The 53,507-nt window shown below is 70.9% G+C and carries 62 protein-coding genes and 1 pseudogene (1 of these 63 only partly in view); 30 read left to right on the top strand and 33 right to left on the bottom strand.

The window, feature by feature from the left end; all coding sequences use genetic code 11:
- Positions 1-443 precede the first annotated feature (443 nt).
- The 3 genes from ABD296_RS13730 to ABD296_RS13720 form a co-directional block, all read right to left on the bottom strand.
- Complete coding sequence (locus ABD296_RS13730) at positions 444-1,904, bottom strand: tyrosine-type recombinase/integrase (RefSeq protein WP_344265979.1); 1,461 nt, start codon at positions 1,902-1,904, stop codon at positions 444-446.
- Positions 1,905-2,705: 801 nt separating this feature from the next.
- Positions 2,706-3,716 carry an aldo/keto reductase gene (locus ABD296_RS13725; protein ID WP_344265977.1) on the bottom strand — a complete coding sequence of 337 codons (1,011 nt, stop codon included), beginning with the start codon at positions 3,714-3,716 and terminating at the stop codon, positions 2,706-2,708.
- Positions 3,717-3,793: 77 nt separating this feature from the next.
- Positions 3,794-4,162 (bottom strand): DUF4282 domain-containing protein, encoded by a 369-nt coding sequence (locus tag ABD296_RS13720; protein ID WP_344265975.1) that lies wholly within the window; start codon positions 4,160-4,162, stop codon positions 3,794-3,796.
- 324 nt (positions 4,163-4,486) lie between these two features.
- On the opposite strand from ABD296_RS13720, the gene ABD296_RS13715 reads away from it, so the two are divergent.
- The 3 genes from ABD296_RS13715 to ABD296_RS13705 all read left to right on the top strand — a co-directional run bounded on the left by ABD296_RS13715 (position 4,487) and on the right by ABD296_RS13705 (position 5,725).
- On the top strand, positions 4,487-4,864 hold the full coding sequence (locus ABD296_RS13715) for an MmcQ/YjbR family DNA-binding protein (RefSeq protein ID WP_344265972.1): 378 nt from the start codon (positions 4,487-4,489) through the stop codon (positions 4,862-4,864).
- A gap of 7 nt (positions 4,865-4,871) precedes the next feature.
- The gene (locus ABD296_RS13710; RefSeq protein WP_344265969.1) at positions 4,872-5,240 is read left to right on the top strand and encodes an MmcQ/YjbR family DNA-binding protein; all 369 of its coding nucleotides are present in this window, start codon (positions 4,872-4,874) and stop codon (positions 5,238-5,240) included.
- Positions 5,241-5,308: 68 nt separating this feature from the next.
- Positions 5,309-5,725: a PPOX class F420-dependent oxidoreductase gene (locus ABD296_RS13705; RefSeq protein WP_344265966.1), complete on the top strand. Its 417-nt coding sequence runs from the start codon at positions 5,309-5,311 to the stop codon at positions 5,723-5,725.
- Here the strand turns inward: ABD296_RS13705 and ABD296_RS13700 are convergent.
- Positions 5,704-6,081, bottom strand: coding sequence for a hypothetical protein (locus tag ABD296_RS13700; RefSeq protein WP_344265964.1), 378 nt, complete (start codon positions 6,079-6,081; stop codon positions 5,704-5,706). The two genes, ABD296_RS13705 and ABD296_RS13700, sit on opposite strands and share 22 nt — an antisense overlap.
- A 70-nt stretch (positions 6,082-6,151) precedes the next feature.
- Between ABD296_RS13700 and ABD296_RS13695 the strand changes: the two genes are divergently transcribed.
- Positions 6,152-6,976: a MerR family transcriptional regulator gene (locus ABD296_RS13695; protein WP_344265962.1), complete on the top strand. Its 825-nt coding sequence runs from the start codon at positions 6,152-6,154 to the stop codon at positions 6,974-6,976.
- Positions 6,967-7,302, top strand: coding sequence for a YnfA family protein (locus ABD296_RS13690; RefSeq protein WP_344265987.1), 336 nt, complete (start codon positions 6,967-6,969; stop codon positions 7,300-7,302). The genes ABD296_RS13695 and ABD296_RS13690 overlap by 10 nt, the downstream gene beginning before the upstream one ends.
- A 429-nt stretch (positions 7,303-7,731) precedes the next feature.
- On the opposite strand, the gene ABD296_RS13685 is transcribed toward ABD296_RS13690, so the two are convergent.
- Entirely contained in the window at positions 7,732-8,070 is a 339-nt protein-coding gene (locus tag ABD296_RS13685; protein ID WP_344265960.1) for an Imm51 family immunity protein, read from the bottom strand.
- Between the two features lie 409 nt (positions 8,071-8,479).
- Between ABD296_RS13685 and ABD296_RS13680 the strand changes: the two genes are divergently transcribed.
- Positions 8,480-8,857, top strand: a complete 378-nt coding sequence (locus ABD296_RS13680; protein WP_344265957.1) for a 5-carboxymethyl-2-hydroxymuconate Delta-isomerase — start codon at positions 8,480-8,482, stop codon at positions 8,855-8,857.
- A 247-nt stretch (positions 8,858-9,104) separates the two neighbouring features.
- Here ABD296_RS13680 and rox read toward each other — a convergent pair whose 3' ends face one another.
- From rox to ABD296_RS13660, 4 genes are all read right to left on the bottom strand, one after another.
- Positions 9,105-10,529 carry a rifampin monooxygenase gene (rox, locus tag ABD296_RS13675; RefSeq protein ID WP_344265984.1) on the bottom strand — a complete coding sequence of 475 codons (1,425 nt, stop codon included), beginning with the start codon at positions 10,527-10,529 and terminating at the stop codon, positions 9,105-9,107.
- 225 nt (positions 10,530-10,754) lie between these two features.
- Positions 10,755-11,075 carry a WD40 repeat domain-containing protein gene (locus ABD296_RS13670; RefSeq protein WP_344265954.1) on the bottom strand — a complete coding sequence of 107 codons (321 nt, stop codon included), beginning with the start codon at positions 11,073-11,075 and terminating at the stop codon, positions 10,755-10,757.
- Positions 11,069-11,605, bottom strand: coding sequence for a WD40 repeat domain-containing protein (locus tag ABD296_RS13665; RefSeq protein WP_344265951.1), 537 nt, complete (start codon positions 11,603-11,605; stop codon positions 11,069-11,071). The genes ABD296_RS13670 and ABD296_RS13665 overlap by 7 nt, the downstream gene beginning before the upstream one ends.
- Positions 11,590-11,994 carry an ArsI/CadI family heavy metal resistance metalloenzyme gene (locus ABD296_RS13660; protein WP_344265948.1) on the bottom strand — a complete coding sequence of 135 codons (405 nt, stop codon included), beginning with the start codon at positions 11,992-11,994 and terminating at the stop codon, positions 11,590-11,592. The genes ABD296_RS13665 and ABD296_RS13660 overlap by 16 nt, the downstream gene beginning before the upstream one ends.
- Positions 11,995-12,108: 114 nt before the next feature.
- Here ABD296_RS13660 and ABD296_RS13655 point away from each other — a divergent pair, with 114 nt between their 5' ends.
- The 6 genes from ABD296_RS13655 to ABD296_RS13630 all read left to right on the top strand — a co-directional run bounded on the left by ABD296_RS13655 (position 12,109) and on the right by ABD296_RS13630 (position 15,326).
- Positions 12,109-12,486, top strand: a complete 378-nt coding sequence (locus tag ABD296_RS13655) for a metalloregulator ArsR/SmtB family transcription factor (RefSeq protein ID WP_344265945.1) — start codon at positions 12,109-12,111, stop codon at positions 12,484-12,486.
- A 17-nt stretch (positions 12,487-12,503) separates the two neighbouring features.
- Entirely contained in the window at positions 12,504-12,914 is a 411-nt protein-coding gene (locus ABD296_RS13650) for an arsenate reductase ArsC (protein ID WP_344265942.1), read from the top strand.
- Between the two features lie 63 nt (positions 12,915-12,977).
- Positions 12,978-13,328: an ArsR/SmtB family transcription factor gene (locus ABD296_RS13645; RefSeq protein WP_344265939.1), complete on the top strand. Its 351-nt coding sequence runs from the start codon at positions 12,978-12,980 to the stop codon at positions 13,326-13,328.
- Positions 13,328-14,050: a methyltransferase domain-containing protein gene (locus ABD296_RS13640; protein WP_344265936.1), complete on the top strand. Its 723-nt coding sequence runs from the start codon at positions 13,328-13,330 to the stop codon at positions 14,048-14,050. The genes ABD296_RS13645 and ABD296_RS13640 overlap by 1 nt, the downstream gene beginning before the upstream one ends.
- 269 nt (positions 14,051-14,319) lie before the next feature.
- Positions 14,320-14,916: a GNAT family N-acetyltransferase gene (locus ABD296_RS13635; RefSeq protein ID WP_344265933.1), complete on the top strand. Its 597-nt coding sequence runs from the start codon at positions 14,320-14,322 to the stop codon at positions 14,914-14,916.
- A gap of 11 nt (positions 14,917-14,927) precedes the next feature.
- Complete coding sequence (locus ABD296_RS13630; protein WP_344265930.1) at positions 14,928-15,326, top strand: VOC family protein; 399 nt, start codon at positions 14,928-14,930, stop codon at positions 15,324-15,326.
- 13 nt (positions 15,327-15,339) lie between these two features.
- On the opposite strand, the gene ABD296_RS13625 is transcribed toward ABD296_RS13630, so the two are convergent.
- Entirely contained in the window at positions 15,340-16,332 is a 993-nt protein-coding gene (locus ABD296_RS13625) for a helix-turn-helix transcriptional regulator (RefSeq protein WP_344265927.1), read from the bottom strand.
- 95 nt (positions 16,333-16,427) lie between these two features.
- On the opposite strand from ABD296_RS13625, the gene ABD296_RS13620 reads away from it, so the two are divergent.
- From ABD296_RS13620 to ABD296_RS13610, 3 genes are read left to right on the top strand one after another with little or no spacing between them, the layout of a single operon-like run.
- Positions 16,428-16,853 carry a VOC family protein gene (locus ABD296_RS13620; RefSeq protein WP_344265924.1) on the top strand — a complete coding sequence of 142 codons (426 nt, stop codon included), beginning with the start codon at positions 16,428-16,430 and terminating at the stop codon, positions 16,851-16,853.
- A 28-nt stretch (positions 16,854-16,881) separates the two neighbouring features.
- The gene (locus tag ABD296_RS13615) at positions 16,882-17,025 is read left to right on the top strand and encodes a hypothetical protein (protein ID WP_344265921.1); all 144 of its coding nucleotides are present in this window, start codon (positions 16,882-16,884) and stop codon (positions 17,023-17,025) included.
- A complete protein-coding gene (locus ABD296_RS13610; RefSeq protein WP_344265918.1) occupies positions 17,022-18,125 on the top strand; it encodes a winged helix DNA-binding domain-containing protein in 1,104 nt (367 codons plus the stop codon). Before ABD296_RS13615 ends, ABD296_RS13610 begins: the two co-directional genes overlap by 4 nt.
- Here ABD296_RS13610 and ABD296_RS13605 read toward each other — a convergent pair.
- Complete coding sequence (locus ABD296_RS13605) at positions 18,122-19,039, bottom strand: NADP-dependent oxidoreductase (RefSeq protein WP_344265915.1); 918 nt, start codon at positions 19,037-19,039, stop codon at positions 18,122-18,124. The genes ABD296_RS13610 and ABD296_RS13605 overlap by 4 nt on opposite strands.
- 143 nt (positions 19,040-19,182) lie before the next feature.
- Here ABD296_RS13605 and ABD296_RS13600 point away from each other — a divergent pair, with 143 nt between their 5' ends.
- Positions 19,183-20,052 carry a helix-turn-helix transcriptional regulator gene (locus ABD296_RS13600; protein WP_344265912.1) on the top strand — a complete coding sequence of 290 codons (870 nt, stop codon included), beginning with the start codon at positions 19,183-19,185 and terminating at the stop codon, positions 20,050-20,052.
- Here the strand turns inward: ABD296_RS13600 and ABD296_RS13595 are convergent.
- The 5 genes and pseudogenes from ABD296_RS13595 to ABD296_RS13575 form a co-directional block, all read right to left on the bottom strand.
- A complete protein-coding gene (locus ABD296_RS13595) occupies positions 20,046-20,522 on the bottom strand; it encodes a hypothetical protein (RefSeq protein WP_344265908.1) in 477 nt (158 codons plus the stop codon). The genes ABD296_RS13600 and ABD296_RS13595 overlap by 7 nt on opposite strands.
- Positions 20,503-20,991: a COG4315 family predicted lipoprotein gene (locus ABD296_RS13590; RefSeq protein ID WP_344265905.1), complete on the bottom strand. Its 489-nt coding sequence runs from the start codon at positions 20,989-20,991 to the stop codon at positions 20,503-20,505. The genes ABD296_RS13595 and ABD296_RS13590 overlap by 20 nt, the downstream gene beginning before the upstream one ends.
- The gene (locus ABD296_RS13585; RefSeq protein WP_344265902.1) at positions 20,981-21,544 is read right to left on the bottom strand and encodes a COG4315 family predicted lipoprotein; all 564 of its coding nucleotides are present in this window, start codon (positions 21,542-21,544) and stop codon (positions 20,981-20,983) included. The genes ABD296_RS13590 and ABD296_RS13585 overlap by 11 nt, the downstream gene beginning before the upstream one ends.
- 154 nt (positions 21,545-21,698) lie before the next feature.
- Positions 21,699-22,499 carry an enoyl-CoA hydratase-related protein gene (locus ABD296_RS13580; RefSeq protein WP_344265899.1) on the bottom strand — a complete coding sequence of 267 codons (801 nt, stop codon included), beginning with the start codon at positions 22,497-22,499 and terminating at the stop codon, positions 21,699-21,701.
- 11 nt (positions 22,500-22,510) lie between these two features.
- Positions 22,511-23,757, bottom strand: a pseudogene (locus ABD296_RS13575) (acyl-CoA dehydrogenase family protein).
- A gap of 231 nt (positions 23,758-23,988) precedes the next feature.
- Between ABD296_RS13575 and ABD296_RS13570 the strand changes: the two are divergent.
- Both ABD296_RS13570 and ABD296_RS13565 read left to right on the top strand, forming a co-directional pair.
- Positions 23,989-24,633 carry a TetR/AcrR family transcriptional regulator gene (locus ABD296_RS13570; protein ID WP_344265896.1) on the top strand — a complete coding sequence of 215 codons (645 nt, stop codon included), beginning with the start codon at positions 23,989-23,991 and terminating at the stop codon, positions 24,631-24,633.
- Between the two features lie 199 nt (positions 24,634-24,832).
- Positions 24,833-26,029 (top strand): lipase family protein, encoded by a 1,197-nt coding sequence (locus ABD296_RS13565; protein WP_344265892.1) that lies wholly within the window; start codon positions 24,833-24,835, stop codon positions 26,027-26,029.
- 52 nt (positions 26,030-26,081) lie between these two features.
- Here ABD296_RS13565 and ABD296_RS13560 read toward each other — a convergent pair whose 3' ends face one another.
- On the bottom strand, positions 26,082-26,690 hold the full coding sequence (locus tag ABD296_RS13560) for a TetR family transcriptional regulator (RefSeq protein WP_344265889.1): 609 nt from the start codon (positions 26,688-26,690) through the stop codon (positions 26,082-26,084).
- Positions 26,691-26,759: 69 nt separating this feature from the next.
- On the opposite strand from ABD296_RS13560, the gene ABD296_RS13555 reads away from it, so the two are divergent.
- Positions 26,760-27,647, top strand: a complete 888-nt coding sequence (locus ABD296_RS13555) for an SDR family NAD(P)-dependent oxidoreductase (RefSeq protein WP_344265886.1) — start codon at positions 26,760-26,762, stop codon at positions 27,645-27,647.
- On the opposite strand, the gene ABD296_RS13550 is transcribed toward ABD296_RS13555, so the two are convergent.
- From ABD296_RS13550 to ABD296_RS13535, 4 genes are all read right to left on the bottom strand, one after another.
- Positions 27,624-29,105: an amidase gene (locus ABD296_RS13550; RefSeq protein ID WP_344265883.1), complete on the bottom strand. Its 1,482-nt coding sequence runs from the start codon at positions 29,103-29,105 to the stop codon at positions 27,624-27,626. The two genes, ABD296_RS13555 and ABD296_RS13550, sit on opposite strands and share 24 nt — an antisense overlap.
- A 178-nt stretch (positions 29,106-29,283) precedes the next feature.
- A complete protein-coding gene (locus ABD296_RS13545) occupies positions 29,284-29,877 on the bottom strand; it encodes a dihydrofolate reductase family protein (protein ID WP_344265880.1) in 594 nt (197 codons plus the stop codon).
- Positions 29,878-29,979: 102 nt separating this feature from the next.
- Positions 29,980-31,419: an MFS transporter gene (locus tag ABD296_RS13540; protein ID WP_344265877.1), complete on the bottom strand. Its 1,440-nt coding sequence runs from the start codon at positions 31,417-31,419 to the stop codon at positions 29,980-29,982.
- Positions 31,420-31,487: 68 nt separating this feature from the next.
- Positions 31,488-31,736 carry a hypothetical protein gene (locus ABD296_RS13535; protein ID WP_344265874.1) on the bottom strand — a complete coding sequence of 83 codons (249 nt, stop codon included), beginning with the start codon at positions 31,734-31,736 and terminating at the stop codon, positions 31,488-31,490.
- A 187-nt stretch (positions 31,737-31,923) separates the two neighbouring features.
- On the opposite strand from ABD296_RS13535, the gene ABD296_RS13530 reads away from it, so the two are divergent.
- The 4 genes from ABD296_RS13530 to ABD296_RS13515 all read left to right on the top strand — a co-directional run bounded on the left by ABD296_RS13530 (position 31,924) and on the right by ABD296_RS13515 (position 35,506).
- The gene (locus ABD296_RS13530) at positions 31,924-32,820 is read left to right on the top strand and encodes a hypothetical protein (protein ID WP_344265871.1); all 897 of its coding nucleotides are present in this window, start codon (positions 31,924-31,926) and stop codon (positions 32,818-32,820) included.
- A gap of 12 nt (positions 32,821-32,832) precedes the next feature.
- Positions 32,833-34,398: an outer membrane protein assembly factor BamB family protein gene (locus tag ABD296_RS13525; protein ID WP_344265981.1), complete on the top strand. Its 1,566-nt coding sequence runs from the start codon at positions 32,833-32,835 to the stop codon at positions 34,396-34,398.
- A 58-nt stretch (positions 34,399-34,456) separates the two neighbouring features.
- On the top strand, positions 34,457-34,849 hold the full coding sequence (locus ABD296_RS13520; protein ID WP_344265868.1) for a DUF6153 family protein: 393 nt from the start codon (positions 34,457-34,459) through the stop codon (positions 34,847-34,849).
- Between the two features lie 72 nt (positions 34,850-34,921).
- A complete protein-coding gene (locus ABD296_RS13515; protein ID WP_344265865.1) occupies positions 34,922-35,506 on the top strand; it encodes a DUF305 domain-containing protein in 585 nt (194 codons plus the stop codon).
- Positions 35,507-35,549: 43 nt separating this feature from the next.
- Here ABD296_RS13515 and ABD296_RS13510 read toward each other — a convergent pair whose 3' ends face one another.
- Both ABD296_RS13510 and ABD296_RS13505 read right to left on the bottom strand, forming a co-directional pair.
- A complete protein-coding gene (locus tag ABD296_RS13510; RefSeq protein WP_344265862.1) occupies positions 35,550-36,614 on the bottom strand; it encodes a chitinase in 1,065 nt (354 codons plus the stop codon).
- Positions 36,615-36,765: 151 nt separating this feature from the next.
- Positions 36,766-37,278 (bottom strand): GNAT family N-acetyltransferase, encoded by a 513-nt coding sequence (locus tag ABD296_RS13505; protein ID WP_344265859.1) that lies wholly within the window; start codon positions 37,276-37,278, stop codon positions 36,766-36,768.
- 144 nt (positions 37,279-37,422) lie between these two features.
- Between ABD296_RS13505 and ABD296_RS13500 the strand changes: the two genes are divergently transcribed.
- The gene (locus tag ABD296_RS13500; RefSeq protein ID WP_344265856.1) at positions 37,423-37,743 is read left to right on the top strand and encodes a hypothetical protein; all 321 of its coding nucleotides are present in this window, start codon (positions 37,423-37,425) and stop codon (positions 37,741-37,743) included.
- Positions 37,744-37,746: 3 nt separating this feature from the next.
- Here the strand turns inward: ABD296_RS13500 and ABD296_RS13495 are convergent, their stop codons facing one another.
- Together ABD296_RS13495 and ABD296_RS13490 are read right to left on the bottom strand one after the other, a co-directional pair.
- Positions 37,747-39,168 (bottom strand): MFS transporter, encoded by a 1,422-nt coding sequence (locus ABD296_RS13495; RefSeq protein WP_344265853.1) that lies wholly within the window; start codon positions 39,166-39,168, stop codon positions 37,747-37,749.
- Positions 39,169-39,269: 101 nt separating this feature from the next.
- Positions 39,270-40,145 carry an SDR family oxidoreductase gene (locus tag ABD296_RS13490; protein ID WP_344265850.1) on the bottom strand — a complete coding sequence of 292 codons (876 nt, stop codon included), beginning with the start codon at positions 40,143-40,145 and terminating at the stop codon, positions 39,270-39,272.
- Between the two features lie 86 nt (positions 40,146-40,231).
- On the opposite strand from ABD296_RS13490, the gene ABD296_RS13485 reads away from it, so the two are divergent.
- The gene (locus tag ABD296_RS13485; RefSeq protein ID WP_344265847.1) at positions 40,232-40,804 is read left to right on the top strand and encodes a TetR/AcrR family transcriptional regulator; all 573 of its coding nucleotides are present in this window, start codon (positions 40,232-40,234) and stop codon (positions 40,802-40,804) included.
- Here ABD296_RS13485 and ABD296_RS13480 read toward each other — a convergent pair.
- Entirely contained in the window at positions 40,801-41,571 is a 771-nt protein-coding gene (locus tag ABD296_RS13480) for an SDR family NAD(P)-dependent oxidoreductase (protein WP_344265844.1), read from the bottom strand. The genes ABD296_RS13485 and ABD296_RS13480 overlap by 4 nt on opposite strands.
- Before the next feature lie 19 nt (positions 41,572-41,590).
- Positions 41,591-42,175 carry a hemerythrin domain-containing protein gene (locus ABD296_RS13475; RefSeq protein WP_344265841.1) on the bottom strand — a complete coding sequence of 195 codons (585 nt, stop codon included), beginning with the start codon at positions 42,173-42,175 and terminating at the stop codon, positions 41,591-41,593.
- A 78-nt stretch (positions 42,176-42,253) separates the two neighbouring features.
- Between ABD296_RS13475 and ABD296_RS13470 the strand changes: the two genes are divergently transcribed.
- Positions 42,254-43,015, top strand: coding sequence for an SDR family NAD(P)-dependent oxidoreductase (locus tag ABD296_RS13470; RefSeq protein ID WP_344265838.1), 762 nt, complete (start codon positions 42,254-42,256; stop codon positions 43,013-43,015).
- Positions 43,016-43,068: 53 nt separating this feature from the next.
- Here the strand turns inward: ABD296_RS13470 and ABD296_RS13465 are convergent, their stop codons facing one another.
- Entirely contained in the window at positions 43,069-43,638 is a 570-nt protein-coding gene (locus ABD296_RS13465) for a TetR/AcrR family transcriptional regulator (RefSeq protein WP_344265835.1), read from the bottom strand.
- Between the two features lie 83 nt (positions 43,639-43,721).
- On the opposite strand from ABD296_RS13465, the gene ABD296_RS13460 reads away from it, so the two are divergent.
- The 3 genes from ABD296_RS13460 (at position 43,722) to ABD296_RS13450 (ending at position 48,446) form a co-directional block, all read left to right on the top strand.
- Positions 43,722-44,651 (top strand): NADP-dependent oxidoreductase, encoded by a 930-nt coding sequence (locus ABD296_RS13460; protein WP_344265832.1) that lies wholly within the window; start codon positions 43,722-43,724, stop codon positions 44,649-44,651.
- A 223-nt stretch (positions 44,652-44,874) separates the two neighbouring features.
- Positions 44,875-45,297, top strand: a complete 423-nt coding sequence (locus ABD296_RS13455; RefSeq protein WP_344265829.1) for a lamin tail domain-containing protein — start codon at positions 44,875-44,877, stop codon at positions 45,295-45,297.
- 122 nt (positions 45,298-45,419) lie between these two features.
- The gene (locus ABD296_RS13450) at positions 45,420-48,446 is read left to right on the top strand and encodes a BTAD domain-containing putative transcriptional regulator (protein ID WP_344265826.1); all 3,027 of its coding nucleotides are present in this window, start codon (positions 45,420-45,422) and stop codon (positions 48,444-48,446) included.
- Here the strand turns inward: ABD296_RS13450 and ABD296_RS13445 are convergent.
- Genes ABD296_RS13445 through ABD296_RS13430 form a run of 4 tightly spaced genes read right to left on the bottom strand, consistent with a single transcriptional unit; the run spans position 48,431 to position 52,075 of the window.
- Entirely contained in the window at positions 48,431-49,243 is an 813-nt protein-coding gene (locus tag ABD296_RS13445) for an ABC transporter permease (RefSeq protein WP_344265823.1), read from the bottom strand. The genes ABD296_RS13450 and ABD296_RS13445 overlap by 16 nt on opposite strands.
- The gene (locus ABD296_RS13440; protein ID WP_344265820.1) at positions 49,240-50,202 is read right to left on the bottom strand and encodes an ATP-binding cassette domain-containing protein; all 963 of its coding nucleotides are present in this window, start codon (positions 50,200-50,202) and stop codon (positions 49,240-49,242) included. Before ABD296_RS13440 ends, ABD296_RS13445 begins: the two co-directional genes overlap by 4 nt.
- 44 nt (positions 50,203-50,246) lie before the next feature.
- Positions 50,247-51,440: a CaiB/BaiF CoA transferase family protein gene (locus ABD296_RS13435; RefSeq protein WP_344265818.1), complete on the bottom strand. Its 1,194-nt coding sequence runs from the start codon at positions 51,438-51,440 to the stop codon at positions 50,247-50,249.
- Positions 51,437-52,075, bottom strand: a complete 639-nt coding sequence (locus tag ABD296_RS13430) for a GntR family transcriptional regulator (RefSeq protein WP_344265816.1) — start codon at positions 52,073-52,075, stop codon at positions 51,437-51,439. The genes ABD296_RS13435 and ABD296_RS13430 overlap by 4 nt, the downstream gene beginning before the upstream one ends.
- Before the next feature lie 24 nt (positions 52,076-52,099).
- Here ABD296_RS13430 and ABD296_RS13425 point away from each other — a divergent pair, with 24 nt between their 5' ends.
- Positions 52,100-53,035, top strand: coding sequence for a hydroxymethylglutaryl-CoA lyase (locus ABD296_RS13425; RefSeq protein WP_407061471.1), 936 nt, complete (start codon positions 52,100-52,102; stop codon positions 53,033-53,035).
- A 4-nt stretch (positions 53,036-53,039) separates the two neighbouring features.
- Here the strand turns inward: ABD296_RS13425 and ABD296_RS13420 are convergent, their stop codons facing one another.
- A protein-coding gene (locus ABD296_RS13420; protein ID WP_344265811.1) for an MBL fold metallo-hydrolase crosses the window boundary here: on the bottom strand, positions 53,040-53,507 show its 3' end. The gene runs 741 nt beyond the window's last position; 468 of the gene's 1,209 nt are visible here — the last part of the coding sequence; its start codon lies beyond the right edge, outside the window; it ends in the stop codon at positions 53,040-53,042.

Here is a 53,507-nt window from a genome sequence, read left to right as displayed (position 1 = left end):
GGCGCACTCCTGCTGTGGCTTCGGAACCCCAAGCGAGCAGTAGATCTCCTGGGGGTTCCGAAGTGCTTTTGGTGTATTCCGTGCCTTTTGGTGCGCCTTGCCTTAGTGTGCATTTGATTACACTGGGTTGTGATGGCACTTCAGGTGCTGTGGCGCCCGCCGTCACCGGCGGGCGAGGATCGCAACCGTGATGGGCGTGATCGCGCGGCCTGCACCCCTAGCGCGGTGGCGCCCGCCCTCGCCGGCGGGCGAGGACCGCAACGAAGTGCAGGACAGCCGGGGGGCTTGGCCCATACCTTGGTGGCACCGGCCGTCACTGGCGGGCGAAGGACGCAAGCACAAGAACGGTGTGAAACGGGGCGCTGAGGGGCGATGGCGCCCGCCTTCATCGGCGGTGAGCAAGTGGCTGGGCGTCCCGCAAGACGGGACGCCCAGTTGCCCTGCTAGACGAGACGGAGGTGAGGTGCGGTGTTGCTGTGTTGGGCGATGGTCAGGTCGGCGATCACGGCTCGGAGTCGGGCGATCTCCTGGTTAGCGGTATCCGACTGAGCGTCCGTGGCGGGCGGCTCAGCCTGAGAGCGTGCTGCGGTGCTCCGTATCTTGTCCAGTGCTGTCAGAGCGGTTTCGTCGGCGTTGGGCAGGCTGTGGAGGTACTTCTCTGTTGTCGCGAGCTTGAGGTGGCCGAGGCGTTCCTTGACGACCTGAAGGTCGGCGCCGCCGGCGAGGAGCCATGAGGCGTGAGCGTGGCGTAGGTCATGGATGCGGGGCGACCAGTCGAGTCCGGCTGCGTCTCGAGCTGGATACCAGCAGTACTTGCGGAACCAGTTGGCCGGGATGTGGGGGTCGGTGTCGATGGCACGCGGGCGACGTGGGCTGTCCTTGCCGCTGGCGCGACGCTTGGCTCGGTAGGCGGCGTAGGCGGCCCGGCAGTGATCGCACTTGCACTTGCCCAGGCTGTAGGCGGTGATCGTGCCGTGGGTGTAGGTACGTCTGTTGGGAGCCTCGAACTCCAAGTTCCCGGTGGCAGCAACTTCGAGGTGTGGTTCCGCTGCCACGTCGCGGCGTGAGAAGAAGAGGTCGTCGAGCTTCAGCCCGTGTGCTTCTACATGGGCCTTGAGCTTGGCGACGATCTGGGCGCTGAGCCTGAAGCGTCGGTGCTTTCGGTTCTTGGGATAATCCTTGACCAGGAAGCGCTTGCCCTCCGGATGGTTCTTACGGGTGAGTTCGATGACTGCGCGGCTGATGGTGAGGATGCCGGTGGTGAAGTCGAGGTCCTTGACGCGCAGTTCGGTAAGTTCTCCCCAGCGAAGCCCGCTTTCGATGTCCGTTTCGATGAGGAGCTGCGCGTCCGAGTCTGGCAGGCGCCGGTAGATCGCATCGAACTGGTCGACGGTGATGATCTTCCGTATCTTCTCCGGTACCGGGTCTGTTTCGATCCCGCGGCTCGGGTGAATGACGACCACATGGTCGCGCAGTGCGGTGGTGAATATCGCATTCAGGACTGACACCTTGCAGTACTGGATCCTGCGTGGTGTAACGCCCTTTGCTTTGAGGTGAGTGATCCACTGTTGGATGTGCTCAGGGAAGATCTCGTTCATTCGCGTATCGCCGAAGTAGGGCATGATGTGCTTGTAGATGGCCGAGACGTAATCCTGCCTCGTGCTCGGTTCCATGCGGTGATTGGGTAGCCAGGTATCTTCGACGTAATTCCGGAACCTTTGTTTTCTGCGAGCGTGGTCCCATGGAATACCTTCCCTGATCTTGACTTCTGCGGCCTGCCAGGCCCGTTGGGCTTCCTTGTATGTGGAGAATGTCCCGGCTGAGCGCTGTTTGCCCTTGTGGTCCATGTACAGGGCCTGGTAGCGGGTCGACTTCTTGTTGTTGTAGGTGCGGACGAACCCCATGCCTGGCCACCTCTCGTCACCTTGATCATCTATCACGTTTCCATCAGTGGATCATGGATGATCGGGTGATAATTAGACGGACTGTATGGCAGCCCAATTAGACTGCCGACCTGCACTTTAACGAGGGATGGCCGATTTTCCTAATGGACAATTCGGACGTGAATTAACTTTCCCAAGCTGACAGCGCGGGTTCGATTCCCGTCACCCGCTCCACTGATGAAGGCCCAGGCCAGTGAGGTATCACTGACGCTGGGCCTTTCTTGTTCATCAGCCGCCGTGCCCGCTACGTGCCCGATGTCTCACCGGAGCCGTCCGGGTCCGTGCGTGGCTTCTTGGGCTTCTTGGTCTTCTTCGACTTCTTGAGTTCGCGCGCCGCCATCTTGCCGACCCTCGAGGGGCGGCGGCGCTCAGGCCGCTGCGCGGCCTCGCGCCTGGCCGCCCGGAGCGTGCGGCGTGGGCGTCGGTCACCGGACGGCCGCGCCGGGCCGCGCATCGCGACGCGTCCGCTGGCCCCGCCCCGTCCGGCCGCCACGGGGGCCGCGCCGCTGCACCGAGTACGGGCACAAGCCATCCTCGGCACAGGGATGTGTTGCAAGTTGAGGTGGAAATCCGCGGGCCCCCGACGCCGATTTGTCGAGGATGGCGACGGCCAGAACCCATCAAGGGCGTTTACGGCTTCACTACGTGATGGCCTATGGCCCCCTTGACGGAACCTGTCCGTCGCTCAGTACAGGTCTCGTCGGGGCCCGGGGGAGGAAGGTGGGGGAAGAACAGCGGCTACGCCGCGCGCCCAGGCCCGGACTACCGGGAGCCCGCCACAGGCTGCCGCTTGTAGAAGGACTCCTGCAGGTAGGCGGCCTCGTGTGGCTGGTAGGGCTCCTCCAGGTAGGCGGCCTCGTCGTCGTCGAGTTCGACGTCCACCGCGGCGACCGCGTCGGCCAGCTGGTTCGGCTTGGTGACCCCGACGATGGGCGAGGTCACCGCCGGGTTGCGCATGACCCAGGCCAGGGCGACCTGGGCCGGGGACAGACCCCGCTTGCCCGCGATCTCGTGGACGCGCTCGGCCACCATCTGGTCCTCGTCGCGGTAGAGGATCTTGCCGCCCGCATCGGTCTCGGCACGCGCCGTGGCGGTGTCGCGGCCCCGCGTCAGCCTGCCCCGCGCCAGCGGGCTCCACGGGATCACGCCGATGCCCTGGTCGGCGCAGAGCGGGAGCATCTCCCGCTCTGCTTCCCGGTGGATGAGGTTGTAGTGGTCCTGCATCGACACGAACCGGGTCCAGCCGTTCAGGTCGGCCAGGTACAGGGCCTTGGTGAACTGCCAGGCGTGCATGGAAGAGGCTCCGATGTAGCGGACCTTCCCGGACTTGACCGCGTCGTGCAGCGCCTCGAGGGTTTCCTCGATCGGGGTGTCATAGTCCCAGCGGTGGATCTGGTACAGGTCGATGTAGTCGGTCCCCAGTCGCTTCAGGGAGGCGTCGAGCTCGGCGAAGATCGCCTTGCGGGACAGCCCGGCGCCGTTGGGGCCGGGGCGCATCCGCATCCAGACCTTGGTGGCGAGAACGACCTCCTCGCGCCGGGTGAAGTCCTTGACCGCCTGGCCGACGATCTCCTCGCTGCTTCCGGCGCTGTACCCATTGGCCGTGTCGAGGAAGTTGACGCCGCTCTCAAGGGCCTGCTTGATGATGTCCCGGCTGGCGTCCGCGCCCAGCGACCAGGGCTCGCCGCCCCGGTCCGGCTCGCCGAAGCTCATGCAGCCGAGGGTGATGGCAGAGACTTCCAGTCCGGTCGTTCCAAGTTTGAGGTAACGCATGCTTGTGAACCTAGGAGCTGGAGTGCGCTCTAACGCAAACCGTCATCGCGGCGCTCGCTGTGCGGGAGGGTGCCGGGTCAGGGTCGGTGAGCACCTGGAGGCTGCACAGGTGGCGCGTCGGCCGGGGGTGCTGGCGGGGGGACAGGTTGGGTCTTGGAGATGATGCGTTCGCAGATGATCCGGACGACCAGGAGCACGGCCAGGCCCAGGCCGACGACGATCGGCGCGGCCAGCCACATGGCCCAGCCCATCCGCGAGGCGAGCGACCACACCCGGAGCAGGCCGAACAGCGTTCCGAAGCCGATCACGACGAGGGCCGGGACGTAGAGCCACCGGACCAGGATCGGAGTCACGCGCCGTTCGAACTCCACATCGAGCAGTGCAGCGATGAGGGAGTCACGAGAGGGAGATTGACGGGGAGGCGGGTCATTGTGGTACGCCACCATCCAAGATCACTGGGCTGGAGCAGCGCGGGTCAACTCGCTGCGTTCGCCCAGGAACACAGCCGAGTGGCCCGCTGGAGGCGACAAGACCACGTGCGGGTCGAGCGCGGTCGCGTGGATGTCTGCGGGTCGCCCGGTCTGAGCGTCAGTGGATCCTTTGCGTACAGGTGACCGCTTCCTGTGCGGATGTGCTACCAGGCGGGTATGGGGCTGAAGCGGGGAAGAGATGCCTGTTGAAGCGTTCGGTGATGGAGTTGGGGTGACGGTGGGCGGTGGGCGTGCCGAGGTCGCGCTCCCGTACTCGCAACCGAGGAGGAGGTTGCCGCGTTGAACGGGAAGGCTTTGCAGGACACGGCGCAGAAGCGGGCTGAGGAGTTGCCGGCGACCACGCTGTATTCCTTCGAGCCTGGTTGGGAAGCCGTCAGGGTCGTGGACAAATGGTTCATGTTGGTGACCGAGGTGCTCGGCCGGCCGGTGGTGATCTTGAAGTCGCGTCCGGACGACGCCCAGGCCTTGTGCGAGGCGTATGCGGAGATCACCCCGGGCTATCACATGAACAAGCGGCACTGGATCACGCTGTCTCCGGGCGATTCGATCGACAAGAAGCTCGTGAAGGAGCTGGTCACCGAGTCCTACCGGCTGGTGGTCGCCAATCTGCCCAAGTCGCGTCGGCCGGTCGACCCGGCGCGGTTCGGCACAGCGTGAGCCGGCCATGGCCATCACCGGAAATCGACTCCAGCGTCTGGCCCGCAGCACGGCCGGTGAGCTTCCGGGTGTCAGTCACGGACGGCCGTTCACCGACAAGCTGGACGTCTACAAGGTGGCGGGGAAGGTCTTCCTCATCGTCACCGACGACCCGCACGAGCAGATCATCACCGTGAAGGCCGAGCCCGAGTATGCGCGGTCGCTGCGGCAGCGGCACGAATCGATCACGGTGGGCCGGTACCTGAACAAGAGGCACTGGATCTCCCTGGCCGCGGGCCGGGAGATCACCGCCACGCTGGTCAAGGACCTGGTCGCGGACTCCTATGAGCTGGTCGCGGCGTCGGTGCCCGCCCGCCACCGCACCAGGACCGGGTGAGCGGCCACTGAGCGCTCCGCGGTATCCGCCTCGGGGCGCACCGAAGGAAGGGGAGTCCGATGCACACCATGTCGACACAGGAGTGGCACGAGTTCGTCACGCGCGGGGCCCGCACGGGGAAGTTCTCCACGGTCGGACCTGACGGCACGCCGCACATCACTCCCGTCTGGTACGTCTTCGACGGTGAAGCGTTCGCGTTCACCACCAACGGCCAGGCGGCCAAGGCCCGCAACCTGCGGCGTGATGCGCGCGCGGCGCTGTGCGTCGACGACGACGCCCCGCCCTTCGCCTACGTCGAGGCCCGCGGCGAGGTGACCTTGAGCGAGGATCTGGACGAGCTGGTCGATGTCGCCACCCGGGCCGGCGCCCGGTACGCGGGCCCGGACCAGGCCGAGGAACTCGGCAAGCGCAACGGAGTGCCCGGCGAGGTCGTCGTCCGGCTGCGCCCCACGAAGGTCATCGCCTACGCCGGGATCACCGAATAGACCACCGCCCGTCCTGCGGCAGTGCACGCCGCCGGACCCGTTCCGCGCCGCCGGTGCGGATAGCCTTCCTGCCGAGCAGCGCGGACCGGAACCATCACCGAGCGGGACGTGTGCGGACTGTCCAAGCGGATGGTGAAAAGCAGCCCGGCGTCGAGGGCGTTGCCGGCGTGCCGATGGTCATGGAAGCGCAGGTTCGGGACGGCTCTCCAGCGTGTGACCTTGTTGAAGCCGCTACGCCGAAGCGGCCCGTCCTTGATGCCGGTGAAGACCAGCGCGTCAGGGACCGAGGGTGTCGACGCCGACGCACCGTCACCTCGCCCCCGGGTGACGACGTCTGCGTGCCCGTCCTTGGCCACCAGGGATCTGTGAGCGCAGCAGTGCGGGGGGTTGACCTTCGAGTTGGCTCGAAGGTTTACCGTGATCGCTATGGATGACCTGCGGATTTCCCAGCTTGCCGAACGAAGTGGCGTGCCAGCTACAACGCTGCGCTTCTACGAGACTGCGGGTCTGTTGCCTGCGGGCCGGACCCCGGCCGGGTACCGGGTGTACGACGAGATGGCTTTTGAACGGCTGAGCTTCATCGGTGCGGCCAAGCGACTCGGTTTGCCACTTGAGGAAATCGCGGAACTGCTCCAGGTCTGGGAGGACGGGTCGTGCGCCCAGGTTCGAGCCGACCTGCGGCCGCGCTTGGCGTGCAGGATCGCCGAAGCCGAGCAGCGCGCGGTGGAGACGGCCGAGTTCATTGCCACCTTGCGGGGCGCGGCGAACCATCTGGACGCACTACCCGAGCGGGAAGGACGATGCGACCCGCAGTGCGGGTTTCTCGATCCGGAAGCCACCGGCTCAAAGGCACCCCTCTCGGTGGCGGCGCATCGTGCAGGGCAGGATGCCGAGGACGAAGCATGGCGGACAGCGCCGGTCGCCTGCTCCTTGAACAGTGAGGACATGCAAAAGCGTGCCGCACAGTGGCGAGTGCTCCTACGAGGCGCCACCTGTGAGCGGATCAGCGACGGTGTGCGGCTGAGCATGCCCGCCGAGCGTGCCGGGCGGGTCGCCGAGCTGGCGGCCGCCGAGCAGCAATGCTGTCCCTTCTTCGACTTCCGCCTACACCTTGCCGGGGGCATGGTGCGTTTGGAAGTCCGCGCGCCCAGCGACGCCGCCGGCCTGCTGGACGAACTGTTCACCGACCCGGCCAGCTCACCCGGAAAGCCGCACCGCACCACGGACGGGGATTGCTCATCGTGCTCGTAGTTCGTTCGATCGCCTTGTTTCTCCTTGCGGCGCTCTTTGAGATCGGTGGGGCGTGGCTCGTCTGGCAGGGTGTACGCGAGCACCGCGGATGGGCCTGGATCGGCGCCGGGATCGTTGCGCTCGGCGCTTATGGCTTCGTGGCGACAGGGCAGCCGGACGGACACTTCGGACGAGTGCTGGCTGCCTACGGCGGCATCTTCGTAGCCGGTTCGATCATTTGGGGAGTGATCGCCGATGGTTACCGGCCCGATCGGTACGACATCGCCGGAGCCGTCATCTGCCTCGCCGGGATGGCCGTCATCATGTACGCCCCGCGCCACCGCTGAACAGTCGCCGAAAGCCTCGGCGCGGCGCACACGCTGAATCCGGTCTGTGAGTGGCGATGCCGCTACCTCGTCCAGCAGCACGACACGGGCGGCGCGACGGGCGCCCGCTCCGGCGCGCCGGGCGTGCGGCCTGTTCCGTCCGGTTGTCTGTCGTCCGTGCTGCGACATACCGCCATGATTCTCAGACCCGCCCCATCGCACATCGACCTAAAGTCTGATCCGCGAGCACGCCGGCCATCACTGGGCTGCGCCGCTCTGAGCCCGCTAGTCCGGGGCGCTCGTTCGCGCGAAGCGTCTGCCCATCTGGTCGCGCCATTCGCGCGAACGAGCATCCCGGATCGATCTGTGCGAGATGCTCAGCATTGGCTGCGCGGGTGCTCGTGGCGGTGCTGGACGGGTATGGAGCCCGTCGGTCGGACCACGGAGTGATCAGTCATCGAATTCGAAGCCAGTGGCCTCGGCCGACGTGATGAGCTTCCGCATTCGATCGCCGTCTGTGGCAACAGAACTCATCAGAGTAGCCAGCTCTTCGAGAGCGCTTCGGTCATCGCCGTACGCGCAGAACATGTCGCCTTCCGGGTCATACGAGAAGCGCCCTTCGAGGGTCTGCGCCTCCGTGCTGATGAGGAATTGTGCGACGCCCTCCCAGAAATAGCCGTTCGGCTCGTGGCCGAGCTCCTCGACGAGTTCGTCCACTCGGGTCGTTCCTGCATCAAGCAGCAGCGAGAACGCCCCAGGGGTGGTTTCCATCAACCTCAACGGAGTCATCGGCGGATAGTGGCACTCTTGAAGCGAAGCTGCAACGTCCAAGGCGAGTCCACGTTCCCGCGCCTGCCTCAACAGCCCTGCGACGCTGTCGGCCACTCGTTCGCGAACGTGCGCCGCAGGCTGGGTCAGTGCAGGTCGACGGCTGGGCGGCGTGTAACCAGCAGGGATCAAGGGGCGGTCACGGTCACCTGCGGCACGGGCCGAGCGCAGGTCGTTAAGCTCCGCCGCTTACGCGCCCGGCAGAAAGCCTGGCTCTCCGGTAGGTCAACGGGGCCACGGCCAACCCTCAGTATGGGCGATCGCCCTGCGCGACTCTGTCGGGTTCGCTGGCTCTACCAGGCAGATATGTTCGACGGCGATAATGGGTTCCGTTGCGTGACCCTGATTGCTTCTTCTATATGAGAGCGATATGCCACAAATCACGGTTGAGTACTCGGAGGCCCTAGGCGAGGTGTTCGATCGGCGTGGATTTGCGCCGACGTTGCACCCTGCCGCGGCGGAGCTGATCGGCGGCGCCCTGTCGGACTTCAAGACTCGCTTCCGGGCGATCGGTGAAGCGGTCATCGGTAGCGGCGAAGCCGGTGAGGCGATGGTTCATGTCGACCTGGCGATTCTTCCCGGCCGCGATTCCGAGGTCAAAGCCCGTCTTGGGAGGCTGGCTCTCGCAGTGTTGGGTGACCACATCAAGCCGGGAGCAGGGTTGAACACGCAGGTCACCGTTGAGGTCCGAGACATTGTGAGCTATCACAAGCGCGTCCTGGCGCCTGACGCAGCCAGGCGGTCGTGACCGGGCTGCGAGCCGGGGTTGCGGCCTGTTCCGGCCGGTCCCGTCTCACGGCCCGGTCACGACCGACTCACCGTACGCAGGGCACCCAAGAATGATCGAAAGCGGGTGTCGGTAAGAGGCCGATCCCTTTGCTGATCGCCGTCGCGGCTTGCCACGTATTCGTGGGATGACTACATGGACCAGTCCCGGCCGTGATTTCGGCTTGAGACGAGCGTGTTCGCGTTCATTCTTGGGCGCTTAGGCGGAATCAGTTGGCGGGTTTGCCGAACCAGCGGGAGAGGTGGTCGTCCAGGTCCTGCTGGTCGTCGCCGATCCAGGCGACGTGGCCGTCGGGGCGTAGCAGGACGCATGGGGCATCCAGTGCCGCAGTGGGATCCGCGAGGTAGTCGACTCGGTCCGACCAGCCGCCGACGGTCAGGCGTTCGGTGCGGTCCAGCAGCAGGCCGCGGCCGCGATGCAGCAGGCCGTAGAGGTGGCCCCGTTTCAGGTCGATGTCGCGCAGGCGGCGGCCGAGCAGGTCGGGGCCTTCGCCGAAGTCGTAGCGGATGCCGATCGCGGTGATCTTCTCGATCAGGTAGCGGTTCACCTCGTCGAAGTCCATCAGCTCGGTGAGCAGCCTGCGCACGGCCTGCGGGCCCGGTTCGGGGGAGTGCAGTTCCATCTGGGCGCGGGTGTTGTCCAGCACTTCCTCGGCGACCGGGTGACGTTCGGCCTGGTAGGTGTCCAACAGTGCTTCCGGTGCCCAGCCGCGGATCTGTGCGGCCAGTTTCCAGCCGAGGTTGAACGCGTCCTGAACGCCCAGGTTGAGGCCCTGTCCGCCGGTGGGTGGGTGGATGTGCGCCGCATCACCGGCCAGCAGCACCCGCCCGATCCGATAGCGTTCGGCCAGCCGGGTGGCATCGCCGAAGCGGGACAGCCAGCGCGGGGAGTGCACGCCGAAATCGGTTCCGGCGATGGTGCACAGCTGTTGTTTGAAATCCTCGAGGGTGGGCGGTTCCGCGCGATCGCTGACTCCCGCGGCGGGGACTACGACGCTATATGTTCCCTGGCCGAAGGGCCGGAGCCAGAATTGCTTGTTGGTCTTTTGGATTTCGGTGACCTTGGCGGCGATCTCCTCCTGCGGCACGCCGACTTCCATCTCGCCCATCAGCGTCTCGGTCCGCGAAGGCTCGCCGGGAAAGCCGACGCCGAGTAGCTTGCGCACCGCACTGCGTCCGCCGTCACAGCCGACGAGGTAGCGCGAACGCAGCCGTTCGCCGTCGGCCAGTTCGACGGTGACACCCTCGTCGTCCTGCTCGAAACCGGCCACCGAACAACCGCGCCGGACCTGCGCACCCAGTTCGACCGCATGTTCTTCGAGGAGGCGAACGATGACCGGCTGCGGGATGCCCAGCAGATAGGCGTGCGCGGAGTCCAGGTCCTTGGGCGCGGGTTTGTTGATGGCGGCGAAGAATCCGGCGGCCGGACGTTGCCTTCCGTGTTCGCGGATGCGGTCCAGCAGTCCGCGCATTGCCATCAGCTCGAGGCTGCGAATGTGCAGACCGACGATGCGGACGAACGATACGGGCTCGGTTTCCTTCTCCAGGACGAGTACCCGTACGTCGTGTAGCCGCAATTCGGCGGCCAGCATCGCACCGGTCGGCCCGCACCCGGCAATGATCACATCGAACATGAGGGGCGCGCGATCGGCGCCGTCGTCCACGGGGGAGTCGCGCTCGACCCTGTCGTTCGACGCCGGTTCGGTGGTGGGCTGCGGAGAGTGCATGGTGTTGCCTTTCGGGAGTGCCTTGTTGGTGAGGCGCTCCCAGCGACACCTACATCAATCGCCCAGCCGTGACGGGAAGGGGGAGCACCCACATCGATACAGCGTTCATGGGTCTCACCTCCTCGGGCGGTGTCACGGACGCCTGCAAGTTACAAGCCCGAGCATCAGCCCGTCCAATCCTTTTCCCGCGGCGTGATCGCGACGGTCCAGGGCGTTGATGCGTTCCTCGTGGACGGGCAGCGTCGCGATGAGCGGCCGGTCGGTGTCGTCGAGCGCCCACACCTGCACCTGGCCGCTCTCGCCACCCGCCACCGCGACCGGACGTCCGTCGACCGAGGTCAGCGCGACACCCCTCGCCGGCTCCTTGTCCCCGGTCTCCCACCAGGCCGTCCGTTGCCCGGACCGCAGGTCCCAGACGCCGACCATTCCGTCGTGGCCACCCGTGATCAGCATGGGACGGTCACCGAGGTGACGGGGTCGTCCTCCTCGTCCACCTCCCGAAGCAGTTCGCCGCTTCGCAGGTCCCAGGTGACCATGGCGTGGTTCTCGCTGCCGCTGACGATGATCAGGCGATCGTCGTGCAGTTCCGCCGCCACACAGTCGACGTCGGGATCGTCGTCGTCGGGGTACTGCTCGAAGGGCGGCCGAAGGGGCGGCTTGGCCCAGACGTGCTCGGCCGGGTTCCAGATCCAAGCGCCGCCGCCGTACTCGGCGATGAAGAACAAGAGGTGTCCGTCCACCTCGACAATGTCGATGTCATTGATCGGCTTCCTGGAAGGCAGGGGCTGCTCAAGATCATGTCGGCGACCGTAACCGGAGACTGCGACATCGCCGTATGTCCGCATGCTGGCGGTATGGGATTTCTTGCGGGCTTCCCAGACGTCCGAGAACTCTGCGCCCGTGAGGGGCCGCGGCTGACGATGACCATGCGCGCGTGCGGAGCGAGCACGCGGGCCTGGGGCGTCGATCAGGTGCAGGCGCATCCGGACGCGGCGCCGAGGGTGTCGGCGTCGGCCTTGACCGTGTAGACCTCCCAGGGTTCGCCGCCGGGGCCGTGGACCCAGACTTTGTCCTGCACGGCGTAGCAGCAGGAGGTGTCGTTCTCCTCCAGGGTGGCGAGCCCGGCGTCGGCGAGGCGGCGGGTCGCGTCGGTGACGAGCCCGGAGTCCTCGACCTCGACGCCGAGGTGGTCCATGCGGGTCGGCTCGCCGTCCTCGCCCTCGATCAGAACCAGCTTGAGCGGTGGCTCGGTGATGGCGAAGTTGGCGTAGCCCGGCCGGAGCTTGGCCGGCTCGGCGCCGAACAGCTTGGAGTAGAAGGCGATCGAGCCTTCCAGGTCGGACACGCGCAATGCGAGCTGGACGCGGGACATACGGTTCCTCCTCGTGTCGAGGGCGGTGCCTCGTTGGGCGCTGCTTAGATGTCCGTCTAAGTAGCTGGTGGCCCGAGTTTGCGCTTCTGAATAGATGGATGTCAAATTAGAGCTATGTCTAAGCAGCTGTTGTCGATCGTGAACCCTGTCGATGGCGAGGGGGCGTGTTGTGCGCCCCTGGTCTGCGAGCCGTTGAGCGAGGCCGAGGCGGGTGAGCTGGCGCCGCTGTTCAAGGCGATCGCCGACCCCGTCCGGTTGCGGCTGCTCTCGTTGATCGCCTCCCATGAGGGCGGCGAGGCGTGCGTGTGCGACCTGACCGCCGCGTTCGAGCTGACGGCCCCCACGATCAGCCATCACCTGAAGGTGCTCAAGCAGGCCGGCCTGATCGACTCCGAGCGGCGCGGGACCTGGGTCTACTACTGGCTCAACCCCGGCGTCCTGGAACGGCTGTCGGCGGTCCTCGGGCCGCGCGTCACCGCCGCTGTTTCGTGACCGGCACCGAAGACCCCATGAGCCAGACCCCCGAGGTGCTGTTCGTGTGCGTCCACAACGCCGGACGCTCCCAGATGGCCGCCGCCCTGCTCGACCACCACGCCGCCGGACGGGTCCGCGTCCGCTCGGCCGGGTCCGCGCCCGCCGACGCCATCACCCCCGCCGTCGCCGAGGTGATGGCTGAACTCGGGCTTGACCTGGCAGGGCAGGTCCCCAAGCCGTTGACCGGTGAAGCCGTCCAGGCCGCCGACGTGGTCATCACCATGGGATGCGGCGACGCCTGCCCCGTGTTCCCCGGCAAGCGGTACCTGGACTGGCAGCTTCCCGACCCCGCCGGTCGGCCGGCCGAGCAGATCCGTCCCATCCGCGATGAGATCGACGTCCGCGTTCGCGCCCTGCTCGCCGAACTCCTGCCTGGGGGCGCCTGACGAGTCCCGGCATCGGTCGCCGCTCTTCCATGGCGTCGTTCCATCGTTTATCGTCGATGGACGATGAATGAAGAGAACGGGCCGCTCGATCGGGCCACCGCCACCGAGTACGCGTCCTGGTTCAAGGCTCTGGCCGATCCGACGCGCATCCAGATCGTGTCCCTGCTCGCCCGGCAGGGGCGGCCGATGAGCGTCGGCGAGATCGTCGATGCCGTCCATGTCGGGCAGTCGACCGTGTCCGCACACCTCAAGGTGCTGGCCGAGGTCCGGTTCGTCCTGGTCGACCAGCAGGGCACGTCCCGCTTCTACCGGATCAACACCGCGTGCGTGGACTGCTTCCCCACCGCCGCCGATCTGGTCATGGGACGTCCCGCACCGGTCGCGCCGACCTGCCCACCCGAAGGAGGCGACTGATGCCCGACTCCCACACCACGGACGCCATCGTTGCCCGCTACTCCGGTCTCGCCCGAGCCGCCCTCGCCGGAGACACCCCGCACGACGGAAGTCAGTGCGGTGACTCCTGCTTCGGCGCCGCCGCCTACCAGGCCGAGGACGAGGTACCCGAGGCCGCCCTGCGTGCGAGCTTGGGATGCGGCAACCCGCTCGCGGTCGCCGAGCTGCGCCCCGGCGAGACCGTGCTCGACCTCGGGTCAGGCGGCGGTCTGGACGTGCTGTTGTCGGCCCGCCGCGTCGGCCCGTCCGGGATCGCCTACGGCCTGGACGCCAGCGACGACATGCTCACCCTCGCCCGCGCCAACGCCACCCAGGCCGGAGCCGGCAACGTCCGCTTCCTGCGCGGCCACATCGACGACATCCCGCTTCCCGCCGCGAGCGTGGACGTGGCCATCTCCAACTGCGTCATCAACCTCGCGACCGACAAGGCCCGCGTCCTCGCCGAAGCCTTCCGCGTCCTGCGGCCCGGCGGCCGCTTCGGCGTCAGCGACATCATCCCCGAGCCCGGCGAACGCGTCGCCGCAGAGCAGCGCATCGGTTGTGCCGCCTCCGCCCTCACCGCCGAGGAGTACCGCTGTGAGCTGCGCGCCGCCGGGTTCACCGCCATCAGGATCACCCGCACCGCTGACACCGGTGATGGGCTGCACGCCGCCGTCGTCCAGGCTGCCAAGCCCGTCGGCTAGCTGGATGGACGCCATGCCGCGTCAACAGTCCGCCGGTGTCGCCGGCCGGGCCATGGAACGCCGCGACGCAGACCCGGGTAGCGACGTCGCCGCCAGCCCCGTGTCCGACCGTTGCTGCTACGCCGGAGTGGTGGAGCGCAGCGTCTACATCAGCCCCCACGCCCGCGGCCAACGCATCGGTACCGCCCTGCTGGGAGCCTCGAACGCAGAAGCCCCGCCGTCCTGTAATGGTTGCCCCGGCTGTCCAGGTGCCCGGTACCGTTCCGTTCGTGGACGATGCGGCGATCGAAGCCTTCCTGGACAACCAACGGAACGCGTCCGGCCGGGTGACGCTGCGGCGTCTCGCCAGCCGTGACGAGAAGGAGTTCCTCGACCTGGTGAGCGCCAGTGCGGAACTGCACGGCCCGTGGATGGCTCTGCCGTCCACGCCAGAGTTGTACCGGGCTTACGTGACGCGGTACGCGCAGCCCAACGAGGAATCGGTGCTGATCTGCGTGCGCGACAGTGGAGCCATCGCCGGCGTGGTCAACATCAACAGCATCATTCGGGGACGCTTCCAATCCGCTTCCATCGCCTATGCCGCCTTCGCGCCCACCGCCGGCCAGGGCTACATGACCGAAGGGCTCGCGCTGGTCGTGCGCTACGCCTTCGAGCAGTTGCGGCTTCACCGGCTCGAAGCGCAGATACAGCCCGAGAACCACGCCTCCCTCAAGCTGGCCCGACGAGTCGGATTCCGCCATGAGGGCTACTCGCCGGAGTTGCTGTACATCGATGGAGCCTGGCGAGACCACGAACGATTCGCGATCACCAGCAGCATGGTCGACATCGCGCCCACGCCTCCCCACCCGACGCTGCCAGAACGCTAGAGTCGGTCGATGTGACCGGACTGTCGGGCTGGGGTCATGTGACGCTGACGGTGCGTGACGCAGATCGGAGTGTCGCCTGGTATTGCGAAGTCCTCGGCTTCGTCGTCGCCGCCACTGAGACCACCCCGCAATGGCGGCGGACCTTGTGCCGGCATTCGAGCAGCGGCATGGTTCTGGTGCTTCAGCAGCACTTTCCCGCCAGTGTCGGTCCGTTCGACGAACGCAGGGTCGGCTTGGACCATCTCGCCTTCCGAGTCGACACTCATCAGGAACTCCTGGCCTGGCAGCAACGCCTCGAGATGCTGGAGGTCGACTTCACTCCGATCGCCGACACCGGCCGCGCAGGATTGGCCCTTACCTTTCGCGACCCTGACGGCATCGCGCTCGAACTCTTTCACCGCTCGGCGTGATTGTGCTGCAGCGTTAGCGTTGAGCAAATCCGGCGGCGGTGGTGTAGCGGCGGGCCAGGTGTGCGCAGGCGTCCTTGAGTTCGGCGGGGCCGACGACCTCGAAGTCGGCGTCGAAGCGGCCGATGGCGGCGGCCAGGCCGGGCCATGACCACGAGCCCAGGACGAGCCGGCAGCGGTTCGGGGCGAGTTCCTCGACGAGTCCGTCGCGGGTGTAGCGGGACACGACCGCGGCGGGCAGGTCGAGGATCACCTCGCCGCGGCAGGGCCAGTCGGCCGAGCCGTCGGAGCCGCGGAAATGGCCGGCCACGAACGCCGCCACGTCGCCGCCGGGCAGTTCGCGCGGGGTGAAGCGGGGCCCTGTGGGGGCGCGCGGGGAGATCCGGTCGGCGCGGAAGGTGCGCCAGTCCTCGCGGTCGAGGTCCCAGGCGACGAGATACCAGCGCCCGCCCCAGGTGACGAGGTGGTGGGGCTGCACTCGGCGCGGCGGGGGCTGCACGCCGTCGCGGTCCGGCGGGGATGCCGGGACGTAGTCGAAGCGCAGCACCTCGCGGGCGTGGACGGCGGTGCCGAGGGCCATGATCACGCCGCCGTCGACCTGCGGGTCCGGCCGGGACACAGGCCGCTCGACGGCGGTGACCTGCACGGTGTCGATCCGGTGGCGCAGCCGGGCGGGCATGACCTGCCTGATGGTGGCCAGCGCGCGCACGGCGCCGTCCGAGATGCCGGCGCCGGTGGTGGCGGCGATCTGGAGGGCGACGGCGAGGGCGACGGCCTGCTCGTCGTCGAACAGCAGCGGGGGCAGCTCCGTACCGGCCGCGAGCCGGTACCCGCCGTCCGGACCCTTGATCGCCGCGATGGGGTAGCCGAGCTCGCGCAGGCGGTCGACATCGCGGCGCACGGTGCGCGGGCTGACGTCCAGGCGCTCGGCCAGCAGCGCGCCCGGCCAGTCCCGCCGCGCCTGGAGCAGCGAGAGCAGCTCCAGCAGCCGCGCTGAGGTCTTCTGCATGCTCCCGATATTGCCCGAAGAAGCGGCCACATCCTGTCCGCTACCCCTGCGACGGTGGAGACCGAGCCAGACGAATCGAGCAAAAGGAGCCTGCAATGGCCGTCAACGTTGTGACCCACCTGAACTTCCGAGGCGACGCCCGCGAGGCGCTGACCTTCTACCGGTCCGCGTTCGGCGGGGACATGGCCGTGGTCACCTACAAGGACGCCGGAAACGTCCAGGAGCCGTCCGAGGCGGACCAGGTGATGTGGGGCCAGGTGGCCGCCGCCGGTGGTTTCCGCGTGATGGCCTACGACGTGCCCTCGAACCTGCCGTGGAACCAGGGCGAGAACGCGTTCTTCGTATCGCTGCGCGGCGAGACGTCCGAGGAGATCACCGCGTACTGGGAAAAGCTCTCCGAGGGCGCGAGCATCCGGCAGATGCTCGGCCCTGCGCAGTGGGCACCTCTCTACGGGATGCTCACGGATCGGTTCGGCGTCACATGGGTCGTGGACGTCGTCAGCGACTACAACGCCTCCTGACCGCCACTCCGACGACAAGGACGTACCAGTGAGGGTGCGCGCGCTTGGCCGCACCGGCAGCCAGATCAGCCCCTACTGCCTGGGCACCATCCTCAACCGCGGCATCGAGGCCACCGGACATCATCCGCTCGCGCTGCGCCGGCGACCGGCCGACGAGCGGGCCGCGGCATGACCGTCCTCGGTACCCGGGCGCTGGGCCGCGCGACGCTCGCCCGGCAGCTGCTGCTCGACCGCGCCGACATGCCGGTCGTCGACGCGGTCGCGCACCTCTGCGGCCTGCAGGCGCAGGAACCGCAGGAACCGTTCGTCGGGCTCTGGTCGCGGCTGCGCGCGTTCGACCCGGCGTCGCTGTCGAACCTGCTGACCGGACGGCGCATGGTGCGGACCCACCTCATGCGCCGCACCGTCCACCTCGTCACAGCCGAGGACGCGCTCTCCTGGCGGGCCCGCCACGACCCGATGCTGCGCCAGCGGGCCCTCGGGGTCTATCGTCGCGAGCTCGACGGGGTGGATCTCGACGAACTCGCGGCGGCGGGACGGGCGGTGATGGCGGACGGCGAACCGCGCTCGATGGCGGACCTGGCGCGGGCGCTCGCCGACCGCTGGCCGGACCCGTCGCCGCGGGCACTGGGCGAGATGCTGGTCGCGGCCCTCGTCCCGATGGTGCAGATTCCGCCACGCGGTCTCTGGCGGACGAGAGCCGGAGTGCTCAACGTCCCGCTCTCCTCCTGGCTCGGCCGCGAGATCGACCCTCCATCGCCGGACGGCTCCGACCCGGTGGGCCAGACCCTGGTACGGCGCTACCTGGCCGCGTTCGGCCCCGCCGCCTCGGCCGATCTGCGCGCCTGGTGCGGTCTCGCGGGACTGCCCGCCGCGATCGCCGCCATGCGCGAGGAGCTGGTCGCCTTCCGCGACGAGCGGGGCCGGGAACTCCTGGATCTTCCCGACGCGCCGCGTCCCGATCCCGACACGCCCGCCCCGGTGCGGTTCCTGCCGGCGTTCGACAACGCGATCCTCGGTTACCACGACCGCAGCCGGATCATCGACGACGCTCACCGCGGCCTGTCGGTCACGGGCGCCCGGATGGTCCTGGTCGACGGCCGGGTCGCCGCGACCTGGAGCGTCGATGCCGGCACCGTGACCGTCACCCCGCTGCGCCGCTTCACCCGAGCCGACCGCACCGCCGTCACCGAGGAGGCCCGGTCCCTGGCGTCGTTCCTCTCCGACCACGACAACGACCGAGCACGGATCACCGATCCGGTGGCGGGTTAGGGGCGGAGGACGATCTTGCCGTGGGTGTGGCGGCGTTCCAGCTCGCGGTAGGCGTCCTGGACCTGCTCCAGCGGGTAGGTGCTGGCGATCGGGACTTCGAGTTCTCCGCGTGCGGCTAGCCGGGCCAGCTCGCCGAGGACGACCGCGGAGGCCGCCGCGCCTTCTCCGTAGGTCCGCGCACCGACCTTGGCGGCGGCCTCCCAGTCGCGGATCGTGTTGATCCGTTCGGGCCGCACGCCCAGCTCCACCGCAAGGTCCACGTAGCCGTCGCCGAACGTGTCGATGAACGCGTCGACTTTCCCGCCGGAGGCCTTCCGGATTCGCTCGGCCGCACCTTCCCCGTACTCGACCGGCACGACATCGTGGTCGGTCAACCAGGCGTGGTTCGGCTTGCTCGCGAGCCCGATCACCGTGGCGCCGCGCCGCCGCGCGAGCTGCACGGCGAGGGATCCGACGCCGCCCGCCGCTCCGGACACGACGACCGTGTCGCCCGGTCCGGGGTCGACCGCGAAGACGGTGGCGTAGGCGGTCGTGCCGGCCACGTACAAGGAACCGGCCACGTCCCAGGCCAGTCCCTCCGGACGCCGGATCAGGTTCACGTCGTCGACCGCGACGAACTCCGCGTGGCTGGCCCTGCGGTGGGTGAAGCCGATGACCTCGTCGCCCACCGCGAACCCGCGCGCCTGCGCGCCGATCTCCACCACGACGCCGGCCAGGTCGCTGCCCTGCCCGGAGGGGAACGTCGCCGGCCACCGCTGGTGCAGCTCGCCGGAGCGGATATGGGTCTCGCCGGGCTGGATCCCGGCCGCGCGGACCTCGACCAGCGCCTGCCCGGGGCCGGGCACCGGGCGCTCCACCTCATCGACCCGCAGGACGTCGATCTCGCCGTACTCGTGGAACCGCACCGCTTTCATCGCATGATCTCCGCTCTTCCTCATCTGATGGACGCACTTCGACCATGCCGTCTTCCCGCACGGTTGAGGAGCGGAGCGGTTTCCCTAGGAGCGCGGGTCCGGGGATGCGTCCGGCCGAGGGTGATACGACTACCGATATGGGGATGCACCGCGACGACCTGGCCGATTTCCTGCGCCGGTCCCGGGAACGCCTGGCTCCGCGGGACGTGGGGCTGGTCGAGGGGCCGAGGCGGCGGACACCGGGACTGCGCCGCGAGGAGGTCGCGGCGCTCGCCGGGATGTCGGCCGACTACTACATGCGGCTCGAACAGGCCCGGAGCTCCCAGCCGTCGGTCCAGATGCTGGCGGCGCTGACGCGCGCGCTGCGGCTGACGATCGACGAGCGGGACCACCTGTACCTGCTCGCCGGGCACCATCCGCCGGAGGGGGCGCGGGCCGGGGAGTACCTGCGGCCGAGCCTGCTGTACCTCCTCGACCGGCTGGACAGCGTTCCGGTCCAGGTCGTGGGCGATCTCGGTGACCTGCTGGCGCAGAACGACATGGCGCTGGCGCTGTTCGGGTGCGTGTGCACGGTGGCGCCGGAGGACCGCAACATCGTGCTGCGCTGGTTCACCGAGCCGGACGTGCGGAGCCATTTCCCGGCCGAGGAGCGCGAGGAGCAGGCCCGGCAGCTGGTCGCCGACCTGCGCGCCGCGGTGACCCGGCGCGGCGACGACGAGGCCTCGCGCGCGCTGGTGACGCGGCTGCGCGCGGCCAGCGCCGAGTTCGCGGCGCTCTGGGACCGGCACGAGGTCGCGGTGCGCAGGTCGCACCCGTACCGGATCGTCCATCCCGAGCTGGGCCGGCTCGACTTCGACTGCGAGGTGCTGGCGACACCCGCGGCGGACCAGCGGCTGCGCGTCTTCACCCCGCCGCCCGGCGGGACGGAGGCGCTGGACATGCTGCGCGAGCTCGGCCCGCAGCACCGGCACGGCTCCGCCACGGCGCGCCCGTCCGCGAGCGAACGTCAATGATGCGTCCCTGACGGGCGCAACCGGCGGGCCTCCAGGGCCAGGTAGGCGGCGAGGACGACGACGGCGGCCGATTCGAGGGCGAGCGCGAGCCAGACGGTGGACCGGTAGCCGTATTCGTGGAAGCCGAACAGCGTGCCCTGCTCGCTGAGGATCAGGCCGATGATCGTGCCGAGCAGGAACACGATGCCGCCGAGCGCGACGAGCGCGTGCGGCGCCCGGCCGAGCAGCGGCAGGGACCGGACGAGCGGCAGCGACCCCAGCGGCGCGAGCAGGGAGAGGCCGAGCACCACCGCGCTGGCGAAGTTCGCCGCGAACAGGTCGCCGATGATCGGGATGACGCGGTAGTAGTCGGCGAAGTACTCGTAGAGGTGCACCGCGCCGACGCCGAACAGCAGGAGCGCGGCCAGCCCGCGCAGGGCGGCCGGTGCGAGCGGGCGCGTCGCGGCGAGGTCAGGGCTGGCTGCCACCATGTGCACTCCCCGTGGTCTGGATCTGTCCCTGGGGGGTGAGGGCGAACCACGGCGCGCCGAACTGGGTGATCCCCTGGCCCTCGGCGTCGCCGCGTCCGGTGTCGGCCTGGTAGTAGTACAGCGGGTGCCCGGCGTAGACGAGCTGGCGGGGCCCGTCGGGGCGGGCGATCGTGGTCAGCATGCCCGCCTGCGTTCCGCCGGACGTCCCCGGCCGCCCCTGGGTGGTGACCGGCGGCCAGATGCTGGCGCACGCGCCGAAGCAGGTGGACCGGTTCGGCGGGTCGGAGGCGAACAGGTACAGCGTGCGCCCCTTGCCGTCGACCAGGATCCGCCCGAGCTTCGGCACGGCTGCGGAGCCGACCCGCTGGCGGCCGGGGTCCTGCGAGTTCGTCGCGAACGCGCAGCCGGCGGCCAGCAGGCCCGCCGCCGCGGCGGCGGGCCACCTCAGGCGCAGCGGGTCACGAGCCACCCTTCTCGACCTTCTTGCCGGCCGGAGACACCACGTACCATCCGGCGCCGAACTGGTTGAGCCCCTGCCCCTTGGCGCTGCCCTTCGCGGTGCCGTCGGGGGCGTAGTAGTACAGCGGGTGCCCACCGTAGGTGACCTGCGTCTTTCCGTCGCTCCGGCTGGTGGTGCCGAGCATCGACGCCTTCGCCTGGGAGCCGGCATGCGGCTTCGCCGTGGTGGTGACCGGCGGCCACACCGCCGCGCAGGCCCCGGAGCAGGACGACTTGCCGCCCGTGTCCTTCTCGAACAGGTACACCGTGCGGCCCTGGCCGTCGACCAGGACCTGCCCCAGGTTCCCGGTCTTGGCGGTCGCGATCGTCCCGCCCGCGCCGGACGTGCTCGGTGCGGACGAGGCGGCCACCGGTACGGCGGGACGGTGCGCGGCGGCGCCCGAGCCGCCGGATCCGCCGCACGCGGCGGCCGCGACCGCCACTGCGGCCAGGGGGACCGCCGCCCGCAGCCCGCGACGGCTCTGCCGCGCCTGGATGGTGTTCCACCGATTCGTTCCGGACATCGCGAACGTCCTTCCCTCACGGAGTTCGGTACCGGTTGCCCGATGCCTTCCTTTCCGGCCCGGCCGTACCCCGGGAATCGCCGAGCGAACGGACTTGCCCAGACGCTGACCTGGCCTTTCTCGATGCGCGACGAAACGTCCGGTGCGGCCGGTCTCACTCCGGGTTCAGGGGCCTGAAGGCCGGGGGACGCTTCTCGACGTAGGCGGCGACGCCTTCGGCCGCGTCCGGATGGCGGAACGACGCGAGCATCAGCGCGTCGGCTTCGGTGAGCGCCTCGGCGAAGCCGCGGTCGAGGTCCCGATGGACCTGCTGCTTGATGACGTCCATCGACGCCGGCGAGCAGGAGGCGGCCAGTTCGGTGGCGTAGCCGACGGCGGCGTCGAGGAGGCCGCCGGGGTCGACCACCCGGTTGACCAGGCCCAGGGCGAGCGCCTCCTCGCCCTGGACGATCCGGCCCGACAGCAGCAGGTCGAGCGCGCGGCCGGTGCCGATCAGGCGGGGGAGCAGCCAGGAGACGCCGTATTCGGCGATCAGCCCGCGCCGGGCGAACGCGGTGCCGAGCTTGGCCGCCGGGACGGTGAACCGGACGTCGCAGTACAGCGCCTCCACGAGGCCGAGCCCGACGGCGGCCCCGTTGATCGCGGCGATCATGGGCTTGCGGACGGTCAGCGGGAACGTGCGCGGGCGGGGGCGCCCGGCGTCGAGATCGTCGGCGGTGCTCGCCTCCTGGAGGTCCGCCATGTCGGCGCCGGCGCAGAACCCGCGTCCCGCCCCGGTGACGACGATCGCGCGGACGTCCTGGTCGGCCTCGGCGTCGTAGAGGAGGGCGAAGTAGCGGCGTTCGAGGTCGTCGTTCCAGGCGTTGAGACGGTCCGGCCGGTTGAGGGTGAGGACGAGCACCGGGCCGCGCCGCTCGGCCAGGACCGTGTCGTTCGCGGAGGAATCGTGCGTCATGGTCGTCTCCTTCAGCGCGCGGCGGGGTCGGCCGCGGCGGCCTTCACGGGCTCGGGGATCCGGTCCGCTCGGCCGGGCGGGACGTCCGGGACCCATGGTGTGTCGGCGGGGTCGCGGTGTTTGCGCAGTTCCCACAGGGCGATGGCGCGTTTGTGGACTTCGTCGGGGCCGTCGGCGAGGCGGAGGGTGCGCAGCTGGGCCCAGGCGTTGGCGAGCGGGAAGTCGTCGGTGACGCCGCCTCCGCCGTGCACCTGGATGGCCCGGTCGACGATCTTCAGCGCCATGCCGGGCGCGGCGACCTTGATCGCGGCGATCTCGGTGCGGGCCGCCTTGTTGCCGACGGTGTCCATCATCCAGGCGGCTTTCAGGGTCAGCAGCCGGGTGCGGTCGATGTCGATGCGGGCCTCGGCGATCCAGTCGCGGATATTGGCGCTGTCGCTGAGCCGGTGCCCGAACGCGACCGGGCGTCGGCCCGCCGGCACATCAGCTCCAGGGCGCGTTCGGCGACGCCGATGGCGCGCATGCAGTGGTGGATCCGTCCGGGCCCCAGCCGGGCCTGGCTGATCGCGAAGCCCTCGCCCTCGCCCTTCAGGACGTCGCGCACCGGCACCCGCACGTCCTCGAAGCGGATCTCGGCGTGGCCTTCGCGGTCGGTGTACCCGAACACCGGGAGGTTGCGGACGATCGTGACGCCGGGGGCGTCGATGGGGACGACCATCATCGACTGCTGCCGGTGCGGCGGGGCGGCGGGGTCGGTCTTGCCCATGACGATCAGGACCTTGCAGTTCTTGTGCATGGCATTGGAGGCGAACCATTTGCGGCCGTTCAGCAGATAGTGGTCGCCGTCGCGTTCCATGCGCAGCTCGATGTTGGTGGCGTCGGAGCTGGCGACGGCGGGTTCGGTCATCGCGAACGCCGAGCGGATCGTCCCGTCCAGCAGCGGCTTGAGGTAGCGCTCCTTGTGCTCCTGGCTGCCGAACAGCGTGAGCACCTCCATGTTGCCGGTGTCGGGCGCGGCGCAGTTGGTGGCCTCCGGCGCCAGGTGCGCGCTGCGGCCCATGATCTCCGCCAGCGGCGCGTACTCCAGGTTCGTCAGGCCCGGCCCCCACTCCGGATGCGGATGGAACAGGTTCCACAGGCCGCGCCGCCGCGCCTCGGCCTTCAGGTCCTCGACGATCTGCGGCTGGTGGTGCGGGTCGTCCGCCGCACGCATCTGCTCCTCGTACACGGCCTCGGCCGGGTACACGTACTCCTCCATGAACTCCAGCAGGTCGGCGCGGTAGCGGCGCACCCGGTCGGAGACGGTGAACAGGTCCACGGAAGGCTCCCGTCGTCGTGGCATGACCCCAGACTTACTTGAATACGGCTTCAAGTTCAAGAGCCGTGGCCGCCGCGCACGATGGCGCAGAACAGCGGGGTCGCGGTGCCGGAGGCTGCTGCTAACCTGCACGCGAGCGAGCGCAGGACCGAGCGAAGGCGACCGACCGCAGTGGAATCCCAGGACGTGACCGGCGGCGGACGGCCGTCCCGGATCACTCCGCGGAGCAAGCGCGGCATCCGAACCCGGCAGGCGCTCATCGCCGCCGCCCGCGAGGTGTTCGAGCGCGACGGCTACCTCGACGCCCGCATCACCGACATCTCCAAGGCCGCCGGCGTCGCCGCCGGGTCGTTCTACACCTACTTCAACGACAAGGAAGAGATCTTCGCCGCCCTCGTCGAGGTGGTGCAGGAGGAGATGCTCCACCCCCACCTGCGCGAACGCACCGGCGTCACCGACCCGCGCGGGCTCATCGACGCGGCGAACCGCGAGTACCTGCAGTCCTACGGACGCAACGCCCGCCTCATGGCGCTGTTCGAGCAGGTCGCGCAGATCGACGAGAAGTTCCACGAGCTGCGCGTCGAGCGGGGCAGTGCCTTCGCCGAGCGGAACGCGCAGATGATCCGGAGCCTGCAGGCGCGCGGGGAGGCCGACCCGGAGCTCGACCCGCTGGTGACCGCGCTCTCCCTCTCGGCGATGGTCGGCCGGATGGCCTACCTGTACTACGTCGCCGAGATGGACTTCAGCTACGACCAGCTGGTCACGACGCTGAACAGGATCTGGTTCAACGCGCTCGGTCTCAGGCCGTCCGCCTGACGTCCTCGGCGACACGGCTCCCTGTCATCGAATCGCCCCCTTTCGGGCGCGCGGCTACACGAACTTGAAGCCAAATTCAAGTCTTGAGTAACACACGGCCCGGATGTTTCATTACGGCACCCGGCTCACCGCGCAGGGACGGCCCGGCGGCCGCATGCGCGCGTTCCGGCCGGTCCCCCCACCCCCCAAGGGAGCACCCATGAGACACAAGGGCACCCACCCCGCGGCTCGGCGCCGCCTGCCCGTGGCCTCGGCCGCCATCGTGGCGGCGACGTCGCTCACCGCCCTCGCGGGCACGGCCGCCGCCGAGGAGGCGCCCGCCGCCGGAACCCGGCCGGGGGACGTGGTGAGCGCGGAGCCGTCCGCGTACCGCCTCCCGCCCGGATTCCCCACGCCGACCGACGCCTGGAAGATCCACTACCGGTCGACCGACGCGAACGGCAGGCCCGACGTGGTCTCCGGCACCGTCATCGTGCCGCGGGACGGCCGGACCGGCACCCGGCCCGTGCTCACCTACGCCGTCGGCACCGTCGGCCTGGGCGACCAGTGCGCGCCGTCGGCCGCCTTCCCCAAGGGCGACGCCGTCAACTCGTCCCTCCTCAACCAGGCCCTCCTGCGCGGCTGGGCGGTCGCGGTCACCGACTACCAGGGCCTCGGCACGCCAGGCGACCACACCTACCTCGTCGGCCGCGCGGAAGGCACCGCGGTGCTGGACGCGGCGCGCGCCGCCGAGCGGCTGCCCGAGGCGCAGAACACGGGCGTCACCGCGTCCTCGCCCGTCGCCGTGATGGGCTACTCCCAGGGCGGGCAGGCCACCGGCTGGGCCGCCGAGCTGGCCGGCTCCTACGCCCCCGACCTGAAGATCAAGGGCATCGCCGCCGGAGGCGTGCCCGCCGACCTGCTGACCGGCACGGACGATTCCGGCGGGGCCGATTTCGGACTGGAATTGATGACGGCCATCGGTCATGACGCCGCCTACCCCGAACTGGACCTCGACAAATACCTGAACGACGACGGCCGCGCCCTCGTCGCCAAGCTCCGCGACAGCTGCGTCGTCGAAGCCTCACTCGAGACGATGGGCAAGTCCCTCGAAGACCTGACCGTCAGCGACCCGCTCAAGGCCTCCGACTGGATCGCGCGCCTCAAACAGGACCACCTCGGCGACCACGCTCCCGCCTCGCCGGTGTACCTGTGGCACGGCACCGCCGACCAGATCGTCTCCTACGACATCGGCAAGCAACTGCGCGCCGACTGGTGCTCCCGCGGAGCCAACGTGCAGTGGCGGTCCTACTCCCTCGCCGACCACATGGGCGCCGCCGTCCTCGGCGCCGGAACCGCCCTGGACTGGCTCGCCGCCCGCGTCTCCGGCGAGCCCGCGCAGAGCAACTGCGCCTGAAACCGCTTGTCCGCCCGGCCGGCCCCCGCCCCGGCCGGGCGGCTTGCGGCCCTCACCGAATTCCTTGACCGCCGGCGGACGGGCTGAGCAGGGCGAATGCGCGGTCGAGGAGGGCTGCGCGGTCGGCCGCGCCATCGCTGCGCATCCACTCCCGGTCGGCCGCCTCCAGAGCGGCGGCGGCTGTGCCGGTCAGCAGGTCGGCGGTGAAGGCGTCCAGGCCGGCGCCGGAGTGCTCGCGCAGCGCGGCGGTGATCAGCTCGCGCATCCGGTCGCGTTCGGCGTGCAGCCGGGCGCGGAGGGCGGGCGTCGCCTCGATCAGCCGCAGCGTCCGCAGGCCGGGCTGCGCCGAACGGATCGCCTCCTGCTGCTCGCGCAGCACCGCGCAGAGGCACGCCCACGGCGGCTCGCCCTCGGGACGCGCGCGGATGGCCTCCGCCACCTGCTCGGCGACGTCCTCCGCCTCGCCGAACACGGCGTCCTCCTTGGACGGGAAGTAGCGGAAGAAGCTGCGTTTCGACATTCCCGCCGCCGCCGCGATGTCCTCCACCGTCGTGCGCTCGTAGCCGCGTTCCAGGAACAGCCGGACCGCCAGGTCCGACAGTTCCGCCCGCACGGCGCGCCGCGTCCGCTCGCGCAGCCCCGTCCTCTCGTCACCGCTCACGCATCGAGGATACTTTCCGGCTCCTGGTAGCGTGTGTGTCACCGAGTGACACTCACGGCAGGAGGGGTCATGGAATCGATGAGCGGTAAGACCGTCCTGGTGACCGGCAGCACCGGCGGGATCGGCAAGGAGACCGCGCGGCAGCTCGCGCGGCTCGGCGCACAGGTCGTCCTCGTCGGACGCGACGCCGCGCGGGCCGAGGCCGCCGCCGCCGAGATCGGGGGCGGCGCGACCGCGTGCACGGGCGACCTCACCCGGCTGGACGGCCTGCGCCGGCTGGCCGCCGAGGTCGCCGCCCGCCACGACCGCCTTCACGTGCTCGTCAACAACGCCGGCGGCATGAGCGCACCCCGGACGCTCACTGAGGACGGCGTGGAGAGCACCTTCGCCCTCAACGTCCTGGCGCCCTACGCGTTGACGTTCCTGCTGCTGCCGCAATTGCGCGCCGCGGGCGGCGCACGCGTCGTCAACCTCACCGGCGGAATTCCGGGAAAACCGCTGGACCTCGGCAACCTACAGGGCGAGAAGACCTATCTGGGATGGACCTTCTCGCAGTACAACCACGCCAAGACCGCTTTGATGGCCCTCAGCCGGAGGCTCGCCGAACGTCTGGCCGGGGACGGTGTCACCGTCAACGTCGCCTATCCCGGCCACGCCTACACGCCGGGAAACCGCGCCATGTCATCCGCGGCGTTCCCTTACCTCTACCGGCCGCTGGTTCCGCTCATTCACTTCTTCGGCCCCCGCCTGATGAACGACATGGCGAAGGCGGCGCATTCGAGCGTCCAGTTAGCCGCGAGTCCCGAATTCGAGGGCGTCACCGGGATCTACGTCAACGGCCGGCTGCGGCACGTCCCGTGGCCGGCCGGGGCGCGCGACGACGAGGCGGGCGAGGCGGTCCAGCGGTTGTGCGAGCGGCTTTGCGGGGCCGGGTCAGAGGGGTGGTTCGAGGGCTGACCAGGGGCGTTCGGCTTCGAGTTGGGCGGCGAGGGCGAGGAGGATGCCTTCGCCGCCGAGCGGGCCGACGAACTGGACGCCGAGGGGCAGGCCGTCGGGCGTGTGGTAGGTGGGGACGCTCATCGCCGGACGTCCGGTGATGTTGGCGAGCTGCGTGTAGGGGACCGGCGCGAGATTGGCTATGACGGTGTCCCGCCATTGTTTCGTCCGGGTCAGCAGGCCGGCCAGGCCGAGGGTGAGGGCGGCCTTTCCGATGGCGCGCAGCGGGGCGGGCGTGTCGAGTTCGCCGATGCGGAGCGGCGGTCTCGCGAGCGTGGGGGTGAGCAGGAGGTCGTAGCGGGAGTGGAATTCCGCGAGCCCGCGGCTGTAGGTGTTCCAGCGTTCGTGCCCCGCGAAATACGCGGGGGCCGACAGGACGCGTCCGGCCGCGGCGACGAGGTGGGTGTCCAGTTCGAAGGCGCTGCGGGAGGCGCCGGTGGCGCGGCGGATCTCGTCGACCGTATAGGCGAGCTGCGTCGACCACATCGCGAGGAAGTCGAAGGCGAGGCTGCGCTCGTCGATGCCGGTCCGCGCGGGTTCGACGTCGTGGCCCAGCGACTCCAGGAGCCTGGCAGCGTCCTCGACGGCGGCGACGGCCTCCGGGTGGACGTCGGTGCCGAGCGGGGAGGCGGTGGAGAAGCCGATGCGCAGCCGCTCGGGCGCCCGCCGCGCCAGCTCGGCGTAGGGGAGGTCGGGCTTGGCGGGCAGGTAGGGGCCGCCGGGGTCGGCGGACGCGGTGAGCACGTCGAGCATCGCGGCGCTGTCGCGGACCGTCCGCGAGACGACGCCGTCGACGGCCGCGCCGTGCAGGTGCTCGGCGTAGAGCGGCCCGGCGGGGACCAGGCCCCGGCCCGGTTTGAGGCCGAACAGCCCGCAGCAGGCCGCCGGGATGCGGATCGAGCCGCCGCCGTCGTTGGCCCCGGCGACCGGGACGATCCCGGCCGCGACCGCGGCGGCCGACCCGCCGGACGAGCCGCCGGGCGTGCGGGCGAGGTCCCACGGGTTGCGGGTCGGGCCGCCGGCCTCCGGTTCGGTGATGGCCTTGGCGCCGAACTCGGGGGTGTTGGTCTTGCCGAAGATCACCAGGCCCGCGTCCAGCCAGCGGCGGACCACCTCGGCGTGCTCGGCGGCGGCGACGCCGCGCAGTGCCCGGTTGCCGCTGCCGGTCGGCAGCCCGGCGTAGTCCTGGGACAGGTCCTTGATCAGGAACGGCACGCCGCCGAACGGCCCGGACGGCGGCTCGGCGGCGCGGGCCCGCGCCTGGTCGTGCATCGGCGCGACGATGGCGTTGATCTTCGGGTTCACGGCCTCGGCGCGCGCGATCGCGGCGTCCAGGAGCTCGGCCGGGGTCGTCTCGCCGGCGGTGACGAGCGCGGCCAGCCCGACCGCGTCGCGGGCCCGGTACTCGGCGTACTCCACGGCACCCCTCCGTCAACCAGAAGCCGTAGCTTGCGTGCCAGGGACACTACATCCGGGTAGCGACCGACCCGCGGAGCGGCCGCCGGGGAGCGCGGCACGATGCCTGTCAGTGCCACGCCCTTGATGTCGCCGCGGGCAGCTCCAGCCTCAGCTCCGGGGGGTATCGGATTCCTTTCGGTCAGGGCCGCCGGTAGGTCAGGTGGGTGACGAGCTCGTTGGACGACGCGCCGGCGGGCCGCAGGTCCAGGCCGGCCAGGCCCGCGAACAGCCGCTCGCCCGCGCCGAGGACGGTCGGGGCGATGTGCAGGCGCAGCTCGTCGATCAGGCCGGCGCCCAGGTACTGGTTCACCGTGGCGGCGCCGCCCGCGATCGCGACGTCGGCGTCGCCGGCGGCCTCGCGCGCCCGGGCCATGGCGGACTCGATGCCGTCGGTGACGAAGTGGAACGTCGTGCCGCCCCGCATCTCGACGGGCTCGCGCGGGTGGTGGGTGAGGACGAACACCGGCGCGTGGTACGGGGGCTCGTCGCCCCACCAGCCGGTCCAGTCCAGGTCCCAGTCGCCGCGTCCCGGGGTGAACATGTTGCGGCCCATGATGAAGGCGCCCGCGGCCGTGATGGCCTCCAGCTCCTTGGCGTTGGCCTCCGGCTGCTCGAACATCCAGCGGTGCAGCCGGTGTTCGCCGCCCTCGCCGATCGGGTTCTCCAGGCTCTGGTTCGGGCCGGCGACGAAACCGTCCAGCGACACCCCGAGGTCGCAGGTGACGTTGCTCATGGGGTCCTCCCTCGGTGCACGGCGCCCCGGCGGCGCCTCTCACCCGTTTGGTCGGTGCCCCGGACCGGTCCTCGACATCCCCGCGGAGAAAAGTTTGGGGAATTACTGGGCGGTGAGCGGCTGGGCGATGTCCTCCAGGCCCTTGCGCTCGGCCTTGACGCCGATGACCGCCTCGACCAGCCCTGCCGCGATCATCAGCACGGCGCCGATGACGAAGGCGATCGCGGTGTCGCGGGGCACGCCGGTGGCGGTGAGCTTGGAGAAGACGAGCGGCCCGGAGATGCCGCCGGCCGCCGTGCCGATCGCGTAGAAGAACGCGATGGCGAGGGCCCGGGTCTCCATCGGGAAGACCTCGCTGACGGTCAGGTACGCCGAGCTGGCCCCGGCGGAGGCGAAGAACAGCACCACGCACCAGCAGGCCGTCAGCGTGGTGGCGGTCAGGTGCCCCTGGTCGAACAGGTACGCGGTGCCGAGCAGCAGCACGCCCGACAGCAGGTACGTCCCGCTGATCATCGGCTTGCGGCCCCAGCTGTCGAACAGCGGCGCGAGCAGCAGCGGGCCGAGGAAGTTCCCGGCCGCGATGACCGCGTAGTAGTACCCGGTGTCGGTGTCGATGTGGAAGAACGTGTTGAGGATGTCCGCGAACCCGAACGTGATCGCGTTGTAGAGGAACGCCTGCCCGATGAACAGCGCGAACCCGAGGACCGCCCGCTTCGGGTACTGCTGCCACAGCGACCTGGCGATCAGCGCGAAGCCCAGGCTGCGGCGCTGGTGGATGCGGATGGAGCGGCCGGGCTCGGGGAGCCGGTCGCCGGTCTCGTCCTCGACGGTCTCCTCGACGTCGCCGACCAGCTTCTCGGCCTGCCGCGTCCGCCCGTGGATGATCAGCCAGCGCGGGCTCTCCGGGACGTGCCGCCGGACGAGCAGCACCACCAGCCCGAGGACGACGCCGAGCGCGAACGCCAGCCGCCAGCCGACGCCCACCGCGAACTGGCCGAGGATCGGGATGGTCAGCAGCGCGCCGGCGGCGGCGCCGAGCCAGTAGCTGCCGTTGATGACGATGTCGATCCGGCCGCGGTGCTTGCTCGGGATCAGCTCGTCGATGGCGGAGTTGATCGCCGCGTACTCGCCGCCGATGCCGAACCCGGTGATGAACCGGCACAGGAAGAACCACCACGCCGTCCACGACAGCGCGGTCAACGCGGTGCCCGCCAGGTACACCACCAGCGTGATCATGAACAGCTTCTTGCGGCCGAACCGGTCGGTCAGCCAGCCGAAGAACAGCGCGCCGAGGCACGCGCCGGTCACGTAGATCGCGGCACCGAACCCCGACACCTGGCCGGAGGTGATGTCCACGCCGCTGCCCGGCTTCGCCAGCTGCGGGGCGAGGTTGCCGACGATCGTGACCTCGAGGCCGTCCAGGATCCAGACGGTGCCGAGCCCGATGACGATCATCCAGTGCCAGCGGCACCAGGGCAGCCGGTCCAGCCGTGCCGGGATCTTCGTGTCGACGACGCCCTGTTCCGTGCTCTCCGCTGTCACGGGGACTGCGATTGCCCAATGCGCGTCGATCAAACTCGGCATCGCTCAACTCGCGGGGAAGCGCCAGGTCATCCCGCGTCTTCCGCTTCCGCGGCGTCGCCGGGGCCGTGCAGGTCGACGAGGTCCACGTGCTCGGCGACCTCCTCGATGTCGCGGCAGTAGGCGACCAGGCTGCCGTCCCGGGTGAGCAGGAACCAGGCCTGCCCGGGCGCCGCGTCCCGGTGGTGCGCCCGGACGAACGCCATGTCCGCCTCGCCTAGCCGGACGGCCTCCACCCGCAGCCCGCCGGGCCCCAGGAGGTAGCGCGGTTCCACCATGACCGCAGTGTGCACCCGCAACCCCGCGCGATCCACCCGTTGGTCGCCGGAGCAACGGCGGGCGGCCGGTGGTTTCGCCGATGGCGGGACGCGGCGGCGGCCGTACCTTCGGGCCGCACGCGATTTCAATTCCAATTCGCGTCGAGCCCAGAATGGGGTGATCGCAGTGCGCCGAAGATTCCGCTCAATGATCTTTGTGCTGGCCGCCTTCGCGCTGGCCCTCGCATGGACGGGGAACGCCGCCAATGCCGCGGCGAAGCCGGCGGCGGCCGCGCCCGCCACGCAGACGATGACGGTGAAGTACGGCCCGTGGACGATCCCGGGCGGCACCATGGACCGTCCCGGAGAGCTGCCGAACGTGGTGTCGGCGGCACCGAAGCCCTGCTCCACCTGCGACATCGTCGGCGAGAAGCCGGACCTGGTGTACGCCGACGGCAGCACCGCCGACATGAACAGCGGCCCGATGCTGCACCACTTCGTCATCTCGAACCTGGCGGCGCGCGACACCGTCTGCCCGCTGTCGCCCGATCGGATATGGGCGTCCGGCGACGAGCGCACCGAAAAGAACATGCCCGACGGTTACGGCGTGCCGGTGAAAAGCTATGACCGCTGGGCCATGCTCACCGACCTGATGAATTACTCGTCGACGCCGAAGACGGTCTACATATCCATCACCTACACCATTGCCGGTGCGGGGACGACCACTCCGGTGCGGTCGCTGTGGCTGGACGCGGGCGGCTGCCTCACCTCCGACTACAGCGTCCCGGCCGGGCCGAGCACCCACACCTGGAGCTGGACGTCCACGGTCGGCGGGCGCATCGTGTTCGCCAACGGCCACCAGCACGCCGGCGGCGTCCACGTGAAGGCCGCCGACGACACGACCGGCGCGCTCGTCTGCGACTCGCCCGCCACCTACGACACGATGGGCGGAATGCGGACGATCGTGAAGATGGGCACCTGCGCCGGTGACCCGCTCGCGACGATCAGGCACGGCGACCGGCTGACCGTCTCCAGCTACTACGACTCGCCCACCGCGAAGAACGACGTCATGGGCATCGTGCACGCCTACATCGCGGAGGGGTGAGCGGTGGCCCGCATGCGAATCGGCGGGAAGGCGCCGGCCCTCGCGACGGCCGGCGTCCTCGCCGCCGCGCTCCTGTCGCTGCCGGCCGCCTCGGCCGCCGCGCCGTCCGGCGCCGTCCCGTACGTGCCCGGGTGGACGGCCGCGGGGCAGAACCTGTCCAACACCCGGTACGCCGCGACCGAGACGGTCATCTCGCCCGGCAACGCGGGACGGCTCAAGCCGCGCTGGACCGCGACCCTGGGCGGCAACGTGTCCGCCACCCCGACGGTGTCGCTGGGCACCGTCTACGTCCCCGACTACGGCGGCGGCCTGTCGGCGGTGGACGCGCTCACCGGCGCCGTCCGCTGGCAGCATCCGATCTCCTACTACAGCGGCGTGTCCGGGGACGTGTCCCGGACGAGCCCGGCCGTCGCCGGGACGGAACTGGTCTTCGGCGACGGGGTGTCCAGCGTGCCGGGTGACAGCGGCGCCCGCGTCATGGCGGCCGACCGGGTGACCGGCGCGAAGCGCTGGAGCACCCTGATCGACGCCGACCCGGCCGCGATGGTGACGACGTCGCCCGTGGTGGACGGCAACACCGTCTACGTCGGGACGGCGAGCCGCGTCGAGTTCGGCGACGAGAATCCGGTGCGGTTCCGCGGCAGCGTCGTGGCGCTGGACGCGACGACCGGCGCGGTCCGCTGGCGGCGGTACATGGCGCCCGAGGGATACACCGGCAACTCGGTGTGGGGCAGCTCGTTCGTCGTCGACCACACCACCGGGCGGCTGTTCGTCACGACCGGCAACAACTACACCGTTCCCGACGGAATCTGCACACGTCCCGGCGAAGAGGACTGCCAGCAGGGCCCGGACGACAACTACACCGACGCGGTCGTCGCCCTCGACCTGCGGACCGGCGCCGTCGGCTGGTCGTTCAAGACGCTGACCGCCGACGTCGGAACCGAGGACTGCGAGACCTGCGGCCCCGACTTCGACTTCGGGTCCGCGCCGAACCTGTACCAGGTCGCCGACGGCGGCCACCTGCGCAGCATCCTCGGCGTCGGCCAGAAGAGCGGCATCTACTATGCGCTGGACCCGGCGACCGGAAAGGAGATCTGGCACACCCGGGTCGGGCCCGGCAGCGACCTCGGCGGCATGGAATGGGGCTCGGCGACCGACGGCAAGCGCGTCTACGTCGGCATCGGCAACGCCGAGCACGAGGAGTACGACATCGTCGGCGCCGACGGGACGAAGACGACCGTCGACGGCGGCTCGTGGGCGGCGCTGGACGCGGCCACCGGGAAGATCCTCTGGCAGGTCGGCGACCCCTACGGCACCCTCGACATCGGGTTCCTCAGCGCCGCCAACGGCGTCGTCTACGCCGGCGGCATCAACGGCGCGGCCGACACCATGTTCGCGCTGAACGCCGCCAACGGGAACGTCCTGTGGCGGTACAACAGCGGCGGCTCCGTGATCGGCGGCGCGGCCGTCGTCGCGGGGACCGTCTACTGGGGCTCCGGGTACTGGTTCGGGCTCTGCTCCGACGGCACCTACAAGTGCGCGCAGAACAACAAGCTGTACGCGTTCTCCCCCTCCTGACCCGGCCTACCATGAGGTTCGAGCGAACCCATGGGACCGGACGGAGCCCTGGAGGACGGTGAGACGGCTGAGACGGGCACAGCGGCGTTCCCCTCCCGGAACGCCGCTGCGCCTGTTGCTGCTGCTCTCCGGCCTGATGGCCATGCACGGCCTCCAGGCGGCCCCCGGCCCGATGGAGATGTCTGCCGCCCCGCTGGCGAGTGTCGCCGACGCCACGCATCATCACGTGGTGGTCGGTGACCCGCCGAGCGACCACCATCCGGACCATCCGAGCGGGCAGATGTGCCTGGGAATGCTCCTGCTCTCCCTGCTCGGCGCACTGCTGTTCGGCCTCTTTCGGCTGATGCGGGTGGACGTGACGGTGCGTCGGGCCGTCCGGACGCCCGCGCGGCGCGGCGGACGCTCCCCGCCCGGCCCGTCCCTCCACCGGTTGAGCGTGCTTCGGCTGTGACAGGCCGTCGGCGCGCCGCTTCGGCGCGCCAGACGACCGTCCACGAACCCAGCACACGGAAGGCTCAACCCAGTGAAACGCGCAATCGCGCTCGTCGCCGCCCCCGCCCTGGCCTTCGCCCTCGCGGCCTGCGGCGACTCCGGCGACGACGGCGGCTCCGAGCCGTCGCTGTCGGCGTCCGGGTCCGCTGCCGGCATGGTGACGCCGGGGTCGCACAACGACCAGGACGTCATGTTCGCGCAGATGATGATCCCGCATCACCGGCAGGCCGTGGAGATGGCCCGGCTCGCGCCGTCCCGCGCCTCGTCCGCGCAGGTCAAGAAGCTCGCCGCGGGCATCGAGAAGGCCCAGGCACCGGAGATCCAGAAGATGACCGGCTGGCTCAAGGCGTGGGGCGCGCCCGCCGCGATGTCGGGGATGCACCATGACATGCCCGGCATCATGAGCGAGAAGGACATGGCCTCGCTTAAAGACCTCAAGGGCAAGGCCTTTGACAGGGCATTCCTCCAGATGATGATCAAGCATCACGAGGGTGCCGTGTCGATGGCGAACGACGAGAAGGCGTCAGGCCTGAACTTCGACGCCAAGGACCTGGCCCTGAGGATCGTCATGTCGCAGTCGGCTGAGATCGCCAAGATGCGCGACCTGCTGAAGTGACGCGGACGGGCCCGGCGGGTGGCCGCCGGGCCCGTCTCGGGCGTCAGCGGCTCTGGAGGGAGCGGGCGTTGTCGCCGAAGGTCCAGCCCTTCGAGCCGTCCCAGTTGATGGACCAGGTCATCAGGCCCTTGAGGGCGCCGTTGAACTGGTTCCAGGCCTGGCCGACCAGGCTCGGCGCCATGTAGCCGCCGCCCGCGCCCGGCTGCGCGGGCAGGCCGGGGACCTGCTTGTCGTACGGCACCCGGATGGTGGTGCCCTGGACGGTCAGGCCGTTGTTCAGGCACTCGGTCTGCTTGACGAAGCCCTCGACCGTCCCGGCGGAGTAGGAGTCGCCGGAGCAGCCGTACATGCTGCCGTTGTAGTACTGCATGTTGAGCCACCAGAGGCGGCCGTCGTCCGCGTACTTCTTGATGATCGGCAGGTAGGCGCCCCAGATGGAGCCGTAGGTGACGCTGCCGCCGGTGACGTACGCGGTCTCCGGCGCCATCGTGAGGCCGAAGCCGGACGGCATCTGCGCGAGCACGCCGTCGATGATGCGGACCAGGTTGGCCTGCGACGTGGAGAGCTGGGTGATGCTGCCGCCGCCGGTCAGGCCCGTCTCGATGTCGATGTCGATGCCGTCGAAGTTGTACTTCTTCAGGATCGGCACGACCGTCTCGACGAACCGGTCCGCGACGCTGCTGGAGCCGAGGTCGATGCCTGCGGCGGCGCCGCCGATCGACATGAGGATCGTGGCGCCGGCGGCCTTCGCCGCGCACATCTCGGCGGGGGTGGCGACCTTGACGGTCGAGTCCATGCCGTCCTCCCACAGCACCGTGCCGTCGGAGCGGATGACGGGGAACGCCGCGTTGATCACGTTGTAGCCGTGCTGCTTGATCACCGGGTCGTCGATCGGGGTCCAGCCGAACGGCGGGTGGACGCCGTTGGACGATCCGTCCCAGTTCTCCCAGTAGCCCTGCAGGACCTTGCCGGCGGGCCTGGACTTCACCGGGCAGGTGTCGCTCGTGGCGGACGGGGCGGGTTGCGCGTAGGACGGCGCGGACAGCGCGACCAGCGACAGGACGACCGCCGCGGCGGCCGTCGGCCATCGCTTGTGCTTGTACTGCATGGGACGACTCCTCGGTAAAGCGGGACACAGAGGAGCCGGTGTCAGAGCCGAACCGTCCCGCGGACGGGACCCTCCCAAGTCGAGGCGCAAACGACCGGCACGGACGCCATGGGAAGGGTAACCCGGCGGGGCCGGGCCGTGAAGGCCCCCGCTACGAGGGCGCCGCCGAGGCGAGGGAGCGCTGCATCAGGGTGGTGGCGATCCAGCGCCCGTGCTTGTAGCCGACGTCGTCCAGCCGGCCCGCCTCGACGAACCCGAAACGGCGGTGGAGGGCCTGCGACCCGGTCTCGCCGGTGTCGGCGATGACCGCGATCATCTGCCGCATGCCCGCCTTCGCCGATCCGTCCACCAGCGCGCGGAGCAGCGCCGTCCCGAGCCCCTTGCCGGTGTGCTCCGGGGCCAGGTAGATCGTGTCCTCGACGGTGTAGCGGTAGGCCGGTTTCGGGCGCCAGGGGCCCGCGTACGCGTACCCGGCGACCTCGCCGTCCGCTTCGGCCACCAGGAACGGAAGGCCGCGTTCCGTAAGGTCGTCGAGCCGCTGCCGCCATTCCGCGACGGTCTGCGGCGTCTCCGCGAACGTCGCCACGGTGTTCAGCACGTAATGCGCGCCGATCCCGGTCACGGTCTCCAGGTCTTCCGGCCGTGCCGCCCGGACCACTGCCATGCGTCCGCCTCCCAGAACTTCGTGATCATCATCTCACGGGGGCTGGGGACGGGCCGTTCGCGGGGGTATGGATGGAAGTGACCGTTCATGGCGATGGCCGCGCGGCGGTGACGTGGGGCGCGGCCTCGGGGGAGGAGCGACGGAATGAGGCTCACGAAGTTCATGGCGCTGGTTTCGCTGGACGAGCAGTGCGCGGAGGTGATCGGGACCGGCCTTCCCGCCCAGAACTGCCCGTTCACGCTGCGGGAGAAGGGCGCGGCGCCGAAGCCGAGCGCGTTCCACAAGGTGGTCGTGACGACCGACGACGGGGAGCCGCTGCGGCCGGGCGACGTCGACCACATCGTGACGATGACGCTGCTGACCGAGCAGGCCGGGAAGGACGCGTTCGCGGCGGGCTGCCGGTTCGACCTGTGGCACGGGACGAAGGTGGGGCACGGGCTGGTGTCCCGGCGCGTGGTGATCTAGCGGTCAGGCGGCGGGGAAACGCCGTTCGGACTCCATGGCGGACGCGACGTCCGCCGGGTAGTCGCGGCGTGCCCGCAGCAGGAGCAGGCCGTTGACCAGCAGCGGGATGAGCGCGAGCAGGAACACGCGGTCGAGGCCGGTGCCGGACTGGTCGCCGTCCCCGAACAGGCCCGACAGCCAGCCGAACAGGACGGGCGCGATCGCCTCGCCCGCCATGCGCAGGATCGTGCGGATGCTCTCGGCGCGCCCCCACAGGCGGAAGTGGACGACGTCGAGGCGGACGGCGTCCAGCGGCGGGTTGGCACCGGCCAGCGCGGCGGCGGCGAGGAAGAACAGCGGCATCGCGATCCACGCCGAGCGGGTCAGCAGGCCGGGCAGGAACAGCAGCGCGGACGCCGTGTAGGCGACGCTCGGGACCAGCACGCGGGCGGCGATCCGGCCCCGCCGGACGAGGCGGTCGGCGACGCGTCCGGAGGTCAGGACGCCCACCAGGGCGCCGAGGCCGATGACCAGGACGAGCAGGCTCAGCTCGGCGCGTCCGACGCCGTAGCGGTGCTGGACGAAGACCATCGCGAACGTGCGCAGCCCGGCGAAGAAGAAGTAGCCGATGGCCGAGGCGAGGATGATGATCACGTTGGTCCGGATGCGCAGCACGTGCCGGGCGGCCTGCGGCAGCGTCATCCGGGCCGGGTCGGCCGCCAGCACGTTCTCCGGGCGGGGCTCGACGTCCGATTCCTCCACCGCCTGCTGGGCGGCCTCCGTGTCGCCGCGCGGGCTCCCGGCGGGGCGGCCCTGCACGCCGCGGCCGGGCTCGGGCAGCAGCCGCCAGACGGCCAGGGCCAGCGCGACGCCGAGGACGGCGACGAACCAGAACGAGAACCGCCAGCTCAGCGCGGCGGCGACGTTGCCGCCGACGACCAGGCCGAACCCGGCGCCGACCAGCTCGCCGGCGAGGATCCGCCCGTAGACGCCGGCCCGCTCCTGGTGCGGGAACAGGTCGCCGGTCAGGGACGCGACGGTCGGGCCGGCGGTCGCGGTGACGGCGCCGAGCGCGACCCGCGACGTCAGCAGCCAGTCGTAGGAGGTGGCGAGGCCGCCGACGACCATGGCGGCGCTCCACAGCATGATGCTGCCGGCGAGCAGCGGGACGCGCGGCACGCGGTCGGTCAGCATGCCGACCGGGACGGTGGCGACGGCGCCGACCAGCGAGGGCGCCGCCGTCAGCACGCCGACCTCGGTGTTGTTGATGTGCAGGGAGCGCCGCAACTCCTCGACGATCGCGCCGATGACCCCGGAGTCGGCGGTGTTGAGGGCGAGGACGCAGGCCAGCAGCAGCACGACGCGGGCCTGGCGGGGCCCGCCGAGCCGGCGTGTGAGGGCGTGGACCGCCCGTCCCCACATCCGCGGGGCCTGCGCCGTGATCACAACTACACGTAGTGCCCGGCGACGCGTGAGGTATGTGGCGGCGGTGGGCCGGCCGGGACCCTGGTGAACGCGGGCCCCGGCCGGCCTCCCCCCGCGATCGGTCAGAAGTAGTGGCCCTGGTCGAGGTCTTCGATCAGGGCCGGGTGGACGGGCTCCCAGCCGAGGAGCCGGCGGGTCTCGTCGTTCGGCATCGTGATGTCGTACGTGACGAACGGGAAGCCCTTGAAGTGGTCGGCGGCCTGCTCGGCGGGGATGCTGACGGCCGGGACGTCCAGGTGGCGTCCGATGGCCTCGGCGATCTCGCGGACCGGGATGCCCGGTTCGGCCGCCGCGTACAGCTGCGCGCCGGCCGGCGCCTTCTCCAGCGCCAGCCGGTAGAGGCGGGCGAGGTCGAGGGTGTGGACGGCGGGCCAGTGGTTGGCGCCGTCGCCGACGTAGCCGGACACGCCGGTGTCGCGGGCGAACCCGATCATCCGGGGGATGAAGCCGTGCCGGTCCTTGTCGCTGTGCGTGACCGGCGGGATCCCGACGAGCATGGACCGGACGCCGCGGTCGGCGAGCGCGGCGACCGCGCGGGCGCCGGCGGAGCGCGGGTTGCCGTTGATCGTCGCGTCGGTGGCCGCGTCGCCGGTGGGCTTGAAGCCGACGCCCATGAGGGTCTTGCCCGTGCCGGTCAGCGCTTCGCCGAGCGCCTGGACGACGGTGTGGTCGGCGGCGGCCGCGCGCGCGAAGGCCACCGGGGCGACGCTGGCGTGGTCGAACGCGAGGTGGACGACCGCGTCGGCGGCCGCGGCCGCTTCGCGCAGCCCGTCCAGGTCGTCGAGGTCGCCGCGGCGCACCTGGGCGCCGAGGGCCTGGACGGCGGCGGCCGACGCGTCGGAGCGGGCCAGGCCGGTGACCTCGTGCCCGGCCTGGAGCAGTTCGGGCACGACGGCGGATCCGATGTGGCCGCTCGCACCGGTGACGAAGACGCGCATGAGGGACTCCCTGGCAGTGATGTGACTTGGTAACGTCACCGTACCAGGCGTGACGGTACCAAGTAACATCACCTATGCTGTCCGCCATGGCCCGATGGGAACCGAACGCGCGGGAGCGGCTGGTGCGCGCCGCCATCGACCTGTTCGCCGAGCAGGGCTACGACGCCACCACCGTCAACGGCATCGCCGAGCGCACCGGGCTGACCAAGACCACCTTCTTCCGGCACTTTCCCGACAAGCGGGAGGTGCTCTTCGCCGGTCAGGAGCTGCACAGCCGGATCCTCGGCGAGGCGGTGGCCGCGGCGCCCGGCACGGCCACGCCGCTACAGGCGGTCGCCGCGGCCCTCGACGCCCTCGCGGCCACGTTCACGGACGGCCAGCGCGACTTCGCCACCCGGCTCCTCGCCGTCATCGCCGCCAACGACGAACTGCGGGAGCGCGCCGCGTTCAAGCACGCCCAGCTCGCCGCGGCCATGGCCGGCGCGCTCCGCGAGCGCGGCACGCCCGACCCGGCCGCGGGCCTCGCCGCCGAGCTCGGCGTCCGCGCCTTCGACGACGCCTTCGCCCGCTGGTCCGACCCGTCCGGCGAGCGGACGCTCACCGACCTCGCGCGCGAGGCGCTCGAAGAACTGCGGACCGCGCTGGCCGCCCTCGGCTAGGTGCCCGGCTTGGACATCAGCGCGTGCATCTTCGCCTTGACCGGCTCCGGCATCGCCCTGGACGCCGTCGTCTGCACCTTGTTGCGCGCCGAGCCCGTGACGACGTGGTCCTTGCCGGCCATGAGGGCCGCGTAGGCCTGCCGCGCCACGTCCGCCGGGTCGTCCTTGCCGGACTTGCCGAGCCGCGTGTCGAGCACCCCGGCGCGCTCGAAGAACCGGGTGTCGGTGGGGCCGGGCAGCAGCGCCGTCACGGTGACGCCGGTGCCCTGCAGCTCGTGCCGCAGCGCCTCCGCGAACGAGTACAGGAACGCCTTGGACGCCGCGTACGTCGCCAGGTACGGCCCCGGCGACGTCGCGGCGATCGACGAGGTGAACAGCACCCGCCCCGCACCCCGCCGGACCATGCCGTTCAGCACCAGCTTCGCCAGGTGGACGGCCGACCGGACGTTCAGGTCGACGAGGTTCAGCTCGTCGGCGAGCGCGTTGTCCCGGGCGAAGTCGCCGCCGACGCCGACCCCCGCGTTGATCGCCACGGCGTCCAGCGGGCGCGTGCCCACCGCCGCGTACAGCTCCTCGACCCCGTGCGGCCGGGCCAGGTCGACCCGGACGGGCGTCGCGTCGCCGACGGCCTGCGCCGCCGCGGTGATCTCCGCGTCCTCCGCCGCCATGATGACGTGGAAGCCGTGCCGCGCGAACTCGTCCGCGAGCGCGCGCCCGATGCCGGTGGAGGCGCCGGTGACCAGCGCCAGCCGCGTCGAGTCGGTCATGGCCGTCCCTCCCGGAATGTCAGTCCTGACCCCGGCCGGTGATCTTGTCGCGGACCTTGTCGGCCGCCGCCACGGCGGGGCCCGCCGCCTTGAGGATGCCGGGCTTCGGCGGGGTGTTCGGGTGCGGGCGCGTCGGCGCCAGCTTCTTGCCCTGCTCCAGCTTCTCGCCGAGCTTCTCCGCCCGCTCGTCGGTGATGACCCTGCGCAGCGCCGGCCACACCTCGTTCTCCTCGAAGGCGATGTGCGCGCGGCCGTCGGTGATGAAGTTCGCGAGCAGCTCCTCGAACTTCGCCTCGCCCGCGTCCAGCCCGATCAGGTCGTTGAGCACCTTCTTCGCCGCCTGCTCCTGCTCGATGGCGTGGTCGGCGAGCCGGTCGCCGTCCGTCACCAGCTCGCGGACCGCCGGCCAGAAGTACTCCTCCTCGACCGCCTCGTGCTTGGACTCCTCGATGATGAGCTGCTCCACCATGTTCTTGCGCAGCCGGAGCGCGTCCTCACCGTGGACGGACGCACTGGACGCGCCCGCCGAGCCGGCCTCCAGCTCGGTGAGCATCTGCTTGACCTCGGTGTGGTCGTTCGCCAGCACCGTGAAGACGTCGGTCATCGCTTCCTCCTCGAAACCCGTGTCAGGGTGTCCCCTGCCCCCACGTCCAAGGCCAAACGCGGTGGTACGTTCCGGTCCGTGGAGCTCTCCTATGTCGTCACCGGCGCCGCCCGCGGCATCGGCCGGGCCATCGCCGAGCGCCTCCTCGCCGACGGCGGGCACGTCGTGGCGGCCGACCTGGACCCGTCCGCCCTGGACTGGGCCACCGGCCCGCGCGTCACGGTGGTCGCCGGCGACATGCGCGACGAGGCCGTCGCGGCGCGGGCGGCGGACGCCGCGCAGGCGATGGGCACCCTCAAGGGCTGGGTCAACAACGCCGCCGTCTTCCGCACCGCCGCCGTGGACGTCCCGGGCCCGCGCGAGGTGCTCGACCTGGTGGCACTGAACTTCGACCCGGCCGTCGTGGGATCGCTGACCGCGATCCGCCGGTTCCTGGACGCCGGCACGGGCGGCGCGATCGTGAACGTCTCGTCCCACCAGGCCGCGCGGCCCGTCCGCGGCTCGCTCACCTACGCGACGGCGAAGGCGGCCGTCGAGGGCTTCAGCCGCGCCCTCGCCGTGGACTACGGCCCGCGCGGCGTCCGGGTGAACGTCGTCGCGCTGGGCTCGATCACCACCGCCCGCTACGAGGCGTACCTCGCCGCGCAGGACCCGGCGTCCGCCGCGCGGATCGAGGACGAGATGCGCGCCCTCCACCCGCTCGGCCGCGTCGGCCGCCCCGACGAGGTCGCTGCGACCGTCCGCCACCTGCTGTCGGACGAGGCGAGCTTCATCAACGGCGCGATCGTCCCCGTGGACGGCGGTCGCGCCGCCCAAGGCCAAGACCCCGAACAAGCCTGACCCAGAACCCGCTGCTCACGACTTAGCCGGACGGCTGCTCAACGCGTTGTGCGTTAGCAGGAGGTGGTGGCCGCTTGTAGGTCGCGGAGGGTTCGCCGGGCGAGTTCGCCGAAGTCGTCGTCGTTGGCCGTGTCGCTCCAGCGTTCGAAGGCGATCTTCATGGCGAGCGCGCCCAGTTGCGCGGCCACGCGCGAGGTCAGGTCGGGAACGCCGCGCCGTTTGAGCGCGCCGGCCATCGCGGCGGTGAGGGCGAGTCCCTTCAGCGCCTCGCGTTCCTGCAGCTCCCGGTGGGTGGCGATCACCGCCCCCCTGCGGGCGGTGAACTCGCGGCGGGCGGGGGTGAAGGCTTCGCGCCCGACCGCGTCCAGGGCGTTCGCCACCGCTTCGAGCGGGGTGGCGGCCGCCGGTGCCGCGGCGATCCCGTCGGCGAGGAGTCCGGTCATCGTGTCCCCGCCGAAGAGGACTTCCCGCTTGTCGGGGAAGTGCCGGAAGAAGGTGCTCTTCGTCAGGCCGGCGCGCCGCGCGATGTCGATCACCGTCGTGTTCTCGTAGCCCCGCTCCGCGAAGAGGTCGAGGGCGGCGGCGACGAGTCGCTGCGACGCGTTGGGCTGCCAGCGGGCCATGGGGACAGTGTACGGCACTTGGTCCCATCACTCGTGTACAGTGATAGGACCAAGTCCCATCACCGTGCCGCAGGAGGTCCGCCATGAGCCGAGCCGTCATCCATGAGACGTTCGGAGGTCCCGAGGTACTGGAGTTGCGAGACGTCCCGGAGCCGCACGCCGGCCCCGGCGAGGTCCGCGTCCGCGTGACGGCCGTCGGGCTGAACCCGATGGACTGGGGCATCGCCGCGCGGCCCGAGGTGGCGGCACGGTTCGGCATCACCGTGCCGGCCGGCTTCGGATCCGACTTCGCCGGCGTCGTCGACGAGGTCGGCGCCGGTGCCACTGGTTTCGCCGTCGGCGACCGCGTCCATGGCGGCACGCTGGGGAGGGCCGCCGCCGAACACCTGGTGCTCAAGGCGCCCACGGAGGGGCCCGAAATGCTCTTTCACACGCCGGACGGCGTCAGCGACGAGGTGGCGAGCACGCTTCCGGTGGCCGGCCTGAGCGCCGCCGCCGCTCTGGCGGCGATCGACCTGCGGTCCGGCGACACCGTCCTGATCGGCGGCGCCGCCGGCGGCGTGGGCGTGTTCGCCGTCCAGCTCGCGAAGCTCGCCGGCGCCACCGTGATCGGGACCGCCTCGGAGGGCACCTTCGAGTTCCTGCGGGAGTTGGGCGCCGAGCCCGTGGCCTACGGCGCCGGGCTGGCCGACCGGGTTCGGGCCCTGGCCCCCGATGGCGTGACCGCGGCGACCGACCTGTTCGGCACCGAGACGGCCGAGACCGCGCTCGCGCTCGGCGTCCCGCCCGAGCGGATCTCCACGATCGCCGCGGGGCCCACCCCTCCCGGCGGCGTGCGCCCGACCGGCGGCTTCGACGCGCGACCGGACGCCCTGGAGCGGATCGCCGACGCGATCGTCGCCGGCGAGATCACCGTGCCGATCGCCGCGACCTTCCCGATCGAGAAGATCCGCGACGCCGTGGCACTCCAGGCCGGACGGCACGTCCACGGCAAGATCGTCATCACGCTGTGACGGCGTCTCCCCGGCCCGGAGGACTTCCGGAGGAAGGTCGGCGATTTCGGGCTTCATCAGGGAAAACACGGGGTCGCGGGGACGTCTGAGGGGGCCTTGCGGTTGCCATCCGACCCACACATGGCCACTCACCACCATGTGTACGCGAATACCGATACAAATAGGCATTCGCTGGTGAACGGAAGGGGATCTACGGGTGAAGAGGCTTGTTGTTACGGGGGCCGTGGCCATCGCCGGAGCGGTGGCGGCGGGGCTGCTGGCGGCGGCGCCGGCCGAGGCCGCGAGCCCGGTGCAGATCTACCGGGTCTACTTCAACTCGCCCGGCACGGACACGCGGTCGAACGCGTCGCTGAACGCCGAGTGGGTGCAGCTGTACAACACCTCGACGACGTCGAAGCAGCTCAAGGGGGTCACGCTGCGCGACAAGTCCGGCCACACGTACACGTTCGGCTCGTTCACCCTGAAGGGGCACAAGTCGGTCTACGTGCACACGGGCCGGGGGACGAACACCGCGACGAACCGGTACTGGGGCTCGAAGGCCTACATCTGGAACAACACCGGTGACACCGCCTACCTCCGCTACCCGAGCGGCGCGGCGGCGGACTCCTGCTCGTGGGGCGGCAGCGGCTCGTCCAAGTACTGCTGACACCGGCGGCCGCGTACTGCTGACACCGGCGGCCGCGTACTGCTGACACCGGCGGCCGCGTACTGCTGACACCGGCGGCCGCCCGGACTCCTGCTCCGGGTCGCGGGTGACACAGTTGGGGCATGCGGGTTGGGGTGCTCGGGCCGTTGGCGGTCGCCGATCGGGACAGGGACGTCCCGGTCGGCGGGGCCCGGCTGCGCGCGCTGATGACCAGGCTGGCACTCGAGCCGGGACGGACGGTCCCGGCGGACGCGCTCGTGCGGGCGCTGTGGCCGGACGGCGGGCCGGCGGATCCGGTGCACGCGTTGCAGGCGCTCGTCTCGCGGCTGCGGCGGTGCCTTCCGGATGGGTGCCTGCGGTCGGTGGCCGGGGGTTATGTCCTGGACGTCCCGGACGAGGCCGTTGATGCGCTGACGTTCGAGCGGCTCGCGCGGGAGGGCGGCCGGGCGCTGCGGGACGGGGACGCCGAGCGGGCGGCCGGGCTCTTGCGGGACGCGCTCGCGTTGTGGCGCGGGGACGCGCTGGCGGACGCGGCGCGGCTGCCGTTCGCCGAAGCGGCTGCCGTCCGGCTGGAAGAGCTGCGGGTCGCGGCGACCGAGGACCGGGTCGCCGCCGACCTGGCCACGGGCGCCGATCCGGCGCGGCTCGTCGCGGAGCTGGAGGAGCTGGCGGCGCGGCATCCGCTGAGGGAACGGGTCCGCGTGTTGCTGGTGGAGGCGCTGCATAGGGGCGGCCGGGCGGCGGAGGCGTTGGTCGTCTTCGAGCGGTTCAGGGGTGTGCTGGCGGACGAGCTGGGCGCCGATCCGGGCGCTGAACTGCGGGAGGCCTACCTCGCGGTGCTGCGGGCGGTGCCGGTGGAGCGCGTGCGCGGGAACCTGCGCGTCCCGTCGACCAGCTTCGTCGGGCGGGAGGACGAGCGCGCCTGGATCGGGCGGCGGCTGTGGGACGGCAGGCTGGTCACGCTGGTCGGCCCCGGCGGTGCCGGGAAGACGCGGCTGGCCACGACGGTCGCGGCGGAGCTGGCCGGGAGGTTTCCGGGCGGGGTCTGGTTCGTGGGGCTGGCGGCGGCCGGGCCGGACGAGGTGCGGCGCGCGGTCGCCGACGTCCTGGGGGAGGGGACGGGCAGGCTGGTCGAGGCGCTGTCCGCCGACGCGACCTTGATCCTTCTGGACAACTGCGAGCACGTGGTCGAGGCGGCGGCGCGGCTCGCGGACGAGCTGCTCGGCCGCTGCCCCGGCCTGCGCATCCTGGCGACGAGCCGGGAGCGGCTGGGCGTGGACGGGGAGGCGTTGTGCCCGGTGCCGCCGCTGGACGTCGCCGAGTCCGTGCGGTTGTTCGGCGAGCGTGCGGCGGTGGTCCGGCCCGGGTTCCAGGGGGATCCGGAAGTGGTCGCGGAGGTCTGCCGCCGGCTGGACGGGTTGCCGCTGGCGATCGAGCTGGCCGCCGCGCGCCTGCGGTCGATGCCGCTGGACCAGCTGTCGGCGCGGCTGGACGACCGGTTCCGGCTGCTGGCGGGCGGCAGCCGCACGGCTCTGCCCCGGCACCGGACGCTGCGCGCCGTCGTCGCCTGGAGCTGGGACCTGCTGGACGAGAAGGACCGCCGGTTCGCCGCGCGGCTGTCGGTGTTCCCCGGCACGATCACGCCGGACACCGCGAAGTGGGTCGGCGGCCGGGACGAGCCGCTGGACGCGCTGGATTCGCTGGCCGACCGGTCGCTGCTCCAGGCGATCGACGGGCCCGAGCCGAGGTTCCGGATGCTGGAGACGATCCGCGAGTACGGGCGGGAGCGGCCGGCGGACGCCGATGCGGCGCGCGACGCGCACCTGGCGTGCTTCCTCGATCTCGCGGAGCGGGCCGAGCCGCATCTGCGCGGCGCGGAGCAGCTCCGCTGGATCGCGTTGCTCGCGGGCGAGCGCGAGAACCTGTCCGGGGCGCTGAACTGGGCGGTCGAGTCGGGTGATGCGGCGTCCGCGATCAGGTTGGGGGCGGCTCTGGCGTCGTTCTGGACGATCCAGGGCGATCATGCGGAGGCGGCGCGGCGGCTGCGGCAGGCGCTGGAGGTTCCGCGTGACGCGCCCGTGCCGGGGGACGCCGAGGCCATCGCTTTGGGCGGATACGCGTTCAACACCGTCCTGTCGGGCGGGGCCGCGCGCGGCGATCCGCTGCTGCGGTCGCAGGTGGACGCCGCGCATCCACTGGCCGCGCTGGCCGAGCCGTCCGTCGCCCTGCTCGCGGACGACACGGCGGGCGGTGTCGCGGCCGTCGACCGCCGCCTCGCCGGGGAGCGCGACGCGTGGGCGCGGGCGGCGCTGTACCTGACGCGGGCGATGCTGAACGGCAACCGGGGCGCGATGGACGCGGCGGGCCACGACATCGTCGCCGCTCAAGCCGCGTTCCGGGAGGCCGGTGACCGGGCCGGGCTGGCGCTCGCGCTGGTGTTCTCGGCCGAGGCGCGGACGGTCGCGGGCGACTTCGGGACCGCGATCGAGGAGCTGGAGGAGTCGATCGGGCTGCTGCGGGAGCTGGGCCAGGACACCGCCGCCGGCATGCAGCGGGTGATGCTCGCGGTGGCGCGGGCCCGCGCCGGGGACGTCGGGCGGGCCCGCGAGGAACTCGCCGTGATGCTCGTTCCAGGCGCCGCGACGCCGTCCCGCTATCTGGTGCCGGTGCGGCTCGCGCTGGGCGACCTCGCGCGTCAGGCCGGCGACGCGGGCGAGGCGAGGCGGCACTATGCCGCCGCCGAGCGGGACCTTGCCAGGGTGCCGTCGTACCCGCAGTTCCGCGCGCTGCTGGAGACGGCGATGGCGCAGCTCGCGATCGGTGCCGATGACCTGGACGAGGCCCGCGCGCGGCTGCGGAAGGCCCTCGTCCAGGCCATGGAGGCGCCGGACCTGCCGATCGCGGCGGTCGCGGGCATCGCGGTCGCCCGGCTGTGCGCCGCGTCCTCGCCCGTACGAGCGGCGGAGGTCATGGGTGCGGCGTCGGTACTGCGCGGCGCGCCTGACGCGTACAACCCCGACGTCGTTCTCGTGGCGCGCGCGCTGAGGAAAGCCTTGGGCGAGCGCGTCTACCGGGACGCCTATGCGCGCGGCGCCGACCTGGACGTATCGGACGCGCTCGCCCTCCTGGACGGTCAGCTACGCCGCTGATAGGCGAGGACGGCCAGCGGCGCGAAAACCACGAGGAACACGGCCGACCACAGAAGCGTCAGCATCGCCTCGTGTGCGACGGGTCCGCCGAGGAGCAGTCCGCGGCAGGCGTCCACGGCATGGCTGACCGGGTTCATCTTCACCCACGCCTGCAGCCAGCCGGGCAGCGTGTGCGTCGGCACGACCATGTTCGTGCCGAAGGCGAGGGGGAAGATGCCGAGGAACGCCACCGTCTGCACGATGACCTCCTCCCGGATCAGCACGCCGATCAGCACGTTGATCCAGCTCATGCAGAACCCGAGCGTCACCGCGAGCCCCGCCGCGCCGAGCGCCCGCGGCACGTCGGTCTCCACGCGGAATCCCAGCAGGTATCCGGTGGCGAACAGCACGACGACCGCGACGAGGTACCGGATCAGATCGCCCAGCACCGAGCCGGCGAGCGGCGCGGACCGTCCGATCGGCAGGCTCCGGAACCGGTCGAAGACGCCCTTCTTGATGTCGGTGTTGATGCTGAGCCCGGTCGCCAGCATCCCGACGAGGATCGCCGACATCACCAGCACGCCGGGGAAGATGTACTGCAGGTAGGCGTGCGTGGAGCCGGACACCGCGCCGCCGAACAGGTACACGAACAGCAGCAGGAAGACGATCGGCATGAACAGGGCGTCGCTGAGCAGCCCCGGGTTCCGCCGGTTCTTGGTGAGGCTGCGGCCCGCGAGCAGCAGGCTGTGCCGGACGAGCCCGAGCCGGCGCCGCGCCGGTGCCGCCGCCGCCTGCGTGCCGGTGATGGTCGCCGTCATGCCGCCGCCTCCGTGTCGTCCGCGCGGTGGCCGGTGAGGGTGAAGAACACCTCGTCGAGGCCGGGCAGGCGCAGCGACAGTTCGGTGACCGGGATCCCGGCCGCCGCCAGCCGCCGGACGGTCTCGGCGAGCGCGCCGTCGCCGTCCTCGCCCGCGACGGGCGCGGTGACCGCGTCCCGGTGCGGCGACTCGGCGTCGCGCCCGGTCACCGCGCTGAGGATTCCGGCGACCTCGGCGAGCCGGCCGGGGTCGCGGGGGCGGACGGTGATGGTCCGGCCGCCCGCGATCCGCTTCAGCTCGGCGGGCGTCCCCGTCGCGATCACGCGGCCGCGGTCGATCACCGCGATCTCGTCGGCGAGCGCGTCCGCCTCCTCCAGGTACTGCGTGGTGAGCAGGACGGCGCCGCCGCCGGACGTCATCGACCGGATCAGCCGCCACGCCTCCTCGCGCCGGCCCGGGTCGAGGCCGGTCGTCGGCTCGTCCAGGTAGATCACGGCGGGCCGGCCGATCATGCCGGCGGCCAGGTCGAGGCGGCGCCGCATCCCGCCGGAGTACGTCGAGACCTTCCGTCCCGCGTCGCCGGTCAGCTCGAACCGCTCCAGCAGCTCGGCGGCGCGCGCGCGGGCCTCGGCCTTGCGCAGGTCGAGCAGCCGCCCGATCAGCACGAGGTTCTCGGCGCCGGTGAGGTCCTCGTCCACGGACGCGTACTGCCCGGTGAGGCCGATCATCCGGCGCACCTCGGCGGCGTCGCGCACCACGTCCAGCCCGCGCACCTCGGCGCGTCCGGCGTCGGGACGCAGCAGCGTCGCGAGGATCCGAATGGCCGTCGTCTTTCCTGCGCCGTTGGGTCCGAGGACACCGAGGACGGTGCCCGGACGGGCCGCCAGGTCCACGCCGTCCAGCGCGGTCGTCTTCCCGAATCTCTTGACCAGGCCCTCGGCCCGGAACGCGTAGTCCATGGGGACGACGCTGCCCCGGGCCGCTCACAGATCGCTCACAGCGGTCAGATGGTGCCGGTGGTCTCCAGGGTCTTGATGTCTTCGGGGGACAGGCCGAGGAGGTCGCCGTAGACCTCGGTGTTGTGCTCGCCGAGAGACGGGCCGAGTGTGCGGACCTCGCCCGGGGTTTCGGACAGCTTCGGGAACACGTTGTGCATCGGGAAGTCGCCGAAGTCGGGATGCGCCATCCGGATGATCGCCTCGCGGGCCTTGTAGTGCGGGTCGGCCAGCATGTCCTTGGCGCGGTAGGTCAGCCCGGCCGGGATGCCGTTCTCGTGCAGCAGGTCGAGCAGTGCGGCGGAGCTCTGGCCGGACGTCCACGCGCCGATCAGGTCGTCGAGCTCCGCGGCGTTGGCGCCGCGCGCGCCGTGGGTCGCGTAGCGCTCGTCGTCGGCCAGTTCCGGACGGCCCATCAGCGCGGCGAGCCGGCGCCAGATCGTGTCGCGGTTCGCGGCGATCAGGACCGGTCCGTCCAGCGTCGGGTAGACGTTGGACGGCGCGATGTTCGGCAGCACGGAGCCGGTGCGTTCCCGCTGGTAGCCGGCGATCTCCCATTCCGGGACGAGCGACTCCATCAGCGCGAGCACCGCCTCGTACAGGGCGGAGTCGACGATCTGGCCGCGTCCCGTCCGGTGCCGGGCGTGCAGCGCGACGAGGGTGCCGAGCGCGGCGAACGTGCCGGCCAGCTCGTCGCCGAGCGAGATGCCCGCGCGGGACGGCGGCTTGTCGGGGTCGCCGGTGACGTAGCGGATGCCCCCCATCGCCTCGCCGATCGAACCGAAACCGGCGCGCGGCGCGTACGGGCCGTCCTGCCCGTAGCCGGTGACGCGGGTGATGATCAGCCGCGGGTTCTCCCGCCGCAGGTCGGCGGGCGCGAGGCCCCAGCGTTCGAGGGTGCCGGGGCGGAAGTTCTCCACCAGCACGTCGGCCTGCGCGATGATCCGCCGGGCGAGCGCCTGGCCCTCCGGCGTGCGCAGGTTCAGCGTGACCGACTTCTTGTTGCGCGCGAGGATCGGCCACCACAGCGACATGCCGTGTGGCTTCTCGCGCCCCCACTCGCGCATCGGGTCGCCGGACCCCGGCGGCTCGATCTTGACGACCTCGGCGCCGAAGTCGCCGAGCAGCTGCCCGCAGAACGGGCCCGCGAGCAGCTGGCCCATCTCCACGACCCGCAGGTCTCCCAGCGCGGCGTCGTTCATCGTTCCTCCTCGGTCGTCAGGTTGGCCGCGGCGGCGCGGATGTGCGCGCGCATCACCGATTCGGCCCAGTCGGGGTCGCGGGCGGCCAGCGCGGCGACCAGTTCGCGGTGGTGGTTCATGCTGCGGGCCATCGCGCCGGCGTCGTAGCGGCGGAACGTTCCGACGATCAGGGGGGCGTGCATGACCGACGTCAGCATCGCCGGGAGCCGCCGGTTCTGGGACGCCTCGATGACGGCGGCGTGGAACAGCGAGTTGAGCTGCGCGACGCGCGTGAGGTCGCCGTCCGCGACCGCCGCCTCCATCGCGTCGCACCGGCCGAGCAGGTCCGCCAGGACGTCCTGGTCCGGCGCCATGCGGGCCGCGCGCGCCGCCGCGTAGGGCTCCAGCAGCGACCGCAGCTCGAAGATCTCCTCCAGGTCCCGCCGGGTCCACCGGACGACCCGCGCCCCCCGGTGGGGCAGCACCTCGACCAGGCCGTCCGCGCCGAGCCGCTGCAACGCCTCCCGGACGGGCGTGCGCGACAGCCCGAGTGTCTCGGCCAGTTCCGCCTCGCCGAGCCGGCTGCCCGCCTGTGCCTCGCCGGAGAGGATCATCCGCCGCACCGCGTCGTAGGCGGCGTCGGTCGCCCGTGCCATCCGATCCCCCTCCGCGTTGATTGCATGCAATATAGTCATATCGAGGTCGAATCACGCAAGATGGAGGCCGAGTTGCATACAACAGTGCTCGAAGTGGGGCCGCGCGACGGGCTGCAGAACGAAGACCGCGTGCTCACCCCCGACGACAGGATCGCCTTCATCGCCCGCTGCGTGGACGCCGGGACCCGCCGCATCGAGGCCGTCTCGTTCGTCAACCCCAAGCGCGTGCCGCAGATGGCGGGCGCCGAGGAGGTCATGGCCGGGGTCCCGCGCCGCGACGGCGTCTCCTACAGCGGCCTCGTCCTCAACCGGCGCGGCCTCGACCGCGCCCTCGATGCCGGTGTGGACGAGGTGAACGTCGTGCTCGTCGCGTCCGACACGTTCAGCGTCCGCAACCAGGGCCGCACCATGGCGGAAATGCTCGACGTCTGGGACGACATCGCCGCCGCCGCGCGCGACGCGGACGTCCCCGCCGGCGTCACGATCGCCGTTGCGTTCGGCTGCCCGTTCGAGGGCGAGACGCCGCCCGAGCGCGTCGCCGAGATCGCCCGCCGCGCGCACGCCGCCGGCGCGGCGGAGATCGCGATCGCCGACACGATCGGCGTCGGCGTCCCCGCCCAGGTCCGCGACCTGACCGCCCGCGTCCGCGCGGCGGCGCCGGGGACACCGTTGCGCTTCCACTTCCACAACACGCGCAACACCGGCTACGCCAACGCCCTCACGGCCGTCGACCTGGGCGTTCCCACGCTCGACGCCAGCACCGGCGGCTTCGGCGGCTGCCCCTTCGCCCCCGCCGCCACCGGCAACATCGCCACCGAGGACCTCCTCTACGCCCTGCACCGCAGCGGCGTCGAGACCGGCATCGACATGGACGCCGTCGCCGCGACCGGCACCTGGCTCGCCGACCTCCTCGGCGAGCCCGCCCCCGCCCTGCTGGGCCGCGCCGGCGGCTTCGGCTGACGGCCTACTTCCGGCCCTTGGACTTCGCGACGTCGAAGCGGTCGAGGTCGTTGCCCAGCGTGATGCGGCCGCGGTAGCGGGCCTTCCGGGCACTGGCGTCGGCGGCCTTCTGCCAGCCGGCGTCCGAGAGGACCGACGGGTCGGCCGGCGAGATGTGGCTGATCACGATGTGCCGGGCCCCCGACTCGACGCCGATCGCGCCCAGTTCGCCCACCTCGGTGTGGACGGCGCCGATGTGCTCGACGACCGCCGGCGGGTAGCCGATCGCGGCGACGGCGTCCCGGTGGAAGGCCTCGTGGACGAGGACGTCGGCGTCGTCGGCCAGCCGCGGGACGTTGGGCGACCGGGCGGTGTCGCCGGAGAAGACGATCACGCCGTCCTCGGTCTCGATCCGGTAGGCGAGCGCGGGGAACACCGGTCCGTGCGGGACGAGGATCGCGGTGACCTTGAGGTCGTCGTTCTCCATCACCGG

Source organism: Actinomadura napierensis, from assembly GCF_039529375.1.
GTDB classification, from domain to species: domain Bacteria; phylum Actinomycetota; class Actinomycetes; order Streptosporangiales; family Streptosporangiaceae; genus Spirillospora; species Spirillospora napierensis.
Note: the sequence above shows the minus strand (reverse complement) of the source record. Positions and strands in the feature narration are given on the sequence as shown.

Coding starts and splice junctions, on each gene's coding strand:
- ABD296_RS13730 (WP_344265979.1), bottom strand. CDS start 1,904: ATGGGGTTCGTCCGCACCTACAACAACAAGAAGTCGACCCGCTACCAG.
- ABD296_RS13725 (WP_344265977.1), bottom strand. CDS start 3,716: ATGCGTTACCTCAAACTTGGAACGACCGGACTGGAAGTCTCTGCCATC.
- ABD296_RS13720 (WP_344265975.1), bottom strand. CDS start 4,162: ATGGTGGCGTACCACAATGACCCGCCTCCCCGTCAATCTCCCTCTCGT.
- ABD296_RS13710 (WP_344265969.1), top strand. CDS start 4,872: ATGGCCATCACCGGAAATCGACTCCAGCGTCTGGCCCGCAGCACGGCC.
- ABD296_RS13705 (WP_344265966.1), top strand. CDS start 5,309: ATGTCGACACAGGAGTGGCACGAGTTCGTCACGCGCGGGGCCCGCACG.
- ABD296_RS13695 (WP_344265962.1), top strand. CDS start 6,152: ATGGATGACCTGCGGATTTCCCAGCTTGCCGAACGAAGTGGCGTGCCA.
- ABD296_RS13685 (WP_344265960.1), bottom strand. CDS start 8,070: ATGACTCCGTTGAGGTTGATGGAAACCACCCCTGGGGCGTTCTCGCTG.
- ABD296_RS13680 (WP_344265957.1), top strand. CDS start 8,480: ATGCCACAAATCACGGTTGAGTACTCGGAGGCCCTAGGCGAGGTGTTC.
- rox (WP_344265984.1), bottom strand. CDS start 10,529: ATGTTCGATGTGATCATTGCCGGGTGCGGGCCGACCGGTGCGATGCTG.
- ABD296_RS13670 (WP_344265954.1), bottom strand. CDS start 11,075: ATGCTGATCACGGGTGGCCACGACGGAATGGTCGGCGTCTGGGACCTG.
- ABD296_RS13665 (WP_344265951.1), bottom strand. CDS start 11,605: ATGCGCCTGCACCTGATCGACGCCCCAGGCCCGCGTGCTCGCTCCGCA.
- ABD296_RS13660 (WP_344265948.1), bottom strand. CDS start 11,994: ATGTCCCGCGTCCAGCTCGCATTGCGCGTGTCCGACCTGGAAGGCTCG.
- ABD296_RS13655 (WP_344265945.1), top strand. CDS start 12,109: ATGTCTAAGCAGCTGTTGTCGATCGTGAACCCTGTCGATGGCGAGGGG.
- ABD296_RS13650 (WP_344265942.1), top strand. CDS start 12,504: ATGAGCCAGACCCCCGAGGTGCTGTTCGTGTGCGTCCACAACGCCGGA.
- ABD296_RS13645 (WP_344265939.1), top strand. CDS start 12,978: ATGAATGAAGAGAACGGGCCGCTCGATCGGGCCACCGCCACCGAGTAC.
- ABD296_RS13640 (WP_344265936.1), top strand. CDS start 13,328: ATGCCCGACTCCCACACCACGGACGCCATCGTTGCCCGCTACTCCGGT.
- ABD296_RS13625 (WP_344265927.1), bottom strand. CDS start 16,332: ATGCAGAAGACCTCAGCGCGGCTGCTGGAGCTGCTCTCGCTGCTCCAG.
- ABD296_RS13620 (WP_344265924.1), top strand. CDS start 16,428: ATGGCCGTCAACGTTGTGACCCACCTGAACTTCCGAGGCGACGCCCGC.
- ABD296_RS13610 (WP_344265918.1), top strand. CDS start 17,022: ATGACCGTCCTCGGTACCCGGGCGCTGGGCCGCGCGACGCTCGCCCGG.
- ABD296_RS13605 (WP_344265915.1), bottom strand. CDS start 19,039: ATGAAAGCGGTGCGGTTCCACGAGTACGGCGAGATCGACGTCCTGCGG.
- ABD296_RS13600 (WP_344265912.1), top strand. CDS start 19,183: ATGCACCGCGACGACCTGGCCGATTTCCTGCGCCGGTCCCGGGAACGC.
- ABD296_RS13595 (WP_344265908.1), bottom strand. CDS start 20,522: ATGGTGGCAGCCAGCCCTGACCTCGCCGCGACGCGCCCGCTCGCACCG.
- ABD296_RS13585 (WP_344265902.1), bottom strand. CDS start 21,544: ATGTCCGGAACGAATCGGTGGAACACCATCCAGGCGCGGCAGAGCCGT.
- ABD296_RS13580 (WP_344265899.1), bottom strand. CDS start 22,499: ATGACGCACGATTCCTCCGCGAACGACACGGTCCTGGCCGAGCGGCGC.
- ABD296_RS13565 (WP_344265892.1), top strand. CDS start 24,833: ATGAGACACAAGGGCACCCACCCCGCGGCTCGGCGCCGCCTGCCCGTG.
- ABD296_RS13555 (WP_344265886.1), top strand. CDS start 26,760: ATGGAATCGATGAGCGGTAAGACCGTCCTGGTGACCGGCAGCACCGGC.
- ABD296_RS13545 (WP_344265880.1), bottom strand. CDS start 29,877: ATGAGCAACGTCACCTGCGACCTCGGGGTGTCGCTGGACGGTTTCGTC.
- ABD296_RS13535 (WP_344265874.1), bottom strand. CDS start 31,736: ATGGTGGAACCGCGCTACCTCCTGGGGCCCGGCGGGCTGCGGGTGGAG.
- ABD296_RS13530 (WP_344265871.1), top strand. CDS start 31,924: ATGATCTTTGTGCTGGCCGCCTTCGCGCTGGCCCTCGCATGGACGGGG.
- ABD296_RS13525 (WP_344265981.1), top strand. CDS start 32,833: ATGCGAATCGGCGGGAAGGCGCCGGCCCTCGCGACGGCCGGCGTCCTC.
- ABD296_RS13510 (WP_344265862.1), bottom strand. CDS start 36,614: ATGCAGTACAAGCACAAGCGATGGCCGACGGCCGCCGCGGCGGTCGTC.
- ABD296_RS13505 (WP_344265859.1), bottom strand. CDS start 37,278: ATGGCAGTGGTCCGGGCGGCACGGCCGGAAGACCTGGAGACCGTGACC.
- ABD296_RS13500 (WP_344265856.1), top strand. CDS start 37,423: ATGAGGCTCACGAAGTTCATGGCGCTGGTTTCGCTGGACGAGCAGTGC.
- ABD296_RS13490 (WP_344265850.1), bottom strand. CDS start 40,145: ATGCGCGTCTTCGTCACCGGTGCGAGCGGCCACATCGGATCCGCCGTC.
- ABD296_RS13485 (WP_344265847.1), top strand. CDS start 40,232: ATGGCCCGATGGGAACCGAACGCGCGGGAGCGGCTGGTGCGCGCCGCC.
- ABD296_RS13480 (WP_344265844.1), bottom strand. CDS start 41,571: ATGACCGACTCGACGCGGCTGGCGCTGGTCACCGGCGCCTCCACCGGC.
- ABD296_RS13475 (WP_344265841.1), bottom strand. CDS start 42,175: ATGACCGACGTCTTCACGGTGCTGGCGAACGACCACACCGAGGTCAAG.
- ABD296_RS13465 (WP_344265835.1), bottom strand. CDS start 43,638: ATGGCCCGCTGGCAGCCCAACGCGTCGCAGCGACTCGTCGCCGCCGCC.
- ABD296_RS13460 (WP_344265832.1), top strand. CDS start 43,722: ATGAGCCGAGCCGTCATCCATGAGACGTTCGGAGGTCCCGAGGTACTG.
- ABD296_RS13450 (WP_344265826.1), top strand. CDS start 45,420: ATGCGGGTTGGGGTGCTCGGGCCGTTGGCGGTCGCCGATCGGGACAGG.
- ABD296_RS13445 (WP_344265823.1), bottom strand. CDS start 49,243: ATGACGGCGACCATCACCGGCACGCAGGCGGCGGCGGCACCGGCGCGG.
- ABD296_RS13440 (WP_344265820.1), bottom strand. CDS start 50,202: ATGGACTACGCGTTCCGGGCCGAGGGCCTGGTCAAGAGATTCGGGAAG.
- ABD296_RS13435 (WP_344265818.1), bottom strand. CDS start 51,440: ATGAACGACGCCGCGCTGGGAGACCTGCGGGTCGTGGAGATGGGCCAG.
- ABD296_RS13430 (WP_344265816.1), bottom strand. CDS start 52,075: ATGGCACGGGCGACCGACGCCGCCTACGACGCGGTGCGGCGGATGATC.
- ABD296_RS13425 (WP_407061471.1), top strand. CDS start 52,100: ATGCAATATAGTCATATCGAGGTCGAATCACGCAAGATGGAGGCCGAG.